Raw genomic sequence first — 55,977 nt, forward strand, 5'->3', positions numbered from 1 at the left:
GTCGATCACGGCGATGCCCGAGGAATCGTAGCCACGGTATTCAAGGCGCTTCAGACCCTCGATCAGTACCGGTACTACGTCGCGATCGGCGATCGCACCCACGATTCCACACATGTCACGCGTTTCCTTGAAGACGATTGCCGCATTCTAGCCTGCGTGTCCGGCTTCCCCCTCCTGTCCGCTTAATGAAAGTGTCCGGAAAGGTGTCCGCGGACACCCGGACACTTCCCCGAAACTCCCAACCCATTGACCTGAAAGGAAATAAAGTTGGCACGCTACGTGCTTGGTACTGGCTACCACCGTCAGGCACGCACCCGATGATCCGCGACACTTCCGCACAGGACCAGATCGTTTCCTCCGCCCCGGCCGGCACCACCCGCGCAAGCTGGCACCGCTACCGCTGGCCGGCACTGGGCGCCATCGTGCTACTCGCCGGCATCGGCTGGGCCGTGCACGCCTGGTCCAACGCCAGTCGCTCCTTCGACAGCAGCCGCGTGCGCATCGCCGAGGTGAAGCGGGGCGACCTGGTCCGTGACATCGCTGCCGACGGCCGCGTGATCGCCGCCAACAGCCCGATCCTGTACGCGATCTCGGCCGGTACCGTGGACCTGAAGGTCGTCGCCGGTGACGTGGTCAAGAAGGGCCAGGAGCTTGCGATCATCGACAGCCCGGAACTGCGCAGCAAGCTGGCCCAGGAACAGGCAACGCTGGCCGGCCTGGAAGCCGAGGCCAGCCGCGCCGCGCTGGACGCGACCCTGGCCCGTGCCAAGTCACGCAAGGAAACCGACCAGGCCACCATCGAGCGGCAGGCCGCCGACCGTGACCTGCAGCGCTACCAGCGCGGCTACGACGGCGGCGCGGTACCGCAGATCGACCTGGCCAAGGCCAAGGATTCGCTGAAGAAAGCCGACATCGCCCTGGCCAATGCCACCACCGATGCGCGCCTGCAGAGCCAGGGCGCCGACCTGGATGCCCGCAACAAGCGCCTGCTGGCCGACCGCCAGAAAGCGGTGGTGGCCGAAGTGCAGCGCCAGGTCGATGCGCTGACCCTGCGCGCGCCCTTCGATGGCCAGGTCGGCCAGGTGCAGGCCGTGCAGTCCACCAACCTGGCCGCCAACGCGCCGGTGCTGGGCGTAGTCGACCTGTCCAAGTTCGAGGTCGAGATCAAGGTGCCGGAGAGCTTCGCCCGCGACCTGGCGATCGGCATGCCCGCCCAGCTGACCGGTGGCAACGGCCAGCCGTTCCCGGGCGAGATCAGCGCGGTGTCGCCGGAAGTGGTCAATGGCGAGGTCAATGCCCGCGTGCGCTTCGCCAGCGCGCAGCCGGAAGGCCTGCGCCAGAGCCAGCGGATGTCGGTACGCGTGCTGCTCGATACCCGCAAGAACGTGCTGAAGGTCGAGCGCGGTCCGTTTGTCGAACAGGGCAACGGCGTGGCCTACGTGATGGATGGCCGCACCGCCGTGCGCCGCCCGGTGGAACTGGGCGTCAGCAGCCTGGGCGAAGTGGAAATCAAGTCGGGTGTGCAACCGGGCGACCGCATCGTGGTCTCCGGCAGCGACCTGTTCAAGGACGCCGAACGCGTCTCCGTCAACTGATACCTGAATCCTGGAGAGAGGACACCCCATGTACATGCTCGAAATGCGTTCGGTCGCCAAGGTCTTCCGCACCGAACAGGTGGAAACCCACGCGTTGCGCTCACTGGAACTGCAGGTCAAGGAAGGCGAGTTCGTCGCGGTCACCGGCCCGTCAGGCTCCGGCAAGACCACCTTCCTCAACATCGCCGGCCTGCTGGAAACCTTCACCAGCGGTACCTACATGCTGGACGGGCAGGATGTGAGCACGCTGGGCGATGACGCCCGCAGCCGCCTGCGCAACCAGAAGATCGGCTTCATCTTCCAGGGCTTCAACCTGATCCCCGACCTGAACCTGTTCGACAATGTCGACGTGCCGCTGCGCTACCGCAAGATGAGCGCCAATGAGCGCCGCGAACGCATCGAGAAGGCGCTGACCCAGGTCGGCCTCGGCTCGCGCATGAAGCACTACCCGAACGAGCTGTCCGGCGGCCAGCAGCAGCGCGCGGCGATCGCACGTGCCCTGGCAGGCAGCCCGCGCCTGCTGCTGGCCGACGAACCGACCGGCAACCTGGACACGCAGATGGCCCGCGGCGTGATGGAGCTGCTGGAGGAGATCAACGCTGCCGGCACCACCATCGTGATGGTCACCCACGATCCGGAACTGGCCGCGCGCGCGCAGCGCAACGTGCATATCGTCGATGGCCAGGTGACCGACCTGGTGCGCGAGCCGGTGCTGGCCACGCCGCCGCGCCACATCGTCGCCGTCAACGAGTGAGGGCCCCACCATGTTCGCCTACTACGCCCGACTGGCGGTGCGCAGCTTCCGCCGCAACAAGGTCCTGACCGCGCTGATGGTGGTTGCCATCGCGCTCGGCATCGGCGCCTCGATGACCACCCTGACCGTGTTCCACGTGCTGTCCGGTGACCCGATTCCCGGCAAGAGCGACCGCCTGTTCTACGTCCAGCTCGACGCCGCGACCGGCGCCTACGTCGCCGGCGAGGAACCGGAAACCCAGCTGACCCGCTTCGACGGTGAAGCCCTGCTGCGCGAAGCCAAGGGCGAGCGCCAGGCGCTGATGAGCGGCGGCGGCGGCACCATCGAACCGGACAACAGCACCCTCAAGCCCTTCAGCATCGACACCCGCTGGACCTCGGCCGACTTCTTTCCGATGTTCGAGGTGCCCATGCAGTACGGCCGCCCTTGGACGCGCGAGGACGATGAAGGCCGTGCGCGCGTGGTGGTCATCTCCAAGGCGCTCAATGACAAGCTGTACCAGGGCGCCAACAGCGTGGGCCGCGACCTGCGCATGGAAGGCCAGAGCTACCGCATCGTCGGCGTGATGAAGGAATGGAGCCCGGAGCCGCACTTCTACGACCTGACCACTGGCAGCTACGGCAAGAACGAAGACCTGCTGCTGCCGATCTCCACCTCCTTCGACCTGAAGCTGGGCAACAACGGCAACATGAACTGCTTCGGCGAGAATCCGGACGGCAACAGCTACTCGCTCAACGCACCGTGCGCGTGGCTGCAGTACTGGGTGGAGATGGACCCGGCCAAGGCTGGCGACTACCGTCGTTACCTGGAGAACTACTCGACCCAGCAGCGCGAGGCCGGCCGCTTCAAGCATCCGCCGAACGTGCGCCTGCGCACCGTGATGGAATGGCTGGACTTCAACGGCGCGGTGCCCAGCGACGTGCGCCTGCAGCTGTGGCTGGCGTTGGGCTTCCTGGGTGTCTGCCTGGTCAACACGGTGGGCCTGCTGCTGGCCAAGTTCCTGCGTCGCAGCGGTGAGATCGGTGTGCGCCGCGCGCTCGGTGCCAGCCGCGGCCAGATCTTCCTGCAATGCCTGGTGGAAGCAGGTGCGGTCGGCGTGGTCGGTGGCGTGCTGGGTATCGGCCTGGCCCTGCTCGGCCTGTTCGCGGTGCGCCAGCAACCGGTGGAGTACGCAAAGCTGGCCCACCTGGACGGCAACATGCTGCTGCTTGCGCTGGGCTTGACCCTGTTCGCCAGCCTTGCCGCCGGTTTCCTGCCTGCCTGGCGCGCCATGCAGGTCACTCCGGCCATCCAGCTCAAGTCGCAGTAAGCACCCGAACGAGGACTCCCATGGACATCCGCCCCATCATCAGCACGCTGCGCCGGCACAAGACTGCCGCTGCCCTGATCGTGCTGGAAGTCGCACTGACCTGCGCCATCGTCTGCAACGCGCTGTTCCTGGTCAGCCAGCGCGTGGAGAAGATCAGCATGCCCAGCGGCATCGCCGAGAACGAACTGGTGATGCTCCGCGTCAGCGGCATCGGCAAGCAGACCGATGCCATGGCCCGCACCCGCGAGGACCTGGCATCGCTGCGCGCAATTCCTGGCGTCAGCAACGTCACCATCATCAACCAGGTTCCCTTCCGCAACGGCTCGTCCAGCAGCAGCATCTCGCGCGAGGTCGACCAGGAACGGCCGACCACCAACGCCTCGATGTACACCCTGTCCGAGAACGGGCTGGCCACGATGGGCATCAACCTGATCGCAGGCCGCGATTTCCTGCCCGACGAATACCAGAACTTCGAAGACGCCAGCAAGGGCGGCGCCAAGGAAAAGGCGATTCCGGTGATCTTCACCCAGGCCACCGCCGCCAAGATGGAACCCAGCGGCAGTGCGCTGGGCAAGACCTACTACATGGGCAAGCAGCCGCTGCATGTGGTCGGCATCGTCGACACGCTCAGCACACCCAATGGCTGGAATGACAACTGGACCAACTCGATGCTGCTGCCCATGCGGCGCACCTTCGATGAAGGTGGCACCTATGTGCTGCGCACTTCGCCAGAGCGCCGCCAGGAGGTCCTCGATGCCGGTGCCGCCGCGCTGGAACGCAACGATCCCAACCGGCTGATGCGCGACAAGCTGACCTATGAAGACCAGCGCAAGGACTTCTTCAAGAACGACCGCGCGATGGTCGGCCTGCTGATCACCGTCAGCATCTCGCTGCTGGTGGTCACTGCGCTGGGCATCATCGGCCTGGCCAGCTTCTGGGTGCAGCAGCGCAGCAAGCAGATCGGCATCCGCCGCGCACTCGGTGCCACCCGCGGGCAGATCCTGCGCTACTTCCAGACCGAGAACTTCCTGCTGGCCTCGCTGGGGATCGTGCTGGGCATGCTGGCAGCCTACGCGATCAATCTGGCACTGATGAACCTGTACGAGCTGCCGCGCATGCCGCTGTACTACCTGCCGCTGGGTGCGCTGCTGCTGTGGGTGCTGGGCCAGATCGCGGTGTTCGGGCCGGCCCGGCGCGCGGCAGCGGTCCCACCCGCAGTTGCCACGCGGGGCGCGTAAGATGCGTGCCTGCCGGGTGCTGTTGATGGCACTGCTGCCACTGCCGGCGCTGGCCGGCGGTGGCAGCTCGCAGACGCTGGAATGGCGCCAGGATGATGCCCGCCTGGCGCTGCGCTCGACCGAGGGCCAGGTACGGGTGGAAGCCGCGCGTCCGGAAGCCCGCTTCGGCGTGCGCAGCGGCGACCGCATCCTGCGCCTGGACGATACGGCTGTGCGGCGGATCGAGCATCTTGCCGATGCGCTGCGGCATTCCAGTGCCCCGACTGCGTACCTGTTGCTGCGCCGCGACAAACGCGAGCTCACCGTCCCGGTGGACGCCGCCTCATGGCGGCTGGCGCTGGTCGCTCCGCCACCGCCGGCACCACCGCCTCCACCAGCGCGGCGCTGAAACCAGCCCGCCCTCGTCGCCACGGCTTTGGCTATGCTTGATGGGTGGCGCCGGGCTCTCCCGGCGTATGGATACGAACACGGCTCCATCGGCGCCGCCCATCCCTTTCTGCAGAACTGCTTGATGCCTTCGATCCTGATCATCGACGACAACGCCAGCGTGGGCACCGCGCTGGACGTGCTGTTCTCCCTGCATGACATCGACACCCTGCAGGCGCAGAGCCCGGCCGAAGGGCTGGCCCTGCTCGAGTCGCAGCCGGTCGACCTGGTGATCCAGGACATGAATTTCAGCGAGGACACCACCTCCGGCGAAGAAGGCGAAGACCTGTTCGCACAGATCCGCGCGCGCCACCCGGACCTGCCGGTGATCCTGCTCACCGCCTGGACCCACCTGAGCAGTGCGGTGGACCTGGTCAAGGCCGGCGCCGCCGACTACCTGGCCAAGCCCTGGGACGACCGCAAGCTGCTGACCACGGTCAACAACCTGCTCGAGCTGTCCGAGGCGCGGCGCGAGCTGGACCGCCGCCGCAGCCGTGAGCTGCGCCAGCGCAATGCGCTGGAAGAAAAGTACGAGCTGTGTGGTGCGGTCTTCGCCGATCCGGCCAGCGAGCGCATCATCGCGCTGGCCTGCCAGGTCGCGCGCTCCGAACTGCCGGTGCTGATCACCGGCCCCAACGGGGCTGGCAAGGAGAAGATCGCGCAGATCATCCAGGCCAATTCACTGGTGGCCAAGGGCCCGTTCATCACGGTCAACTGCGGCGCCCTGCCCTCGGAACTGATCGAGGCCGAACTGTTCGGTGCCGAGGCCGGCGCATATACCGGCGCCAACAAGGCACGCGAGGGCAAGTTCGAAGCCGCCGACGGCGGAACGCTGTTCCTGGACGAGATCGGCAACCTGTCGCTGGGCGGCCAGATGAAGCTCCTGCGCGTGCTGGAAACCGGCCGCTTCGAGCGCCTGGGCTCCAACCGCGAGCGCCAGGTCAAAGTCCGCGTGGTCAGCGCGACCAATGCCGACCTGCCGGCGATGATCCGCGACGGCACCTTCCGCGAAGACCTGTACTACCGCCTCAATACGGTGGAACTGGTACTGCCACCATTGGCCGAGCGCCCGGGCGACATCGTGCCCCTGGCCGAGCGCTTCCTGACCGCCGGCAAGCCACTTTCCAGCGCCGCCACCGCGGCCCTGCAACGGCACCCCTGGCCCGGCAACGTGCGCGAACTGCGCAACGTGATCCAGCGGGCCGAGCTGCTGGCGACCGGCAACCGCATCGAAGTGGCCGACCTGAACCTGCCGCGTGCCGCACCTGCGCCGCGACCGGCAGCCAGTGCCGGCACTGATCCTGACCGTGCGCGCATCGAGGATGTGCTGGCGCGCAACCACGGCGTCATCGCCCAGGCCGCCGCCGAACTCGGCCTGAGCCGCCAGGCACTGTACCGGCGCATGGACCGGCACGGCATCCCACGCGAATGAAACGGCGCTCGTTCACCTTCCGCCTGTTCCTGCGCCTGCTGCCGGTGCTGGCGCTGGCCGCCGCGTTGCCGTGGCTGCTGGCCTACTGGATGGACCACGGCTGGGTGGTGACCACGGTGTCGGCGCTGATCCTGCTGTCGCTGATGTGGTGGACCCTGCGCCGTGCCACCGCGCCGGTACGTTCATTGATGCGCGCCTTGGCCGGCACCACCAGCAGCTACCGCGACGGTGAGTACAACTTCGGTGTGTACTGGCCGGGCAACGACGAACTGGGTGACCTGGTGCAGGCGCACCGCGAACTGGGCGACGTGCTGCGCGAGCAGCGGCAGGGCCTGGTGCAGCGCGAACTGCTGCTGGACACCATGGTGCAGAACACCCCGGTGGCGATGTTGCTGATTGCTTCCGGCGGCGATGGCATCGCCCGCGTGGTGTTCTCCAACCTGGCCGCGCGCAAGCTGCTGCATGGCGGCTGGAAGCTGGAAGGCCAGCGCCTGGAAGAGGTGCTGGAACAGGTGCCGGTGGAGCTGCGCGATGCCATCGCCCGTGGCGGCGACAGCCTGTTCGCGGTGCATGCGGAAGGCGAAGACGGCGATGAGGACGACGAACAGGTCTATCACCTCTCACGCCGATCTTTCCAGCTCAACGGCCGCCCGCACGACCTGCTGCTGGTACGCCTGCTCACCGCCGAACTGCGCCGCCAGGAAGTGCAGACGTGGAAGAAGGTGATCCGGGTGATCAGCCACGAGCTCAACAACTCACTGGCACCGATCGCCTCGCTGGCCCACTCCGGTGGCGTGCTGGTGCAGCGCGAGCGCTTCGATCGGCTGCCGGAGATCTTCACCACCATCGAAGACCGCGCGCGCCACCTGGAAGGATTCATCCGTGGCTATGCGCGCTTCGCCAAGCTGCCGCAACCGCAACTGCAGACCGTGCACTGGGCGCCCTTCCTGTCCAGCCTGCGCCAGCAGATTCCGTTCAGCATGGAACGTGAACCGGAGGAGGAACTGAGCAGCCGGATCGACATCGCGCAGTTCGGGCAGGCGCTGTTGAACCTGCTGAAGAACGCGCATGAAGCCTGTGCCGAAGCCGATCCGCCCAATGATGACGTGCAGGTGCAGCTGACGCGGTTGCCGCAATGGCTGCGCCTGGATGTGCTGGACCGTGGCAAGGGCATGAACGAGCAGGTGCTGCAGAACGCACTGATGCCGTTCTATTCGACCAAGCGCAACGGTACCGGGTTGGGACTGGCACTGACCCGCGAGATCGTGGAGGCGCACGGTGGGCGGGTGTCGCTGCAGAACCGCGGTGATGGCGGGCTGTGCGTGTCGATCCTGTTGCCGGTGGGGTGAGCGGGCCGATCGGGTAGATCCACGCCATGCGTGGATGTGCCGACCAGGGTCGGCACCTACCAGACCCGCCGCATCGCCACCCGCAGGTGCATCGGAAACCCGAGCGCAGCCTCTTCGGCCATGACGGCGCGCAGGCCATCATTCCACTCCGCCTCCGGCACTTCAACGAATCCTTCGCTGGCATAGAAGGCTGCATTCCACGGCACATCGCTCAAGGTGGTCAGCACCGCTGCAGCAAAGCCGGTGGCCCTGGCCTGCGCCAAGGCATGCCGCAGCAATGCACGGCCATGGCCACGACGCGCGTGCGCTGGATCCACATCCATCTGCAGGACATGGAACTCGCCTGCCAGGTCGCCGGCCAGCAGGTAGCCGGCAATGCCGCCGCCGGCGCCATCCACCACCCAGAGCTGTCCACGCTCACGACCTTCCTGCAGCGTCGGCAGGTCCAGGCCGTGGCCGGCAAACACCGGATAGGCCTCGTGGCCCCTCAGCAGTTCACCGGCACGCTGTTCGATCGCCGGCAGCACACCCAGCTCATCGGTGCGCGGCACCCGTGGCTCAGGACTTCTTGACCGGGCGCTTCCAGCCATCGATGGTTTCCTGTCGTGCACGTGCCAGCGTCAGCTTGCCGTCCGGTGCGGTGCGGGTGATGACCGACCCGGCAGCGATGGTCGCGCCCTCGCCGATGGTGATCGGCGCCACCAGCGAGCTGTTGGAGCCGATGAAAGCGTTGTCGCCGATGGTGGTGGTCGACTTGTTCACGCCATCGTAGTTGCACGTGATGGTGCCGGCACCGATGTTCACCCTGCTGCCGATCACCGCGTCACCCAGGTAGGTGAGATGGTTCGCCTTGCTGCCGACGCCGAGGGTGACCTTCTTGGTTTCGACGAAGTTGCCGACGTGTACGCCATCGGCCAGCACGGTACCCGGCCGCAAGCGTGCGAACGGGCCGACCTGCGCGGCACCGTCGGTGACCACGCCTTCCAGGTCGCAATGCGCGCGCACTTCGGTGCCGGGCCCCAGGTTGACGTCCTTCAGCCGGTTGAACGGGCCTACGGTAACGCCGTCACCGAGCACGACGTTGCCTTCAAGAACAACGTCGACATCGATCAGCACGTCGCTGCCCACGGTGACGGTGCCACGGATATCCAGGCGTGCCGGGTCGCGCACGCGCGCGCCCTGAGCGCACAGCGCACGCACCGCACGGCGCTGCCAGGCGCGTTCCAGCTGCGACAGCTGCCACGGATCATTCGCGCCCTCAGCCTCCTGTGCATCGGCGACCAGGGCCATCTCGGCCGGGGTGTACTCATGCGCGGCAAACGCGAACACATCGGTAAGGTAGTACTCGCCCTGCGCATTGCTGTTGGACAGCTGCGACAACCAGCGGCGCAGCGCGGTCGACTCTGCGGCGATGATGCCGGTGTTGATCGTGCGCACGCGCAGCTGGTCGTCGGTGGCGTCCTTCTGCTCGACGATGGCGCCCACCTTGCCCTCTGCATCGCGCAGCACCCGGCCGTAACCGCTCGGGTCATCGACATCGGCCACCAGCACTGCCAGCCGGCCCGGCTGCGCCAGCAGGTCGCGCAGGGTCTGCGCGCGGATCAGCGGCACATCGCCGTACAACACCAGCACCTGCGCAGCGTCGGGAACCTGCGGCATTGCCTGCGTTACTGCGTGGCCGGTACCGAGCTGCTGGGCCTGTTCGGCCCACTGCAGGTCGGGCTGGCCGGCGAAGTACTGACGCACCGCCTCGCCACCATGGCCGTAAACCACGTGGATGGCCGCCGGCTGCAGCTCGCGGGCCGTATCGATCACGTGCGCCAGCATCGGCTGGCCGGCGATCGGCTGCAGCACCTTCGGCAGCACCGACTTCATGCGCTTGCCGGCGCCGGCGGCGAGGATGATGACGTGCAGGGCTTGGGTCATGGGAGCAGCAGTCCGTAGTTCGTTGCCGGTGATTCTAGAGCGTGGGCCGTTAACATGGGCATCCCTCCTCCTTCATCATGCCGATGAGCCTGCTCCGCCAGGGAAGCACCTACCTCGTGATCGGGCTCGTGCAGCTGCTGGTCGATTGGCTGGTGTTCGTGGTCGCCACCGCGCTGGGCATGCCGGTTGCGCCGGCCAACATCGCCGGTCGCCTGGCCGGCATGCTGCTGGGCTTCTGGCTCAACGGCCGCTACACCTTTGCCGAGGCCGGCACCCGCAAGCTGGGATGGAAGCGCTTTGCACGCTTCTTCGGGCTGTGGCTGCTGCTGACGGCAGCGAGCACGCTGCTGGTCAGCCTGGTCGACCAGGCGCTGGGCCTGCAGTACACGTGGCTGGCCAAGCCGCTGGTGGAAGGCGGGCTGGCGTGCGTGTCGTTCCTGTTGATGCGCCATGTGGTGTATCGCTGATACCACCGACACACGCCCCGGCGCTGCCAGCAGAAACAAAAACGCCGGCACAGGGCCGGCGTTCTCGTGGGTGCAGCGCGAACCTCAGTGCTTGAGATTCTTGCGCAGGCGTTCCAGTGCCTGCAGCTGGACGACGGCTTCAGCCAGCTTCTGCTGGGCTTCGGCCACTTCCATCGCTTCGCCGCGGTTGGCCAGGATGCGCTCGGCTTCTTCCTTGGCCTTGCGGACCGAGGCTTCGTCGATGTCCTGCGCGCGGATCGCGGTGTCGGCCAGCACGGTCACCACCTGCGGCTGCACTTCCAGGATGCCGCCGGAAATGGCGAAATCCAGCTGCTCGCCGTTCGGCGTGGTCACCACCACCTTGCCCGGCTTCAGGCGGGTGATCAGCGGCGCGTGCTTGGGCGCGATGCCCAGTTCGCCCAGCTCACCGGTGGCCACGACCAGGGTCGCTTCGCCACGGAAGATTTCCTGCTCGGCGCTGACGATGTCGCAACGGATCGTGCTCATGCAAATCTCTTCGCTGTTCGCGGCGGCGCAATGCCACCGTGGGGGTCCACCGGCGCGGGCGGTTGCCCGGCGCCGGCGTCAGGTCGGCCAGGATCGCTCCTGCCCGTCCCGGATCAGGCCTTCTCGGCCATCTTCTTGGCCTTCTCGACCGCTTCTTCGATGCCGCCGACCATGTAGAACGCCTGCTCCGGCAGGTGGTCGTACTCGCCATCGACGATGGCCTTGAAGCCACGGATGGTGTCCTTCAGCGGCACGTACTTGCCCGGCGAACCGGTGAACACTTCGGCCACGTGGAACGGCTGGCTGAAGAAGCGCTCGATCTTGCGGGCGCGCGACACGGCCTGCTTGTCCTCTTCGGACAGTTCGTCCATGCCCAGGATCGCGATGATGTCCTTCAGTTCCTTGTACTTCTGCAGGGTCTGCTGGACGCGCTGGGCGGTGTCGTAGTGCTCGTGGCCGATGACCAGCGGGTCCATCTGGCGGCTGGTGGAGTCCAGCGGATCGACGGCCGGGTAGATACCCAGCGAGGCGATCGAACGCGACAGGGTGACGGTCGAGTCCAGGTGGGCGAAGGTGGTCGCCGGCGACGGGTCGGTCAGGTCGTCCGCGGGAACGTAGACGGCCTGGATCGAGGTGATCGAGCCGTTCTTGGTCGAGGTGATGCGCTCCTGCAGGACGCCCATTTCCTCGGCCAGGGTCGGCTGGTAACCCACTGCGGACGGCATACGGCCCAGCAGTGCCGACACTTCGGTACCGGCCAGGGTGTAGCGGTAGATGTTGTCGACGAACAACAGGACGTCCTTGCCCTTGCCGTTTTCGTCCTTCTCGTCGCGGAAGTACTCGGCCATGGTCAGGCCGGTCAGCGCGACGCGCAGGCGGTTGCCCGGCGGCTCGTTCATCTGGCCGTACACCATCGCCACCTTGTCCAGGACGTTGGAGTCCTTCATTTCGTGGTAGAAGTCGTTGCCCTCACGGGTACGCTCACCCACGCCGGCGAACACGGACAGGCCGCTGTGCGCCTTGGCGATGTTGTTGATCAGCTCCATCATGTTGACGGTCTTGCCGACGCCGGCGCCGCCGAACAGGCCGACCTTGCCGCCCTTGGCGAACGGGCACATCAGGTCGATGACCTTGATGCCGGTTTCCAGCAGCTCGGTGGCCGGGGACTGGTCTTCATACGACGGCGCAGCGCGGTGGATTTCCCAGTTGTCGCTGGCAGCGACCGGGCCGGCTTCGTCGATCGGACGGCCCAGCACGTCCATGATGCGGCCCAGGGTGCCGGCGCCGACCGGCACCGAAATGCCGCGGCCGGTGTTGACGGCAACCAGGTTGCGCTTCAGGCCGTCGGTGGAACCGAGGGCGATGGTACGCACCACGCCGTCGCCCAGCTGCTGCTGGACTTCGAGGGTGATCTCGGTGTTTTCGACCTTCAGTGCGTCGTACACCTTCGGCACCGATTCACGCGGGAATTCGACGTCGACGACCGCGCCGATGATCTGAACGATCTTGCCCTGACTCATTGCTGCATCCTCTAATGTGTGCTTTGAACGAACGCGGTCAGACTGCTGCCGCGCCGCCGACGATTTCGGAGATTTCCTGGGTGATCGCTGCCTGGCGCGCCTTGTTGTAGACGAGCTGCAGGGTGCCGATCAGCTTGTTGGCGTTGTCGCTCGCCGCCTTCATCGCAACCATGCGTGCGGCATGCTCGGAGGCGACGTTTTCCAGCAGTGCCTGGTACACCAGCGACTCGATGTAACGCGTCATCACGTGCTCCAGCACGGTCGCGGCATCGGGTTCGTACAGGTAGTCCCAGTCGTGGTGAGCGACCTGCTTCTCGGCCGGCGGCAGCGGCAGCAGCTGATCGAAGCTGGCCTTCTGCACCATGGTGTTCACGAAGCGGTTGTAGACCAGGTACACGCGGTCGATCTTGCCTTCGGTGAAGGCGTCGAGCATGACCTTGATCACACCGATCAGCGATTCCAGCTTCGGCACGTCGCCGATGTGGGTCACGCTGCCGACCATGTTGACCTTCACGCGGCGGAAGAAGGTCGATGCCTTCTGGCCGATGGTCACCAGGTCCACTTCGGCACCCTTGTCCTGCCATGCCTTGGCTTCGCCCAGCATCTTGCGGAACAGGTTGTTGTTCAGGCCGCCGGCCAGACCGCGATCGGAGGAGATCACGATGAAACCGACCCGCTTTACCTGCTCACGCTCGACCAGGAACGGATGCTGGTAGTCGGTGCTGGCCTGGGCCAGGTGACCGATCACCTGCTTCATCGCCTGCGCGTACGGACGCGAGGTCTTCATCCGATCCTGCGCCTTGCGGATCTTGGAGGCCGAGACCATTTCCAGGGCGCGCGTCACCTTGCGGGTGTTCTGCACGCTCTTGATCTTGGTTTTGATTTCGCGTCCGCTTGCCATCTCTTGTTTCCCGTGGCGCGGGGCTGATGCCCCGCGTTGTTCAACCGTTTGTCATCTGGTCCAGCGGAGCCGCTGGCTCCGCTCTACAGGACCGCGATTACCAGCTGCCGGTGGTCTTGAACTCGGCGATGCCCTTCTTGAAGGCACCTTCGATGTCGTTGTCCCAACCGCCGGTAGCGTTGACCTTGCTGATCAGCTCGCCCTGGGTATTGGCGAAGTGGGCGTGCAGGCCTTCTTCGAACGCCAGCAGCTTGTTGACCGGCACGTCGTCGAGGTACCCCTCGTTGACGGCGTAGATCGACAGCGCCTGGTTGGCGATCGACATCGGCGCGTACTGCTTCTGCTTCATCAGCTCGGTGACGCGCTGGCCACGCTCCAGCTGCTTGCGGGTCGCTTCGTCCAGGTCCGAGGCGAACTGCGCGAAGGCAGCCAGTTCACGGTACTGGGCCAGCGAGATACGGATGCCGCCCGACAGCTTCTTGATGATCTTGGTCTGGGCCGAGCCACCGACGCGCGACACCGAGATACCGGCGTTCACGGCCGGGCGGATGCCGGCGTTGAACAGGTCGGTTTCCAGGAAGATCTGGCCGTCGGTGATCGAGATCACGTTGGTCGGAACGAACGCGGACACGTCGCCAGCCTGGGTTTCGATGATCGGCAGCGCGGTCAGCGAACCGGTCTTGCCGGTGACCTTGCCTTCGGTGAACTTCTCGACATATTCCTCGGACACGCGGGCAGCGCGTTCCAGCAGGCGAGAGTGCAGGTAGAACACGTCACCCGGGTAGGCTTCGCGGCCCGGCGGGCGCTTCAGCAGCAGCGAGATCTGGCGGTAGGCGACAGCCTGCTTGGACAGATCGTCGTACACGATCAGCGCGTCTTCGCCGCGGTCCATGAAGTACTCACCCATGGTGCAGCCCGAGTAGGCGCTGATGTACTGCATGGCAGCCGATTCGGAAGCGGTCGCGGCCACCACGATGGTGTGGGCCAGCGCGCCGTTCTCTTCCAGCTTGCGCACGATGTTGGCGATGGTCGAAGCCTTCTGGCCGATCGCAACGTACACGCACTTGATGCCGGTGCCCTTCTGGTTGATCACCGCATCGATCGCCATGGCGGTCTTGCCGGTCTGGCGGTCACCGATGATCAGCTCGCGCTGGCCACGGCCGATCGGGATCATCGAGTCGACCGACTTGTAACCGGTCTGCACCGGCTGGTCGACCGACTTGCGCCAGATCACGCCCGGAGCAACGCGCTCCACCGGAGCGGTCAGGTCGGTGCCCAGCGGGCCCTTGCCGTCGATCGGCTCGCCCAGCGCGTTCACGACGCGACCCAGCAGTTCCGGACCGACCGGCACTTCCAGGATGCGGCCGGTGGTCTTGGCGACATCGCCTTCGCGCAGGTGCTCGTAGTCACCCAGGACCACGGCGCCGACCGAGTCGCGCTCCAGGTTCAGGGCCAGTGCGAAGGTGTTGTTCGGCAGTTCGATCATTTCGCCCTGCATCACGTCGGCCAGACCGAAGATGCGCACGATGCCGTCGGACACGCTGGTCACGGTGCCTTCGTTGCGCGATTCCGCGGCCAGCTTGACCTTCTCGATGCGGTTCTTGATCAGTTCGCTGATTTCGGAGGGGTTGAGCGTGGTTGCCATCGTCAAGTCCTAGTGCCGGCAGCGGGGCCGGACGTTAAATGAATTCAGTTAGCGAGCGCGGTCTGCAGACGGGCCAGCTTGCCCTTCAGCGAACCATCGATGACCACGTCGCCGGCGTCGATCACGGCGCCGCCGATCAGCGAGGCATCGACCGCGGTGGTCACGTCGACCTCGCGGTTGAAGCGCTTGCGCAGCGCGACCTTGATCGCGTCCAGTTCACCGGCCGACAGTTCGGCAGCCGAGGTGACGGTGGCCTTGACCACGTGCTCGGCTTCGGCGCGCAGGGCGTCGAACATGCCGGAGATTTCCGGCAGCAGCGGCAGGCGATGCGATTCGGCCAGGATGGCCAGGAAGCGCGAGTAGGTCTCGCCGTGGGACACCGGCGCCAGCAGGGCGACGGCGTCGTCACGACCCAGCTCCGGGTTGGCGAGCAGGGCCGCCACGCGCGGATCGGCGGCGACGTGGGCGGAGAACGCCAGGGCGTCCGACCACGGCGCGAACGCGCCTTCGTCGCGCGCGGTCGCGAACGCGGCGCGGGCGTACGGGCGGGCAAGCGTGAGGGCCTGGCTCATCCTTAGATCTCCGAGGCCAGCTCGTCGAGCAGCGCCTTGTGGGCGTTGGCGTCGATTTCGCGCTTGAGCAGCTTTTCGGCACCGGTCACGGCCAGCGCGGACACCTGCTTGCGCAGATCTTCACGGGCACGGTTGGCGGCGGCGTCGATTTCAGCCTGGGCCAGTTCCTTCTGACGGGTGGCTTCGGTGATCGCTTCGTTGCGGGCAGCATCAACGATCTGGTTGGCACGCGCATGGGCCTGATCGATGATCTCGTTGGCCTTGGTGCGGGCTTCCTTCAGCGCTTCGTTGACCTTCTCCTGCGCCTGGGCCAGATCTTTCTGGCTGCGGTCGGCAGCAGCGAGGCCTTCAGCAATCTTCTGCTGGCGCTCTTCGATCGCGTTCATCAGCGGCGGCCAGATCTTGGTCGCGATGATCCAGATCAGACCAGCGAAGGCCAGCGCCTGCGCAAGAAGGGTGAAATTGATATTCATGGTTAGCTCGATCGCTGGTTTCGGGGTGGACGCGCCGCCGAAGCGGCACATCCGGCCTTCATCCGAAACCGGGTGCATCAGCACCCGGTCGTCTCAAACCGCTGTATCAGCCGGCCAGAGCCTTGGTGACGGCGCCAGCGAAGGCAGCCGACAGCGGGTTGGCGAAGGCCAGCAGCAGGCCAACGGCGACCGAGATGATGAACGCGGCGTCGATCAGGCCGGCGGTGATGAACATGCGGACCTGCAGGACCGGGATCAGTTCCGGCTGGCGGGCGGCCGACTCCAGGAACTTACCAGCCATGATGGCCAGACCCAGACCGGCGCCCAGCGCGGCCAGGCCGATCATGATGCCGACGGCAAGGGCGGTGGAGCTCTGAATCTGCGCGAAGTTGGTCAGGACGGCGAAGTACATGGTTATCTCCAGGAACTTAAGTTGCTAAGGGTGATGAAACGGATGAAGGTTGAAACGCGTTGAAGCTTGAAACTCAGTGAGCGTCTTCCGACAGGCTCAGGTACACGATCGACAGCATCATGAAGATGAAGGCCTGCAGCGGGATCACCAGCAGGTGGAACAGCATCCAGCCGAGGCCGAACACACCACCGGCAATGGCACCGAAGAAACCGGCACCACCCAGCACCCAGATCAGCAGGAACACGATTTCGCCGCCGAACATGTTGCCGAACAGTCGCATCGCCAGCGAGATCGGCTTGCTCAGCCACTCGACGATGTTGAGGATCAGGTTGAACGGCATCATCCACTTGCCGAACGGCGCCGTCAGGAATTCCTTGATGAAGCCGCCCAGGCCCTTGGACTTGAGCGCGAAGAACAGCATCAGGAAGAACACGCTGATGGCCATGCCCAGGGTGGCGTTGACGTCAGCGGTCGGGACCGGCTTCCAGTAGTGCACGCCCGCCCATTCCAGCGGCTTGGCGATGAAATCGGCCGGGATCATCTTCAGCAGATTCATCAGCAGAATCCAGAAGAAGATGGTGATGGCGATCGGCGTGACCAGCTTGCTCTTGCCGTGGTAGGTGTCCTTGGCCTGGCGGTCGACGAACTCCAGGCAGATCTCGACGAAGGCCTGCCACTTGCCCGGCACGCCGGCGGTGGCCTTGCGGGTGCCCAGCCAGAACGCGACAACGATCACCAGGCCCATCAGGACCGCAGTGAGGAAGGTATCGACGTGGATATGCCAGAACATACCCTCACCCTTGCCGACCGGCGCGGTCAGGTTGTGCAGGTGATGCTGGATGTAGCTGGTAGGGGTTAGAGCCTCGCCCGCCATGTGTCCGGAACCTTCAGTTAATTGAATTCTGTCAACGCCTGGCCATGGCCAGGACCTGGAACATCAAGCCGACGGCGATACCGGCCAACAGCGCCAATGCAGGCAGCTTGAAGACCAGGAACCCCACCAGCAGGACGCCGAAAACCACGACCCACTTGGCCACGATCGCAATGATCAGGCGAGCCATCGCCGATCCTGCGGCCACCGCACCGCCCCCCAGCGCCATCCTTGCCGCCACCCAGCCACCGGCCGAAATGGCCACACCGGACGCCAGCGCGCCGAGGGCGTATTTCGGACCGACCAGCAGGAAGGCCAGGGCCAGGACAGCGACCGCGGCCAGCGGGTAGACCGCGGCGCGCAGCATCAGTCGCCGACCCGCATCAACGGAGTTCAGCACAGGACGTCCCGCGTGGTTGCAAGTGGAAGGCTGAGGCGGCTACAGCAGGGGGGCCTCATCGAGCCGCCAAATTATAGCAATGGGACAATTTGCGAGACAACCGCTGCCTGTTCATCCCTGGAAGCCGCAAGTTGCGGTAACGGTTACATTTTTGCGTACCACCCGGGGGACAATGACGTCCGCATGATGCTGCACCGCAGTATTGAACTTTGGTCGCAGGCGAGGAACTTTCGCCGGATGCGCAGGTCCGATCTTTCGACCTGCCTGCAGCATCCTCGTCGGCTCCACCCCGCAGGTCCCACGATGGCCCCGAAGCCCGTCTCCGGGGCCATCTTTTTGCATCGTCGCGACAGCACTGAACCGTGCACATGCCGTGGACCATACGTTCACGGATGGTGGACGGGCCTGTCCGGCACAGTGGTCTTCATTCTGATGAACCACTGCAAGGACTCTTCGATGCGCCCCGTACCCACCCTGCTCGCTCTCTCCCTGCTCGCCGTCGGCGCCTCGTTCGCCACCGCCGCCCACGCCGCCGAAGGCGACGACCGCTTTGCCCTGCGCCTGGGTGCGATGAACATCGACTCGGACAACACGCTCCGCGGCAAGACCAATGTCGCCGGCCAGGACATCGGCTTCTCCGAGGACTTCAAGCTGGGTGGCAAGGAGTGGGAGCCGCGCATTGACGGCATGTTCCGCATCAGCAACCGCCAGCGCCTGCTGTTCAACTATTTCAAGTACGACAAGGATCGCCGCGAGACCCTCGGCCAGGACATCTCCTTCGGTGACGTCAACGTGCCGTCCGGCAGCTTCGTCAAGGGCGAACTGAAGTACCAGGTGGCCAGCCTGGTCTATGACTACTCGGTGGTGGACACCGATACGTTCGACCTGGGCCTGCAGCTGGGTGCCGAGTACGCCAAGGTCAGCACCAAGGCCTACGCCGATCTGGGCACCGTGTACGAAGGCCAGTTCCTCAACGAGAAGACCGACGGCGTGGCGCCGGTGGTCGGTGCGCGATTGAGCTTCACCCCGTCCGAGAAGTGGATGATCACCCTGCAGGGCCAGTACCTCAACACGCGCTGGGGCAGCTTCGATGACTACAAGGGCGATCTGAGCCGCGCCAACGCCATCGTCGATTACCGCTTCACCAGGAACTTCGGTGTGTTCGCCGGCTACGACTGGTTCAAGCTCGATGCGGACAAGAAGGGCAGCGACGGCACCATCGGCCTGAAGCAGGAATTCAAGGGCCCGGTGGCCGGCGTCAGCTTCGTGTTCTGACACCCGCCCCTTCCACGGCATTCTCTCTCCTGGCGCGGCCTCCGGAACATCGGGGCCGCGCTTTTTTGTTTGCACGGTCAAGCAGAAGCGGGTTGGTCGAGCGCGGGGGGAGAGGGGCTTGCGTGCGAATGTCCTCCGGCGCCGGCCTGCGGCCGACGCCTCCTCCTTTACTTCGCACACAAGCCCCTCTCCCCCCGCGTATCAGGCATCCACGCGGCCTTTGCAGTGGCAGTGGCTCTACTTTCAGCAAGCCGAACCGCTGCGAGCGGTGGCAGTTGCCGCAGATGCAAGCTGGGTCGAGCGCTGGAGGGAGCGGGGGCTGCGTGCGAATGTCCCCCGGCGCCGGCCTGAGGCCGACGCCTCCTCCTTTACTTCGCACACAGCCCCCGCTCCCTCCGCGTGTCATGCATCCAGGCGGCCTGAGCACCGACTCTCGACTTTCCGCAAGCCGAGCCGCTGCGCGGGTGGCAGGCATTTGGACAAAGTAAAGGAGGAGGCGACCGCCGCAGGCGGGCGACGGGGGACATTTGTCCAAATGCCTGCCACCCGCGCAGCGGCCCGAACGCTCGCAACGGCGTCGAACGAAGAAACAAAAAGCCCCGGCAACTGCCAGGGCTTTTCGTTCGGAACGGCGCGGGCGCCTTACTTCTTCTTCGGCATATACAGATCGGTGATCGTGCCGTCGTAGATTTCCGAGGCCATCGCCACCGACTCGCTCAGTGTCGGGTGCGCATGAATGGTGTGGCCGATGTCCTCGGCTTCCGCGCCCATCTCGATGGCCAGGCCGATCTCGGCCAGCAGGTCACCGGCATGCACGCCGACGATCGCGCCGCCGATGATGCGGTGGGTCTCTTCGTCGAAGATCAGCTTGGTGAAGCCCTCGGTGCGACCGATGCCGATCGCGCGGCCGCTGGCGGCCCACGGGAACTTGGCCACGCCGACCTTCAGGCCCTTGGCCTTGGCTTCGGTCTCGGTGACGCCGACCCAGGCGATTTCCGGGTTGGTGTAGGCCACCGACGGAATCACCCGCGCCACCCACTCCTTCTTGTGGCCAGCGGCCACTTCAGCCGCCAGCTTGCCCTCGTGCGTGGCCTTGTGGGCCAGCATCGGGTTGCCAACGATGTCGCCGATGGCAAAGATGTGCGGCACGTTGGTGCGCATCTGGCGATCGACCGGGATGAAGCCACGGTCGGTGACCTGCACGCCGGCCTTCTCGGCATCGATCTTCTTGCCGTTCGGCGAGCGGCCCACGGCCACCAGCACGCGGTCGAACGTGCCCTGCGCCAGCGCCGGCGCCTGGCCTTCCTCGGCCGCCTCGAAGGTCACGGTGATGCCCTTGGCATCGGCAGTGACGCCCGAGGCCTTGGTCTTCAGGTGCACTTCGATGCCCTGCTTCTTCAGGCGGTCGGCCAGCGGCTTGACCAGGTCCTTGTCGGCGCCCGGCATCAGCTGGTCCATGAACTCGACCACGGTGACCTTGCTGCCCAGTGCGCTGTACACAGTGGCCATTTCCAGGCCGATGATGCCGCCGCCGACGACCAGCAGCGAGCCCGGCACTTCGGCCAGCTCCAGCGCGTCGGTGGAATCCATCACGCGCTTGTCGTCCCACGGGAAGTTCGGCAGCTTCACCGCCTGCGAACCCGCGGCGATGATGCACTTCTGGAAGCGCAGCAGCTGGGTGCTGCCGTCTGCGGCGGTGATCTCCAGTTCGTTGGCCGAGATGAACCTGCCGACGCCCTGCACGTTGCGGACCTTGCGCTGCTTGGCCATGCCGGCCAGGCCCTTGGTCAGCTGGTTGACGACCTTTTCCTTGTACTGGCGCAGCTTGTCCAGGGTGATGGTCGGCTTGCCGAACTCGACGCCGAAATCGCCGGCGTGGGCCACTTCGTCGATCACCGCGGCGGCGTGCAGCAGCGCCTTGGACGGAATGCAACCGACGTTGAGGCAGACGCCGCCGAGGCTGGCGTAGCGCTCGACCAGCACCGTATCCAGGCCAACGTCGGCGGCGCGGAAGGCGGCGGTGTAGCCGCCCGGGCCGGAGCCCAGCACGACCATTTCGCATTCGATGTCGGCCGGCTTGCCACTGGACAGCGCCGGCTTCGGTGCCACCGGCTCGGCCGGGGCGCGGTGCGAGGGGGTCACCGGCGGCTTGCTGGCCGGAGCGGCCGCAGCCGGAGCCGGCGCAGCGGCCTTGGCCGGGGCATCGGCGGCGCCTTCAGCGTCCAGCACCACGACCACGGCGCCTTCGGACAAGGTGTCGCCCAGCTTGACCTTGATCTCCTTGACCACGCCGGCCGCCGAGGACGGCACTTCCAGGGTGGCCTTGTCCGACTCCAGGGTCACCAGGCCCTGGTCCTTCTTCACCGTGTCGCCGACGGCGACCAACACTTCGATCACCGGAACATCGCTGTAATCGCCGATGTCGGGAACCTTGACTTCAATCGTGGCCATGGTGGTTTTCCTTGTGCCCGGCCGGCAGGGCCGGCGGGCTGTCACTGCATCTGTTCACGCGGCCGCGCCAGGGGCAGCGGCCGCACGGTGGGGGCGAAGCGATGCCTTACAGCAGCACGCGGCGCATGTCGGCCAGCACCTGCGACAGGTACGTGGTGAAGCGTGCGGCCAGGGCGCCGTCGATGACGCGGTGGTCGTAGCTCAGCGACAGCGGCAGCATCAGCTTCGGCGCGAACTCCTTGCCATTCCAGACCGGCTGGATGGAGGACTTGGACACGCCCAGGATGGCCACTTCCGGTGCATTGACGATCGGAGTGAACGCGGTGCCGCCAATGCCGCCCAGCGAGCTGATCGAGAAGCAGCCGCCGCTCATGTCGGCCGGGCCCAGCTTGCCGTCGCGCGCCTTCTTGGCCAGCTCGCCGGTTTCCTGCGCGATCTGCACCACGCCCTTCTTGTCCACGTCGCGGATGACCGGCACGACCAGGCCGTTCGGCGTATCGGCGGCAAAGCCGATGTGGAAGTACTTCTTCAGGGTCAGGTTTTCGCCGCTGGCATCGAGCGAGGCGTTGAATTCCGGGAACTTCTTCAGCGCCGCGGCGCTGGCCTTGATCAGGAAGGCGAGCATGGTCAGCTTGATGCCGGCCTTCTCGTTCTCCTTGTTCAGCGCCACGCGCAGGGCTTCCAGGTCGGTGATGTCGGCCTGTTCGAACTGGGTGACGTGCGGGATCATCGCCCAGTTGCGGGCCAGGTTCGCGCCGGAGATCTTCTTGATGCGCGACAGCGGCTGGACTTCGGTCTCGCCGAACTTGCTGAAGTCGACCTTCGGCCACGGCAGCAGGTTCAGGCCACCGCCGGCAGCGCCGGCAGCACCGCCGGCAGCCGGCACACCACCGCTGAGCGCGGCCTTGACGAACTTCTGCACGTCACCCTTGGTGATGCGGCCGCCCTTCTCGGTGCCGTTGATCTGCAGCAGGTCCACGCCCAGCTCGCGGGCGAACACGCGCACCGCCGGGGTGGCGTACGGCACCTTGGCCGGCAGCACGCCATCGGCGTTGAACTGCACCGGCGGGCTGGACGGGGTGCCGGCCGAGGCGATCTCGCGCGCCGCCAGCTTGTCCGGCTGTGCCGGCACAGCGACCGGCTCGACCTTGGTGGCGGTTTCGGCGGCGGCCGGGGCAGCGGCAGCCGCCGCCTTGGTCGGTGCCGGCGCGGCAGCGCCTTCGGCCTCGATGATGGCAACCACGTCGCCCTGCGACAGGTTGTCGCCCACCTTGACCTTGATCTCCTTGACCACACCGGCCACAGACGACGGCACCTCCATCGTGGCCTTGTCGCTTTCCAACGTGACCAGGCCCTGGTCCTTCTTGACCGTGTCGCCGACGGCGACCAGCACTTCGATGACCGGGATGCCGGCGTAGTCGCCGATGTCCGGCACCAGCGCTTCCACTGCGCCACCGCTGGTGGCCGGAGTGGCCGGAGCGGCCGGCGCAGCAGCGGCCGGGGCCGGCGCGCTCTGGGTGGCGGCAGCCGGGGCAGCGGACTTGGCCGGTGCCGGTGCGGCGGCGGCCGGCGCGGCGGCTTCGCCTTCGGCCACTTCGATCAGCGCCACGACCTTGCCTTCGGACAGGCTGTCGCCCACCTTGACCTTCAGTTCCTTGACCACGCCTGCCACCGAGGACGGCACTTCCATGGTCGCCTTGTCGCTTTCCAGCGTCACCAGGCCCTGGTCCTTCTTGACCGTGTCGCCGACGGCGACAAGCACCTCGATTACCGGGATATCGCTGTAGTCACCGATATCGGGGACAAGTGCTTCCTTGATTTCGGCCATGGGGATAACTCCGGCAATCTGGTGTAGGGAAACGTCTATTGTGCGGCCAGCGGGGTCCAGCGCCAACCGTTACAGGTGTTTTCAGTACGCACGCAGCCGGGACAGGCTGTTGCCCACGGGTCCCGGCCGCGACCAGTCGGTAGCGTATTGTCCGGACGATGTCCGCTTCATGTCGCCAGTGCGTCTGCAACCGGCTGCCAGGCCTGGCGCAGGCGCGACAACGACCACGCCGCATTGGCCGGGCTGGTCGAGGGCAACGCAACCACCTGTGGCGGGGCCTCCAGCTGCGGCAGCACCCAGCGCTGGAACGCCTGCCATGATGCACCGCCATTGCAGCCGATCAGCGTCAGCTCAGGCAACGTGGCGATCAGTTCCGGCAGTGCATTGGCCACTTCCGTGCCACGCACGATGTCCGCATCCAGGCTGCCTCGGCGCTCGCAGCGACCGATCACATCCCACAGACCGATGCCCGCGGCATTCAATGCCTGCAGCCGCGCGGCGTAGGCCAGATCCGCGTCGAAACCACAGATGTCGGCCATCAGCGGCCAGAAGCGGTTGCGCGGATGGGCGTAATAGCGCTGCTCCTGCAGGGACGCCACGCCCGGCATCGAACCCAGCAGCAGCACCCTGCACTCCACGTTCACCTGCGCTTGCAGGCCGATGCACAACGTTGCTGTGCTCACATCTTCTCCAACTGCATGAATGTCATCGAGCGCCTAAAACCCCATGGATACAGGCGTTCCGTACCCGTCGCTGAACAAGGAAAACTATTTTTTAACGTGCGTCGGATTCGATTCATGTTGGGGCGACTACGGTGTGCTCGCCCCGCAACCGGGGGCCCAAAACAAGAAACATTAGGAGATACCCCCATGCGCTCCATCCGTATCCTGAGTCTCGCCCTGCTGACCTCCGCCGCCTTCGCGCCGGCCGCTTTCGCCCAGGACAGCAGCAGCACCGACACCGCGTCGGGCAAGCATTTTGCCGTTGTTGGCGGCATCTCGCTGCTGGAACCGAAGAACGACCCGATCTCCGGCGTGAAGAAGACCGATGGTGGCCCGGCGCCGACCGTCAGCTTCAGCTACTACATCAACGACAACTGGGCCGTTGAACTGTGGGGCGCCGCTGACAAGTTCGACAACAAGTTCAAGGGCCCGAACAACGCGCGCCTGGGCTCGGTCGAGCAGCAGCCGGTCGCGCTGAGCGGCCAGTACCACTTCGGCCAGGCTGACAACGTGTTCCGTCCGTTCGTGGGCGTCGGCTACTACCAGTCGAGCTTCAGCAACGAGAAGCTGGGCAACGGCGCTGACACCGACATCCGCTTCAAGGATGCCAAGGGCGTGATCGGCACCGTCGGCGTCGACATGAACATCAACTCCACCTGGTTCGCCCGTGCTGACGCCCGCTACATGCGCGCCCGCCCGGACATCAAGGTTGGCGGCGAGAAGATCGGCGAAGCCAAGATGGATCCGTGGACCGTCGGCTTCGGCATCGGCGCCCGCTTCTGATCCAGGCTGCACCTGCTTCACTGATGCAACGCGACGGGCCCTTCGGGGCCCGTCGTCGTTTCCGTCACCGGCGTTCTGTAGAGTCGAGCCCATGCTCGACTGCCTTTTTTGTAGAGTCGAGCCAAGCCCCCTATCCCGAGTCGAGCGGCGGGCTCCGCGCGCATTGCGATGCGTTACGTTCAATGGCGCCCACGGTCAATGGTGGCGCGGCTCAGCTCTACACAAACAGGGTGCGGAGACACGATGGACGACGTCGACCTGCTGGTGATCGGTGGCGGCATCAACGGTGCCGGCATCGCCCGTGACGCCAGCGGCCGCGGCCTGCGCGTGCTGCTGTGCGAGCAGCACGACCTGGCCGCGCATACCTCCAGCGCCAGCAGCAAGCTGATCCACGGCGGCCTGCGCTACCTGGAACAGGGCGAGCTCGGGCTGGTGCGCAAGGCGCTGGGCGAACGCGAGGTGGTACGCCGGCAGGCGCCCCATCTGGTCCATCCATTGCGCTTTGTGCTGCCGTGGGAACCCCATCTGCGCCCACGCTGGATGCTACGCGCGGGACTGTGGCTGTATGACCACCTGGGCCGTCGCAGCCCGGCATTTCCCGCCTCGCGCGCCCTGGACCTTCAGCGCGATCCGCTCGGCCCCTGGCTTTCCCCGGATCTGCGGCAGGCCTTCAGCTACGCCGACGCGCAGGTCGATGACGCGCGACTGGTGCTGCTCAACGCCCTGGATGCCGCGCAGCGGGGCGCACAGGTGCGTGTGCGCACCCGCTGCATCGACCTGCAGCCCTTGCAGGGCCGGTGGCAGGCCGTGCTGGAATCCGCTGATGGCCAGCAGCAGGTGACCGCGCGCGCCGTCGCCAATGCGGCGGGGCCGTGGGCCGGCGACCTGCTGGAACGGATGGAGGCACGCAGCGGCGGCTCCGCGCTGCGGCTGGTACAAGGCAGCCACATCGTCCTGCGCCGGCCCTGGCCCGATGACAGCGCGTGCCTGCTGCAGCAACCCGATGGACGCGTGGTGTTCCTGTTGCCCTTCGCCCACGACCACCTGCTGGTTGGCACCACCGACACCGACTATCGCGGCGACCCGGCGCGCTGCAGCGTGCTGCCTTCAGAGGTGGCGTACCTGTGCGAAGCGGCCAATCGCTACCTGCATGAACCCATCGCGCCGGAAGATGTGGTCTGGCAGTTCGCCGGCGTCCGTCCGCTGCTGGCTGATCCCGATCCGCGCGCGGCAAGACTCAGCCGCGATTACCGCCTGCAGCTGCAGGTGGACCCGGCACCGGCACTGCATGTGCTGGGCGGCAAGCTGACCACCTACCGGGTGCTGGCCGAGGAAGCGCTGGAGCTGCTGCGGCCCGCCCTGCCGCAGATGGGAGCGGCGTGGACAGCAAACGGAGACCCGCTGCCAGGCAGCGACTGGGGCGACGCCGCGCAGGCGGGCGCGCATCTGCAGGTATCGGCACCCTGGTTGCCCGCAGGTATCGCGCGACGCTGGGCCGGGGCCTATGGCAGTCGCAGTGCGGAACTGCTGCAGGGGGTACGGGGCCTGCGCGATCTTGGCGAGGGGTTTGGCGGCGGTCTGCATGCCCGGGAAGTGGCCTTTCTGCGCGAGCATGAGTGGGCGCGCACTGCCGAGGACGTGCTGTGGCGAAGGAGCAAGCTGGGGTTGCGGCTGGACGCTGCGCAGGTGACACGGCTGCAGGCGTGGATCGAACACTCCACTCTGTAGGGCCGAGCCATGCTCGGCTGCGTTGTGCAAATGCAGCCGAGCATGGCTCGGCTCTACAGAGAGAAAGGTAAGTTACCCTGACCGTTCTACCGGAGACGCTGCATGACGCCCCGCTACGTGCTGGCCATCGACCAGGGCACCACCAGTTCGCGCGCGATCCTGTTCGACCGTGCCGGCGACATCATCGGCAGCGCGCAGCGCGAGTTCGCGCAGATCTTCCCGCAACCCGGCTGGGTCGAGCATGACCCGCGCGAGATCCTTACCAGCGTCTATGCCACGCTGACCGAACTGCTCAGCCGCGGGCAGATCGACCCGCGTCATATTGCCGCACTGGGCATCACCAACCAGCGCGAAACCACCGTGGTCTGGGACCGTGCCACCGGCCAGCCGATCCACAACGCCATCGTCTGGCAATCGCGGCAGAGCCACGCCATCTGTGAACGCCTGAAGTCCGAAGGCCATGAAGCGCTGATCCGCGAGCGGACCGGCCTGCTGATCGATGCCTATTTCTCTGCGACCAAGGTGCGCTGGATCCTTGACCACGTGGAAGGTGCGCAGCAGCGCGCCGAACGTGGCGAGCTGCTGTTTGGCACCGTCGACAGCTGGCTGGTGTGGAACCTCAGCGGTGGGCAGGCGCATGTGACCGACTACAGCAACGCGGCGCGCACGCTGTTGTTCAACATCCACACGCTGGACTGGGATGACGATCTGCTGGCCCTGCTCGACATCCCGCGCGCGATGCTGCCGCAGGTGCGCGACTCCAGTGCGGTGTACGCACACACCCGGCCGCAGTTCTTCTTCGACCACCCGATCCCGATCGCCGGCATCGCCGGTGACCAGCAGGCCGCACTGTTCGGCCAGGCCTGTTTCCAGCCGGGCATGGTCAAGAACACCTATGGCACCGGTTGCTTCATGTTGATGCATACCGGCGCGCAGGCGGTGCGGTCGCGCAACGGCCTGCTGACCACCATTGCCTGGGGCCTGGACGGGCGCGTGGAGTATGCGCTGGAAGGGTCGATCTTCATCGCCGGCTCGGTGGTGCAGTGGCTGCGCGACGGACTGCGCATGATCGAACGCGCCAGCGACAGCCAGGCACTGGCCGCGCAGGTGCCCGACAGCGGCGGCGCCTATCTGGTGCCGGCGTTTGTCGGCCTGGGTGCGCCCTATTGGCGCAGTGATGTGCGCGGTGCGATGTTTGGATTGACCCGTGGCACGCGCAAGGCGCACTTCGTGCGCGCCGCGCTGGAAGCGATGGCCTACCAGACCCGCGACGTGCTCGATGCCATGCAGTCCGATGCCGCTATCGCACTGACTGAGCTGCGCGCTGATGGCGGTGCGATCGGCAACGACTTCCTGGCCGGCTTCCAGGCAGACATCCTCGGTGTGCCGCTGCTGCGGCCGCGGTTGACCGAAACCACCGCGCTCGGTGCGGCCTATCTGGCCGGCCTGGCCGTCGGGTTCTGGTCCAGCCGCGAACAGATCGCTGCACAGTGGGGCCTGGACCGGCGCTTCGAGCCACAGATGGAGGTGTCGCGGCGCGAGAAGCTGTATGCGGGATGGCAGCAGGCCGTGGCGGCTACCCTCGCCTTCCACGTCGATTGAAACCGCGCCCCCCGTCCTGCTGCGACATCTGGGTTGACCCTGTAGAGCCGAGCCATGCTCGGCTGCCGTTGTTGGGGCGCCGCAAAAAAGCAAAGCCGAGCATGGGCTCGGCTCTACAGGGAAGGCAGTGTCGACCAAGGTCGACACTCACCATTCAAATCAACAGATCAGCCGCAATCAGAACGCCGGCAGCACCGCGCCCTTGTACTTGGTCTCGATGAAGGTCTTTACCTGCGGGCTGGTCAGGGCCTTGGCCAGCTTCTGCACACGGGCGTCGTCCTTGTTGTCCGGGCGCGCGACCAGGAAGTTCACGTACGGCGAATCCTTGCTCTCGATCGCCAGCGCATCCTTGGTCGGGTTGAGGCCGGCGTCCAGCGCATAGTTGGTGTTGATCAGGGCCAGATCGACCTGGTCCAGCACGCGCGGCAGCATCGCCGAGTCCAGCTCGCGGAATTTCAGGTTCTTCGGGTTGGCGGTGATGTCACGCTGGGTCGACAGCGCGTTGGCCGGGTCCTTCAGTTCGATCACGCCGGCCTTGTGCAGCAGGATCAGCGCGCGGCTGTTGTTGCTCGGATCGTTCGGGATCACCACGTCGGCACCGTCGCGCAGCTCGGCCAGCGACTTGACCTTGCGCGAGTACGCACCGAACGGCTCGATGTGCACGCCGATCACCTTCACCAGGTCGGTCTTGCGGTCGCGGTTGTAGGCATCCAGGTACGGCTCGGTCTGGAAGTAGTTGGCGTCCACCTGCTTCTGCACCAGTTGGTCGTTGGGCTGCACGTAGTCGTTGAATACGCGCACGTCCAGGTCCACGCCTTCCTGCTTGAGGATCGGCTTGACCACCTCGAGGATCTCGGCATGCGGCACGGCCGTGGCGGCCACCACCAGCTTCTGCGAGGGCTCGCCGGACTTGCCGCAGGCGGTCAGGGCCAGCGCAGCGGCGAGCAGGGACAGCAACAGGGTCTTCTTCATGGGGGACGGGGTTCTCGGGGGGAGTGTCAGGATTTTTCGTAGTTGCTCAGGGCCAGCTCAAGCAGCGCCTTGGCCTGCTCGCGCAGCATGATCGGCTCGATGATCTCGGCATCCGAACCATAGTGCAGCACGTCCATCAGCAACTCTCGCGAGACGCTGTACGGCACCTTCAGTTCGTAGCGGCCATCGGCCAGGAAACGACCCTGCTGCTTGGAATGCCAGTGCTCGTCGGCCACCCAGCGCGCAGCCTTGGCGCTGAACAGGATGGTCGCCCAGCCCTTCGGGGCACCCGAAAAAATGCCATAGCTGGCGCCGAGCTGCTCGTCCAGCTCGCTGTCGGCGACATCGCGGGCGGCATTGTCGATTACCCGTGCCTTGTGGATGCGGTCCACCGCGAAACTGCGCAGCGCCTCGCGGTCATGGTCCCAGGCATCCAGGTACCAGTTGTCGCGATAATGGGTCAGGCGCTGCGGCGAGACGGTGCGCTTGGTCGGCTCGTCGGTGGAGCGGGCGCGGTACTCGAACGCCAGCTGGCGGCGCTCCAGCACCGCCGAGGCCACGCTGCGGAAGCTGCCTTCGTCGAACTTGCGGCCACGGTGCGGAATCACCCGCACGCGGTCGACCGGCCAACTGGAAACACCGGCCTGCGCCGCCAGCAGGCTCTCGATGCGCTGCTGCAGCGGCGCCAGCACCGACGACAGCACGCCGCCGCCGGTACGCGCCAGCAGGTGCTGCGAGGCCAGCAGGGCATGCAGCTCCTCCGAGCTGAGCCACAGGCCGGGCAGCTCGAAGCGGTCGCTCTCGTCGGCCTGGTAGCGGAAGCCGGCCTCGCCGTCGCCCTCGATCGGTGCCATCAGCGCATCGCGCAGGAAGGCCAGGTCGCGATAGACGGTGGCACGGGAACAACCGAGCTTGTCCTGCAGGGTCGCCACCGTCACCGGATAGCGCGCGGACTTGAGCAGACGATGCAGGGCGGTGATGCGTTCGTATCGGTCCATACCCCCGATTATGTCCGAGTCGCGGGTCTTGTGTGGAACGTTTGGGCTATCGTGGTCGCCCCCACCCCATGGAATGCCCGATGCGCCGGTTGCCTGCCCTGTCCCTGCTGGCCTGCCTGCTGCTGGCCGCCTGCGATCGCGCGCCGGCGCCGGCGGGCACCGCGGCCCCGCTACCCTCCGCCGATCCGGCACAGGCGGTGCTGGGCGCCAGCCAGCGTTTCGCCGCCCTGCGCAGCTTCCACGCCGAACTGGAGGTGCTGGGCGCGCCGCAGCGGGTACGCAGCGCCATGGACTTCGTTGCACCCGACCGTTTCCGGGTGGAGACCCCGGCCGGGCCGCAGACCATCATCGGCGACACCCTGTTCCTGCAGGCCGACGGTGCGATCCGCCAGGTGCCGGCCCCGCCCGGCCTGCTCGAGCAGTGGCGCAACCCGCTGCCCGCCGACGCCCTGCCCGCCGACCTGAAGGCCGAAGACCTCGGCAGCCAGGCGCTGGACGGGGTCGAGACCCGTCACTACCGGCTGCGCGGCAGCCAGCCCGGCGAACGCCTGGAGTACTGGGTGGATGCCCAGGGCCTGCCACGCCAGATCGTGCGCAGCGGCAGCAGCAATGGCCGCAGCTTCCAGCTGCGCCTGCGCTATTCGCGCTTCAACGACCCCGCATTGCGTGTCGATCTGCCCTGAATAGGCGATCGCGGCAACGTTCGCTGAAGCACGCTTTGGATCGATTCGGACCGCCATCACGCTTCCAGTATCATCACCGGCTGTTAACCGTTCCGGAGAAGCCTCGATGTCCCTGCGCGTGTCCCTGCTGATCCCCCTGCTGCTGTGTGCGCCGCTCGCATACGCGCAGGATGCCTCCGAACTGGCGGCGATGTCCTCGCCGTGGAGTGGCAGCGGCGGCGAGCTCGGCTTTGCCTCGGCACGCGGCAACAGCAGCACCGAGAGCTTCAACGGCCGCCTGCGCCTGCGCTACACCGACGGCGACTGGGTGCACAGCATGGACCTGTTCGGCCTGCGCTCCAGCTCCAAGGTGACCGAGACCAATGACGACGGCACCACCACCCGCCGCAGCAACACCACCGCCAACCGCTACACCGGCAGTGCGGGCAGCGCGCTGCAGCTGGGCGAGCACCGCCAGCTGACGGCCACGGTGCGTACCGAGCGCGACGACTTCGCCACCTACGACCGCCAGAGCTCGTTCGGTCTGGGTTACGGCACCCGCCTGTGGAACACCGAGCGCTTTTCGTTCGACGCGCAGATCGGCCCCGGCGTGCGCCGTACCCACAGCACCGAGGATGACCGCACCCGTACCGGCATGATCGGCCGTGGCCTGTTCGACCTGAAGTACTCGCTGACCGACAACACCGACCTGGTGAACACGCTGCTGGTCGAGTCCGGTTCGTACAACACCTTCGGCCAGAACGACTTCGGTGTCTCGGTGAGCATGAACGAGCACCTGGCGCTGAAGGCCGGCTGGCAGGCGCGTTACAACAGCGACGTCGCTGTCGACAAGCGCAAGACCGATACGCTGACCACGATGAACGTGGTCTACAAGTTCAAATAAGCAGAACGGGCGCCCAGGGCGCCCGTTTCGTATTTGTAGAGTCGAGCCGTGCTCGACTTGAGCGCGAAGCCCGGGATTTTCCCGGCGAAGAGCAGCCGAGCATGGCTCGGCTCTACAGACATCGGGGCTCAGACGTTCAGCAGTTCGCCAGCACCATCGTCCAGCAGCAGCTTCGCCACCTGCTGGCCCAGCGCTTCCGGATCGCGGGCCGGGCCCACCGCTTCGGCACGCACGGCGCGGCCATCACTGGCGCTGCCGACCAGGCCCTGCAGGTGCAGGTCGTCGCCCTGCCACTGCGCGATCGCCGCCACCGGCACGTGGCAGCTGCCATGCAGCGCGCGGTTCATGGCCCGCTCGGCTTCCACGCAAGCGCGCGTGGCGGCGTCATCAAGCGTGGCGAACAGCGCCATCAGGCGCGTGTTGCCTCCGTCGCACTCTACCGCCACCGCGCCCTGCGCCGGCGCCGGCAGCCACTGCGGCGGTTGCAGGCGCGCGACGATGCGCTCGCCCAGGCCCAGGCGCTCGAGGCCGGCCACCGCCAGCACGATGGCGTCGTAGCCACCGTTGTCGAGCTTGGCCAGGCGAGTATTGACGTTGCCGCGCAGGTCCAGCAGTTCCAGGTCCGGGCGCAGCGCGCGCAGCTGGGCCTGGCGGCGCAGCGACGAGGTGCCGACCCGCGCGCCGATCGGCAGCGCGTCCAGCGAGGCGTACAGGTTGGAGACGAAACCATCGGCCGGGTCGTGCCGGGTCAGCATCGCCGGCAGCGCGAAGGGCGCGTCCAGTTCCATCGGCACATCCTTCAGCGAGTGCACGGCGCAGTCGGCCTCGCCCCGCAGCATGGCCAGCTCCAGTTCCTTCAGGAACAGGCCCTTGCCACCGATGGCGGCCAGCGAGCGGTCCAGCACCTCGTCACCGCGGGTGCTCATCGGCACCAGTTCCACGTGCAGGCCGGGGTGGGCCTGGCGCAGGCGGTCGGCGACGTGTTCGCTCTGCCAGAGGGCGAGCGGGCTCTTGCGGGTAGCGATGCGGACAGTTTCCATCCGGTCATTATCGCGCCTTCGGCGCGGATACGGCCAACGGCGGAGCCCCTCGTGGCTGGCTGGGGGGCGTGAAAGCAACAGCCGTGCTTGGCCGGGCGGGATGGACTGCGCAGGGGCCGCTGCAAGTACGTCCATGTAAGCTCGGTCGCCGCATCCATGCGGCTCACGCCCCTGCGCAGCCCATCCCGCCCGGCCTCTGACAGTTTCCGTGTGCGCCAGCCACGGAAGATCAAAAGAAAGGAGCAGAAGCAAAAGCAACAGCCGGCGGCTTCCGGGGTCAGATCCCTTTTCCGCAGGAAAAGGGATCTGACCCCTCTTTCCAAGCCAACAACACCAAAGGTCTTGCTGTCCGACGAAGTAGACAACGAGAGGGTTGGGCCGGGGTGGGGGCGCGGGACCGTTGGCGCCATGGATGGCGCCATCGAGCCCCCATGGAAGGGTTTACGGCGTGTCCCGCGCCCCCACCCCGGCCCGACCCAGCACGTAGCAACACCGAGCCATGAAACGCTGTTGCTGTTGCTGTTGCTTTCGATGTTGCTCGCAAGCAGTCGCGGCCGCAGGCCGCGCGGGACTCTCACAAGTGCCGCAGTTCCTGCTTCAGCGTCGCCACGCACCGGCGGCTGACTTCCAGCGGCTGCTTGCCATGCCGCAATACCGCCTGCACCTGCCCGCCCGAGCCCCGACGCAGCTCCACCAGCTCGTGGCGTGCCACCAGGCAGTTGCGATGGATGCGGATGAAACGACTGGCGAACTCTTCTTCCAGCGACTTCAGCGATTCCTCGATCAGGTCCTCGCCGCGCGCGTGGTGCACCACCACGTACTTCTCCTCGGCCTGCAGGTAGTGGATATCGTCCAGCGGAATCAGGCGCAGGCTACCGCGCAGGCGTGCGCACAGCACGCTGCGTGCCTGCTGCCCGCTGTGCTCCTGTGGCCGGCCACCGCGGCCGGCCAGGAACGTGCGCGCACGCGCGATCGCCGCCGCCAACCGTTCGGCACGCACTGGCTTCATCAGGTAGTCGATCGCTGCGGCCTCGAACGCCGACAGCGCATGCGCATCGTAGGCGGTGCAGAACACCACCGCTGGCCGGGGTTCGAAGCTGGCCAGGTGGCGGGCCGCTTCCAGGCCATCCAGCCCGGGCATCGCGATATCCAGCAGGACCAGGTCCGGCTGCAGCTCCGCGCACGCGTGCAGGGCCTGCTCACCGTTGCCGGCCTCGGCCACCACGTCCACGCCGTCCTGTGCCGCCAACAGGCTGCGCAGGCGCTCGCGCGCCAGCGGTTCGTCGTCGGCGATGACTACCCTCACGATCGTTCCCTCACTGGATCGGCACTGTCACCTGGCAGGCATAGTAGCCCTCGCTCCAGCCAGCCGTCATCCGCGCGGCGCTGCCGAAGCGCCAGGCCAGCCGATGGCCGATGCTGTGCTGGGCATGGCCGGCGCCGCGTGCCAGCGCCAGCCCCGGCGCCTGCGGATCGGGTGCCGGGTTGCGTACGCGGATCTGCAGCTCATTGCCCTCGCGCGCCAGCTGCAGTTCGATGGTGCCGCCGTCGGGCAGGCGCGAGATGCCATGCAGCACGGCATTTTCCACCAGCGGCTGCAGTACCAGCCTTGGCAAGGGCAGGTCCCATGGCAGCGGCTCGTCGCGCTGCCAACGCACCTGCAGGCGTTCGCCCAGGCGCAGCGATTCGATCGACAGGTAGCGCTCGGCCAGCTCGCATTCGTCGCGCAGGGTGGAATCGCCCTCGCCCGCCCCCAGCGCGGCACGGAACAGATCGGACAGGTCCAGCACCGCGCGCTCGGCGACTGCCGGGTCACGATGCAGCAGGCTGGCGATCAGGTTCATGCTGTTGAACAGGAAATGCGGGCGGATACGCGCCTGCAGCGCGTCGGCCTGCGCGCGCGCGTTGGCCTGGACCTGCGCGGCCCAGCGATCGCTTACGTAGAAGTAGCGCAGCGCCAGCGCGGCGATCAGCGCCGTGGTTGCCGCGCTGCCGAGGGTGAAACGCCAGAAGCTGATGCCACTGGCGAAGTTGTCGCCCAGCACCGCGTACAGCGCGTGCACGATGCCGGCGCAGACCACCGCGATCAGGGTGGCCAGCACGGTCGCCGCAATGGCGCCCATCACCGGCGGCAGCCGCGACAGGGTCGGCCGCAGCAGGCACAGGCTGGCGGTCACCGCCAGCGCCAGCCACAGCGCGAATCCGCTGGCCGACAGCAGTTCGCCGAAGGTCCAGTGACGGCTGCCGTCCGGCGCCAGCGCCAGTACCACCACCACCAGCTCGGCCAGGCCGAGCATCGCCGCCAGCCGTGGCAGGCGGCACAGTTCCGGCATCCACGGCGGTGTGCTGGCCGGCGACATGGCTCAGGCGGCGCCCAGGCGTTCCTGCAGCCAGTCACCCAGTGCCTGGATCTCCTCGGCGCAGACCTGGTGGGCCATCGGGTAACTGTGCCACGCCACATCCAGGCCCAGCGTACGCAGCGCCTGCGCGCTGTGCGCGGCGACGGCCTGCGGGATCACCGGGTCGCCACTGCCATGGGCCATGAACACCGGCACCTGCACCGCGCCGTCAACACGCGTGGCGCTGTCGGCTTCGGGCAGATAGGTCGACAGCGCGATCAGGCCGGCCAGTGGCGCGGTACGCGAGAGCGCGGCCGTCAGGATGATCGCCCCACCCTGCGAGAAGCCTGCCAGGAAGATCTTCTCCGGCGCGATGCCGCGCTCGATCTCGCGCGCGATCAGTGCGTCCAGCTGCACCACCGATTCCTGCACGCCGGCCATGTCGGCGCGCGAACGGAAGTCCATGCCGACGATGTCGTACCAGCCGCGCATCGGCACGCCGTTGTTGATCGTGATCGGCCGCACGGGTGCGTGCGGGAACACGAAGCGCAGCGCCGGCCAGTGCGGCCGCACCAGTTCCGGCACGATCGGCGCGAAATCATGGCCGTCGGCGCCGAGGCCGTGCAGCCAGATCACCGACCACTGCGGCGAGGCGCCGGTTTCCTGTTCCACCGTTTGCAGCATGATGCGGCTCCTTCAAGTTCGAGCCGCATTATGCCGCTGGCGCGGGGCAATCAGTACAGCGGCGGTTGCTCGGCCGCTTCCCGCCGCAGCTGCGCGGCGCGTACCAGCACCGGTGGCGGAATGTTCTCTTCGGGAATATCGAGCAGGCCGAGGCGATGCAGGAAAGCACCGGGGCCGCGCGAGGAGGTCAGCGCCACCACCGGAACGGCCAGAACCATGCCGATCACCACCGGCGCCATCCAGGCCGCCAGCGACGGCGATACCGCCCAGGCCAGCACGCCCATGAAGGCGCCGAACACCCCCAGGCCACCGTAGCCACGGATCAATGCCATCCACGAAATGCCGCCGTCGTCACGCTGCTGCGCGTCCCAGCCGGAATCGCGCCCGGACAACACTTCGGCCACGCCGCGTGACTGCACGTACATCACCACCGGCGCCATCAGCGCGGCGAGCACGGTTTCCACCAGCATCGATACGAAGGCACGGATCGGACCGCCACAACCGCGGCGGTCGACCGGGTCCAGCAGCATTGCCAGGTAGCCGAGCACCTTGGGCAGCAGCAGCACCGCCATGGTGGCGGCGAACAGGCGCACCACCTGCTCTTCATCCTGTGCGCGCCAGTACACGCTGGGCGACAGGTGCAGCAGGGCGTTGAAATCGATGCCTTCCTGGAACAGCGGGATGGCGATGCCGATCAGCATCAGCATGGCCCACATCGGTGCGGTGAAATAGTGGCCGATGCCGATCAGCATGTGCGTGCGGCTGATCCAGTGCAGCCCGCGGCTGCCGACCACCTTGCCGTGCTGCAGGTTGCCCTGGCACCAGCGGCGGTCGCGCACCAGCAGGTCGGTCAGCGTCGGCGGGCCTTCCTCGTAACTGCCACCGAGGTAGGGCACCATGTGCGCGGCCCAGCCGCCACGACGCATCAGCGCCGCTTCGACGAAATCGTGGCTGAGCACGTGGCCGCCGAACGGCTTGCGCCCGGGCAGCGCCGGCAGGCCGGCGTGGTCGGCGAAGGCACGGGTACGGATGATGGCGTTGTGGCCCCAGTAGTTGCTCTCGGCACCGTGCCACCAGGCCACGCCGCGGGCGATCACCGGCCCGTACACGCGGCCACCGAACTGCTGCATGCGCGCGAACAGGGTGCGGCCGCCGATCACCGACGGCAGGGTCTGGATCAGTCCGACGTCGGCGTTGTGTTCCATGCCGGCCACCAGGCGCACGATGCTGTCGCCGGTCATCAGGCTGTCGGCATCAAGGATCAGCATCTGCGGATAGGCACCGCCGAAGCGGCGGACCCAGTCGGCGATGTTGCCGGCCTTGCGCCCGCTGTTGTCACCACGTCGACGATAGAACAGGCGCGTCTGCCCCTCCGGGACACGCTCGCGCAGCTCGGCGAACACCTGTTCCTCGGCAGCGGCGATGTCCTCGCGGCGGGTGTCGCTGAGCACGAAGAAGTCGAAGCGGTCGAGCTGGCCGGTGGCCGCCACCGACTCGTAGATCGCCTGCAGGCCCGCCAGCAGGCGGCGCGGGTCTTCGTTGTAGGTCGGCATCAACAGCGCAGTACGGCTGTGCACGGCCGGCAACGGCTTGTCCGGGTCGATGCCGAGCCGATAGCCCCGGTCGAACACAGCGGTCAGGAAGCCGGCCAGGGCGCTGGCAAACGAGAGCGCGATCCAGGCAAACAGGCCGACGAACAGCACCAGCAGGCAGGCTTCGAGCACGCTGATGCCATTGGCCGACAGCACCCGCCACATCATCCGCGTAGCCACGGCGGTCATGCCGAGCGTGCCACCAAACAGGTACAGCCGGCGCAGGCCGATCAAGCGCGGCGAGGTGCGATGCCGCCGGACCTTCAGCGCGCCTTCGCGCAGGGTCTGTTCGGGCATCGGCAACGGCGATTCAGCGGGCAGCAGCGCCCAGCCGGCATCGAGCCGGGGCGTTCCTGCTTCCGCATGGATGGTCTGCACCCCCATCGTCGCTTACTCCGCGCCGTCGGCACGGCCGGCCATCCCGGCCGGGCTGCATGCACCAAGGTTCCCGGCACGCTTTCCCGGCGCCCGCACTTGTCCTGGCTGTGTCGGCCTCACGCCGCACAGTCGATGTCTGTCACTACCGGAACCCACACGATCTCCAACGGGGCGGAATCGAAAATGCGGCCCAGTCTAGGGCGCAGAATGTAAGCCGGGTGCGAAGGTCTACACCGGGATTTGTCCCCATTCAGCAAATAGCAGGCGATCACGCCAGGGCATGGCCAGATGTCATTGCATCGCCCCCGGTACTGGATCGTAACAAACGCGAACGGTTATCATTTAATCAACCAGGCAGGTCACCGTCCTCCGCACGGCCGCGACCCACCCAGCTGCGCCGGTCCTGACCGCGCACCCGACGACCCACGGAAGGGGGGCTGCCTGCTGTCTGCCTGCGCCTGCTGCTTCCACCGGGTCACCCCACCTCCCATGGAAGCCGTCATGTCCCTGTCGTCCCGTTCCCGTTCCGCGCGCCTGCCGCGCACCCGCCTGGCCACCGCCTGCCTGCTGGCCCTGCCCGGCCTGGCCGCCGCAGAGGCCGCCGCCGATGCATCCACCAAGGACCTGGATACCGTAGTGGTCACGGCTTCAGGCAGCCAGCAGTGGATCAAGGATGCCCCGGCCAGCATCAGCGTGATCAGTCGTGAGGACATCGAGCGCCAGCCGGTACCGGACCTGGCCGCCCTGCTCAGCCGCGTACCGGGCGTGACCGGCGGCCTCAGCGCCGTCGGCGAGCAGTCCAAGATCAAGCTGCGTGGCATGCCGTCCAACTACACGCTGGTGCTGGTGGACGGCAAGCGCATGGGCAGCTCGGCCTCGACCCACTATCGCCCCGACCTCGGTCGCCAGGACCTGAACTGGATCTCGCCGGACCAGATCGAGCGCATCGAAGTGGTGCGCGGGCCGATGTCGTCGCTGTATGGCTCCGATGCGATGGGCGGGGTGATCAACATCATCACCCGGCGCATCGGCGACGAATGGAACGGCAGCGCCACCCACAGCTACACCCGCCCGGCTGACGGCAAGCGCGGCGATACCCAGCAGATCGGCGCCACGTTCTCCGGACCGCTGGGCGAACGCTTCGGCCTGCGCATCGGCGCCAACAGCATGCGCCGCGATTCGGACCGCTCCAACGGCGGTGTCTACGGCAACGCCTATGCCGGCGAGAAGGACCGCAACGTCGATGCGCTGCTGCAGTGGAAGCTGAGCGACGCACAGGAACTGTCGCTGGAAGCCGGGCACGGCGTGCAGCAGGCCTTCATCGATGCGTCGCTGGAAAAGCAGGACGAAGGTGCCTGGGGTGCCAGTGAGCTCAAGCGCAGCTCGCTGGCGCTCAACCACGATGGCAAGTGGCGCTTCGGCAATTCGAAGATCAGTGCGTACTGGACCGAGTACAGGAACGACATCGGTGCTGCCGGCCGTTCCGAAGCGACCGATACGATCATCGAGGGCAGCCTGACCACGCCGTTCACCCTCGGCGTTGAACACCAGTTCGCCGCAGGCGGCCAATGGAAGCGGCAGGAGCTGACCAACACCGACACCATCGGCCGCGCGCCGATCGACTATGCCGGCAACGCGGTCAGCGGCTCCACTCTGGACGTGGACACCTGGGCGCTGTTTGCCGAGGACGAGCTGAAACTGCACCGCACCCTGGCCCTGACCGTGGGCGCGCGCCTGGACCATCACGAGCAGTTCGGCGGCCACGTCAGCCCGCGTGGGTACCTGGTGTGGCACCCGGCCGAACAGTGGACGATCCGCGGTGGCGTCTCCAAGGGCTTCCGTGCGCCCAGCCTGACCGAGAACTCGGCCAGTGCCGCTACCCAGTCCGGGGGCCGCGGCTGCACCTCGCTGATCCCGCTGGGCTACACCCGCGGCGGGTGCTACATGGCCGGCAACCCGGACCTGGATCCGGAGACCAGCACCAACCGCGAGATCGGCATCAGTTTCGACAATGACCTGATCGATGTCGGCGTGACCTATTTCCACACCGACTTCCGGAACAAGATCGAGTACGCACCACTGGGCCGGTTCAACGGCATCTGGTGGACGCGCATGAGCAACGTACAGCGCGCGCGCACCCGAGGCATGGAAGGCAACCTCAACGTCCGCTTCGGCGAGCAGTGGCGCTGGCGCACCTCGGCGACCTGGATGAAGGAAGCCAGGAACCTGACCACCGGCCGCAACCTGATCGATACACCGGAGTTCTCCGGCTATTCGTCGCTGGACTGGGCGCCCAGCACGGTGTTTTCCGGCAGCCTGTCGGCGCAGTACACCGGCAGGCAGACCGGCACCGCCACGACCTTCCTCAAGGCCTATACGCTGTATGACCTGACCGCGGCCTGGAACGTCAACGAAGTGCTGACCCTGCGCGGTGGCGTCAGCAACCTGGCCGACAAGAAGCTGTATGCGGAAGGCTCCACCGACTACTTCGTCGCCGGGCGCAGCTACTTCCTGAGCATGACCGCGCGGTTCTGACCGGCGGCACGCGCCGTGATCGCGCTGGCGACATGCCAGCGCGATCGACGGTGTTGCGGGTTACTCGCTTTCCAGCGCGGCCGGAGCCGCATCCCGCGTGGCGGCCGTGCGCGCACGGTCCATCGCCACCGCCAGTTGCTGGCGTGCGAGCAGTTGTTGTGCCTGCACCACTTCAGGTGTCGGCAGGAGCACCGGTCCCGGTGCGTTTTCCGGTGTAGCAGGTGTGGTCATGCAACCTCCATGGACATCCCGCCGCCGCACGGGCTCAGCCGGGGCGGCAGCGGAACTGCGCACCCTATCCTAAAAACAAGGCGGGTGGGTGACGGCGCGGCGCTTGGCCGCAGGCGCGGGAACAAGGCAGGCGTCACATTCTTGACGCTAGCGCTTGGATCCTGAATAGGACTTGTCCTATCATGAAAACGTTTTCTCACAGGGATGTTTCCCAATGAATACCACCGACCTGTCCCAGTTCAGCCCGAAGTGGCAGTTCCGCTTCAACTTCTTCCGCCAGCACGGCGCCCCCAAGAACCCCGGCTTCAAGCAGGCCTGGAAGGCGCTGTCCTTTGGTGACCGCCTGAAGATCAACCTGAACTTCTTCGCGTTGTTCTTCGGTGCCATCTACCTGCTGATTCTCGGCATGTGGCGCAAGGCACTGGTGGTGATCGGCATCAACATCGCGCTGGCCATCGTCAGCATGTTCCTGCCGGATGTCGTCGGGCGCATGCTGTTCATCGCCATGAACCTGCTGGTCGCCTCCAGCACCAACTACAGCTACTACCTGGAAAAGGTGGAAGGACGCGCCAGCTGGAATCCGTTTGAAGGAATGTTCTGAGCCATCAGACCTGCGCGGGATGCGCGGCAAGGATGCATCCGACGCCCGGCAGCCGCCGGGCGTCTTCGTTTCCGGCATCAAGCCGCGCGGCGGGCCATGCCCTCCGGCTCGGCCTGCAGGCGGAAGCGCGACACCGCCACTGCCAGCTGCTCGGCCTGCTCCTCCATCGCACGGGCGGCGGCACTGGCTTCCTCCACCAGCGCGGCGTTCTGCTGGGTGGTTTCGTCCATCTGCACCACGGTCTGGTTGACCTGCTCGATGCCGGCCGACTGTTCGCGCGACGCGGCCGAGATCTCGGCCATGATCTCGTTGACCCGGCCGACCTGACCGACGATGTCCTGCATGGTGCGCCCCGCACCGTGCACCAGCTGCGCGCCGGCACCGACCTGGGCCACCGAGGCGTCGATCAGCTCCTTGATCTCCTTGGCAGCACCCGCCGAGCGCTGCGCCAGCGCCCGCACTTCACTGGCCACCACTGCGAAGCCACGGCCCTGTTCACCGGCGCGCGCCGCTTCCACTGCGGCGTTCAGCGCCAGGATGTTGGTCTGGAACGCGATGCCATCGATCACCGAGATGATCTCGGCGATACGCTGCGAAGACGCCTCGATCTGCTCCATGGTGTGCACCACCTGGCTGACCACCTGGCCGCCTTCGCTGGCCACGCCCGCTGCGGAACCGGCCAGCGTGTTTGCCTGCAGCGCATGGTCGGCATTCTGGCGCACGGTGGAGGTCAGTTCTTCCATCGACGCGGCGGTTTCTTCCAGGTTGGCGGCCTGCTGCTCGGTGCGGCGCGACAGGTCGCTGTTGCCGGCGGCGATCTCACCGGCGGCCAGGCGGATGCTGGCCGCCGACTGCTGGATCTGGCCGACGATCTGGGTCAGCTGCTGCACGGTGCTGTTGGCATCGTCGCGCATCACCGCAAACACGCCGTGGAAGTCGCCCTGCATGCGCGCACTGAGGTCACCGGCGGCGATCGCGCGCAGCAGCGTCGACAGTGCCGCCAGGTTGTGGTCGCTGACCTGCATCATTGTGTTCAGGGTCTCCACCATGCGGCGGAAATCATGCTCGAAGCGCAGTGCATCACCGCGCACAGCGAAGTCACCGGCGGCGGCGGCGGCGGCCAGTTGCTGGATCTGCTCGTTGATCGCGGCCAGGTTGCGCTTGGTGGTCGCCATTGCGGCAGTGAACACCGCCTTCTCGCCCGGCAGCACTTCCATGTCCACGCTGAGGTCGCCCACGGCATAGCGCTGCATCACTTCAACCAGGCGCTGGGTGACCGCATTGCTGGAGGCCACCAGCTGGTTGCTGTCGGCCACCATGCGGCCGTACTCGCCCGGGAAGGCCGCAGCATCCATGCGATAGCTGAGTTCACCGGCATCGTGCCGGCGCGCCATTTCGGCCTGCGCAGCCATCACCGACTGCAACTGCCCACGCATGCCCTGCATTGCGTCCAGCAGGCGCCCCACTTCGTCGTTGCTGCGCGCCGGCAGCGTGCTGTCCAGCTTGCCGGCGGCGACATCGCCGGCCACGCGTACCGCTTCGGCCAACGGGCGGATCGCCAGGCGGCGCAGCAGCACGTAGACGCCGGCGCTGAGGGTCAGCGCGGCGATCACGCCGACCAGCAGGGTCAGCCACAGCAGCTGGCGTGCCTCAGACACGATCACCGCATGCGGCATCACCACGCCCAGCGCGAAGCGTTGCGGGGCGTCGCCCACGCGCAGCGGCACATACACGCGTACATTGCCGGCTGCGTCGGGGCTGAAGGCATCGAACGGACGGTCGGCGGCGATGTCGGCCAGCATGCTGCGGGTCAGGGCATCGTTGCGCGGCTTGCCGATCTCGGCGGCATTGGCCGAGGCCAGCACCACGCCCTTGGGCGACAGCAGTTCGACGCGGCCAGCCCCCATCGGCTTCAGCGTTGACAGGTGCTTCTGCAGCGCTGCCAGCGAGAAGTCGACAGTGAACACGCCCAGGAATCTGCCGTTCTCGATGATCGGCGTGCTCAGGGTGCTCATGAGCACCTTCTGGCCGGCGATGTCATAGGCGTAAGGTTCGCTGACCTTCGGCAGCTTGTCGCGGCTGGGCACCATGTACCAGTCACCGGAACCGCTGGCAGTCTCGGTGTAGTCGGTCATCACCGACTGCTGCGGTTTGCCGTCTTGCCAGGCCCAGTAGCTCATGTAGCGACCGGTGGCATCGTGTGCTTCGGTATTGACGAACTCCGCATCCTTGCCGTCGAAGGCATCGGCCTCCCACATGGTGCTCTTGCCCAGCCATTGAGGATGAGCACGCAGCTGTTCGCCGAGCACCGCCGCCAGACTGGCGCGGTCGGGTATATCACCACGGGCACGCTGGGCCAGCACAGCCTCGACCATGGCGTCATTGCTGGCGAAAGCGGTGCCCAGATCAGCCGCCACCTGGCGCGCCTCAGCGTTGGCCTCGCTGGTCATGGTCTGGCGCGAGGCGCTGATCAGACTGGCGCTGGCCTGCCGGTAGATCAGGAAGGCGGTCAGGCCGAAGCACAGCAGCGCGATCACGGCGGTGCCCAGCATCAACTTGTGGGCGATGCTGCCCGGGCGTTGGGCAGCGGCAGAGCGGGAAGAAGACATGGGAGGGTCCGCAAGGCAGTTCAGGACGACCGGCACCACGAGGGCACCGCGCAGGCGCGCGATCCGTCGCGCAGGCCACCGGCCGCCGGGGCGCGCCCGGCGCTGGAAGCGCACTGAGTTAGCGGCCGCCCGCCAACGAGGTTGAGGCGGTCGGCCTGCACATTCCTGAATCCGCTCAGGGTCGGCTCAACGCTCCCCCTCTCGCGATGCCCTCACTCGGCCACGCGGTCCTTGATCCACTGTGCCCGCGGCAGTACCTCGATGCTGCCGACGGCATACTGCTGAAGCACGTCGTCCGGCCCGAAGCACGGTTGCCAGCCCAGCTCGCCGCGCAGGCGGGCACTGTCGTAGACACGGTCGATGCTCAATGGCAGCGGCCAACCACGGCGTTCGAACTCGGCCAGCAGCTGCGGCGCGCGACGGGCCAGCACGCTGCGCGGGTGGGTGGCCAGCTCCAGGCAGTCCTCGCGCCGGAACGGCGTCGGGGCACAGGCGAGGTAGCGCGCGAACCGGGCGCCTTCGTCGAGCAGCAGTGCAGCATGTGCGCTGGCCACATCGCGGGCGTCGATACCGCGATGCAGGCGGAACATCGCCATCCGTTCGGGCGGTTCCGGAAAACACCGGCCCATGCGCAGCACGCGAACGCTGAAGCCCGGCGTGGCGGCGGCTTCGGCCAGGGTCTCTGCCTGCAGCTTGGTACGGTGGTAGATCGTGCGCGGCAGCGGCTCGGTGTCTTCGTCGATCCAACGGCAGCCACCGGCCACCACGGCATGGCCATACAACGCAGTGGTGCTGGTCAGCACGAAGCGCCGTGCACCGGCTTCGCGTGCCGCCTGCAGCAGGTGTGCGGTGGCCTCCACGTTGATCTGCTGGAACACCGCATCCGGCACCAGGCCGACATGTGGGGCATGCAGGGCCGCGGTATGGATGACTGCATCCACGCCCTGCACCGCGCGCGCGACGGCCTGCCGATCGCTGACATCGGCAATGATGCGCGTGGTGGCAAACGGACTGCGGTCCAGCCCCACCACTTCGTGGGCAGCCGCCAACGCACCGAAGATCGCGCGCCCGATGCGGCCGGAACTGCCGGTCAACAGAATCTTCATTGAGTCCATTCACTCGAAGCGCCCGGGAACTACCGGGATGCTTCGATTCTAGGCATGCAATCGCGCATCCGCGATAGGACAGCCATGCAATCGTGCGTTCATCTTGACGACTTCGCAGGCGCCAGCAGTTGCCGCGCGATGAACAGCGGATCGTCGCCGCCGGCCACATCAGGCCTCACGCCAGTACGTTCCCAGTTTCCACCGGTGCGCAGATTGATGGGTTGCCGGTCGGGAATACTGATCTGATAGCCATCGGGCAGCAGCACAGGATCACCAAACATATGCGCGGCACCGCCACTGCGCGTGCCGACAATCCGCGCGCGGCCCAGTGCCTGCAGCGAATAGGCGACGAATTCGGCCGCCGAAGCGGTGCGGCGATCGATCAGCACCACCAGCGGTTTCAGGTACGCAGGCAGGCTGGCAGGCGGCAGCGGTGCCGGCGTGCGCCGGCCGCGCTGGTCCAGCTGCTGCACCGCGTCGATCTTCGCGTCCGGCAGCGTGCGTACCAGCAGGTCGGCACTTGCATCGTCGCCGCCCCCGTTCTGGCGCAGATCCAGCACCAGGCCATCGGTGTCGGCCAGCAGGGTGAGGGCCGCAGCGAACTTCGGGCGCGCCAGATCCAGCGGATAGAAGGTACTCAGTCGCAGGTAGCCAATGTTGCCCTCCATCACCCGCACCTCGCGCACGCCGGCACCATTGCTGCGGGCATCGGCGCGCCAGGCCATCAACCAGTCGTCCTGGCCGGCCGCTGCATCCACGCGTTCAACGTGGACGAACCCATCACGCCGGCCTGGGTGAAGGGTGCAGTTCGTCCTAGCCACGCAGGGCGATGCGCGCAGCGGCGTACCTGCGCCGTGAAAAGCAGTACGGTGCGGCGTGAAGGCAGCCGCACCGGTGCGGACACTCCGTTAGCCGGGAACCGGCAAGGATGAGCTTCCCTTCCATGCAACGGGAGCCTTCCCATGGCCGACCAGCACCACGGCACTTCCCATCGTGGCTTCGCCTCGATGGACCAGGACAAGCAGCGCGCGATCGCCGCAAAGGGAGGACGCGCCGCGCATGCGTCCGGCAATGCACATGAGTTCAGCCCGGCCGAGGCACGCGTGGCCGGCCGCAAGGGCGGCGAGGCGATCAGCCGCAACCGACAGCACATGGCAGCGATCGGCCGCGAAGGCGGGCACGCTCGCCACGCCAATGCACGGCAGCAGCGGCAAGCGGCCGAAGCGACGCCAACGGGGGACGGTCCACAACGCCAGCAGGGCTGACCGCGGCGCGTTCAGGCGCGCCTGTGCTGCCGGAGCAGCCCGGATGCCGCGAGCAGGGCCAGCACGCCGGTAGACGGTCATCGTCCCGCGCGCACCGTCAGGCGTGGGCGAGGATGTTCAACAGCCGACCGAACGGATCGCGGACGAAGAAGCGCCGAACGCCCCAGGGTTCGTCGGCCGGGCCATATTCCAGCGCGATGCCGGCCGCGCGCATGCGCTGGAGCACGTCCTGCAGATTGTCCACTTCGATCGACAGGTCCGGCACCGGCGTGCCTGAGCCTCCTTCACTGGCGAAGCTGACCTGCGCCAGCGCACTGCCCTGCCCGCCGTGGGTGACGATCCAGCCATGGTCCATCACCACCGGCATGCCGAGCAGCTCGCCATAGAACGCCGCGGCACGTGAGGGATCGGGCGTGGCGATGTTGGCGACGACACGCTTGACGGCCATGTTCCACTCCGCCAGGAAGAATGTGTCGAGACTGCCCGACCTTGCGCACGAACAGAAGAGCCCCGTCACGGACGGGGCCCGTCTTCAGCCGAGCATGGCTGGGCTTACACCGCGCCGCAGCGCTCCATGACACATCGATCGTATTCGTACTGGCATTCCATGGCATCACCACCACCGGACACACATGCCTGGTAACCCTTCCAGCAGGGTAGATCGCAGGGCTGGACCGGTCCGGCCACGGCCACCGAGCCGCTGCAGGCCAACGCGAACACAACACCGGCGATCACTTTCCCGAAAGTACGCATCGACATCGCTCCTTGATAAACCTGGTGAGCCCAGGCCGGGCCACCTTAGCGCTGCACACGGGACGCTGGGTGAAGGCCGATGCCGCTCGACTCAGCGGTGCAGCAACCCCAGCACACGCAGCTGCCCGGCCAGCTCATCAATGTTGCGCCACGGCAGGATCGGCGAATTGCCGCGCTCGTCCGGCGGGTTGTCCGGCAGCGCATCGGACCCGCCACCGGCCCCGGCAAGACGGCTCCAGCACCTCGAAAGAGAGTCACGGTGCGCTGCCCGGCGGAGCCGCCGCAGATGCCCGTCACAGAAAATTAACGCGTTCATAAAATTTTCTTCACATCACTGGGGGATGTCGCCTTGCCTTGCCGTTAACGGCCTTGTTGTCCGTCAACCAAGGAAGTTGTCCGATGAATCACCCGCTGTACGGCCGTTCGTCCCGCTCCCTGTCGCACCGCCCGCTGGCGCTTGCCGTCGCCAGCTCGCTGCTGCTGGCCACCACACTGCCAGCCATGGCCAGCGAATCACTCGAGGCCTGGCAGCAGCAGCGCCAGATGCAGGCTGCATGGGCGCAGCCTGCTGCCAACGCTGCACCCGCAGCGACGGCCGCTGCACCTGCCGCCAGCAGCACCGCCGTTCTTGGCAACCCGGGCGATCCGGCCAGCTGGCGCAGCGATGAATTCAACGCCGATTGGGGCCTGGCTGCGATGGGCGCGGACTACGCCTATGCACGCGGCCTGACCGGCAAGGGCGTACGCCTGGCGCTGTTCGATTCGGGCTCCGCGCTGGCGCATCCGGAGTTTGCAGGACGCAATACCTCCAGCATCACCATCGGTGCCGACTGCGCGACGCCGGGTGTGGTCGCGGGGACCGGTGCCTGCGGGCAGACACGCGGCGAACAGCCCGGCTACAACTACTACGGCCTCGGTGCCGGCGTTCCGGCCGCACTCGCGGCACGCCTCATCGCGGCCGGCCAGCCCTATGGCTTCAGCTACGCCGACCACGGAACGCATGTGCTTGGCACCATCGGCGCCAACCGCAATGGCACCGGCATGCATGGCGTGGCCTTTGGTGCGGATCTCACCGCCGCCCGCGTGTTCGGCGACACCTACTATGAGTGGCGCCTGGATCCGGACAACTACTATCGCCCGCGCGCGGTGTACCGCACCGATCCGGATGACGCCGCCACGCTGGATATGTATGCACAGATCCAGGCGCAGGGCGTGCGTGCCATCAACCACAGCTGGGGCATCTCCACGCGCAACATGACCGCCGCCGCGCTGGACCAGCAGTACGCCAACATCGGTGCCGACTACGGCGTGTACGGCAGCATCTACGCCAGCAATGGCGATACCCCGGGCTCCACCCTCATCCAGGTGTGGTCGGCTGGCAACGGCAGCGGCGCCGTCGCCGGAATCACGGCCGCCATGCCGCGCTGGAAGCCCGAACTGGAACCGTACTGGCTCGCGGTCGCCAACGTCCGCCGACCCAACGCCGCTGCGGGCGAAACCGACTATGTGATCGATGGCAGTTCCAGCATCTGCGGCGTTGCCGCCAACTGGTGCATCTCGGCACCCGGCACCGACATCGTCAGCACCATCGTGTCCGGCGATATCCAGGGCCGCGTCGAGAACACCTCCGCCTATGTGCGGCTGATCATCGACAGCGAGAACACCCAGTACGTCTATGGCACCAAGACCGGCACGTCGATGGCGGCGCCACACATCACCGGCGCGCTCGGCCTGCTGATGGAGCGCTTCCCCTATCTGGACAACGCGCAGGTGCGCGACGTGCTGCTGACCACCGCACGCGACCTCGGTGCAGCAGGCATCGATCCGATCTACGGCTGGGGCATGGTGGACCTGAAGAAGGCCATCGAGGGCTACGGCTCGCTGCGCGTGGACACCAACGTGGTGATGAACCAGAAGGCCGGCGGCCTGAAAGTCTGGGAAGGCGATGCCTGGGACAACTGGACCAACGACATCGGTGGCCCTGGCAAGCTGACCAAATCCGGTATCGGCTGGCTGCGCCTGAGCGGCAACAACAGCTTCAACGGCGCGGTACTGCAGGACGGTACGCTGGAATTGAACGGCGCCAACACGCTTGCCTCGGCGGTCGAAGTAAAGGGCGGCCAGTTGCTGCTCAACGGCAGCCTGGTCTCCACCGCACTGACCACTACCGGTGGCGTGAGCACGGTCAGCGCCAGCGGCGTGTTGAACAACAGCAACCTGGTGATCAACGGCGGCGTGGTGTCCTTCAACGGCACGCAGACCGGCGGCACCACCACGGTCGGCGCCAACGGCCTGCTGAAGGGCGTCGGCACGCTCGGCAATACCCGCGTGGACGGCATCATCGCGCCGGGCAACTCGATCGGCACGCTGACCATCAACGGCAACTACGTGCAGGGTGCCACCGGCGTCTATGCCGCCGAGCTGGCCCCGGGTGGCCGCAGTGACCAGTTGCACGTGACCGGCACCGCCACCCTTGGCGGCACGCTGGTCGCGCTGCCGGAGCCGGGCGTGTACTACCTCGGCGAGCAGTTCAACTTCCTGCGTGCCGACGGAGGCGTCAACGGCCAGTTCGCCAAGACCGACTTCAGCGCGTTCTCCCCGTTCCTGCAGTTCAGCCTGGCCTACGGCACCAACGGCACGCGCATCGACGTCGCCCGTGGCGCTTCACTGACCACCGCCGCGCACACGCCCAACCAGCGTGCCGTGGCGGCCGCCGCCGACCTGCTGCCGATCGCCCAGGGCCTGCCCAAACCACTGACCCAGCTGTTCCCGCAGCAGGTTGGAGGCGTGCTCGATGGCCTCAGCGGCGAGCTGCATCCGGCCACGGCCATCGCCCTGGTCGAGGGCAGCCGCTACGTGCGCGATGCCGCGTTGTCACGCCGTGCCGGCGCCGCCGCGCCCGGTAGCGACGTGGGTGACGCGACGGGTGCATGGGTGCAGGCCATCGGTGGCAACAGCAAGCTGGACGGTGACGTCAACACTGCCCGCACCGAAGCCAACAGCAACGGCCTGCTGGTCGGCATCGACCGCGAGTTCTCCGGCTGGCAGGTCGGCGTGCTGGCCGGTACGGGCCGCACCGACGTGAAGCAGCAGGAGCGTCGTGCCAAGTCGAAGATCGACAACACGCACTTCGGTGCCTACGCCAGCCACAACTGGGGCGGTTTCGGCCTGCGCGGTGGTGTGGCGTGGAGCAGGCACGAGGTGAAGAGCACGCGTGATGTCGCCTTCGCAGGCTTCAGCGACAGCCTGAGCGCGCGCTACGACGCCCGCACCCGCCAAGCCTTCATCGAAGCCGGCTACCGCTTCGGTGGCCCGGAAGCCGGGCTGGAGCCCTACCTGCAGGTCGCACGCGTGGAAGTGGACCTCAAGCGCGTCAACGAACGCGGTGGAGCAGCGGCACTGCAGGGCAAGGTGGACGATACCGGAACCACGATTGCCACTGCCGGCCTGCGCTTCGACAAGGGACTGAAGGCTTCGTTCCAGCAGGACAGCTGGCTGCACCTGCGCGGTGGCGTCGGCTATCGCCGCGCTTCCGGTGATCGCAGCCAGGTCGCCAACCTGGCCTTCGCCAACGGAAGCACGACGTTTGCGGTCAACGGCGCGCCGATCGCCGACAACGCGGTGGTGGCCGAACTGGGTCTGTCGGCCTGGCTGACCGAGCGCCAGCAGCTGGAACTGGGCTACAGCGGCCAGTACGGCAGTGAAAGCCGCGACCACAGTGCGAATGTGCGCTGGTCGGTGCGGTTCTGATTCCGAAAATGTGCGCTTGAAGCATCGGGGCGGCCTGATGGCCGCCCCCTTCTAGCAGCACACCGGCAAGGGTGGCCGGGGCAGCGGTGCCGCCCCGGCCGCGGCGTCCCTGGGGAGTGGGACGCCGCTGATCGTCAGGCCGCCTTCATCGCATGCTTGCGCGCGCGCATCACGTTGTGGCACCCCTGCACTTCCGGCAACAGCTGGGTGACTTCCTGGCGTACCGCCGGCGGCAGCTCGTTGTCCTTCAGCACGTCCTTGAACGCGCCCAGCAGGCGGTCCTCCGATTCTTCCAGCTCGGCCACATAGCCATAGTTGGTGTCACCGAAGGCTGCACGCACCTTCCCATAGAACTGCTGCATCGAACCCACCACGGTGCCATGCTCGGCCGGCTTGCCGCCGCTGGCAGCCACCGAACCACTCAGCGCCGCGACGATGCGGCCCTTGACGCCGGCGATGCGGGTGAACAGGGCCGACAGCTCGGCATCCTTCACCTTGGTCGCCGCTTCTTCATAGAACGACTTGCCGTCACGGGCGATCTCGATCAGGTCGTTGAGACGATGTTCGATGGTGGACTGGGTGCTCATGGCGTTGCTCCTGTATCGTCGTTTCGGGGGAGAAAAGCAGCCTCGACCGCGCTGCCTGTGGATCCACTCTGGACACACTTGTGTGGTTCGCAGGTGAGCAACGATTGATACGTACATCACTTCACCCAACCCGCACTGACTTTTTCACGCGGCGGTGGCGCGTGGATCACATCGAGCGATCCTGGGCAGGGTCACCAAGGAACAAAGAGGATGATCAGCACGATCACCAGGACCGCAACGAGTGCTCCCATCAGCACGTTTCTCTGGCGCCAACTGGGCTTCGGTTTTCCGGGGGTATTCATGCCTGTTACCTGTCTCTGCGGATGACCCCGGCAGACTGATGTATCCAGGACAGTGCGTGCGTGCAGAACACGTGCAGGCAACGTGCAGGGCACCGCCCGCATGTCGATTTACGGCGCACTCGCTCGTCAGATCATCAAAGCCATCCTTGACCGCGGACTGCTCCCATGCCTCCCATCCTCACCGCCTTCGCCACCTCCCCCGACCGCGGCCAGGGCCTGGCCCGTGACATGCGCGTGCGCTGGGCACTGGAGGAACTGGCCGTAGCCTATGACGTACAACTGCTCACCTTCACCGAAATGAAGCAGCCCGCGCACCTGGCACGGAATCCGTTCGGGCAGATTCCCACCTGGCAGGAGGGCGACCGGACCCTGTTCGAATCCGGCGCCATCGTCCTGCACCTGGCCGAACAGCACCCCGGCCTGCTGCTGCGCGATCCGGACGCCCGCATGCGCGCGATCATGTGGGTGTTCGCTGCGCTGAACACGGTGGAACCACCCATCGTCGAGCGCTCCATGGCCTGGGTGCTGAAGCGCGAGCGGCCGTGGTACGCACAGCGGCTGCCGATGCTGGATGAGCGGGTTCGGGCGCGACTGGCGCAACTGTCGACATGGCTGACCAAGGCGCCGTGGCTGGACGGCGATTTCAGCGTGGGCGACCTGATGATGGTCTCGGTGCTGCTGCGCCTGAAGAGCAGCGGGCTGCTCGACGAGTATCCGACGGTGGCCGCCTATGTGGCCCGCGCGACGCAGCGGCCCGCCTACCAGCGCGCCTTCGCCGCGCAGCTGGCGGTATTCCAGAACGGGTAGTTCCACGCCATGCGTGGAAACACTCAGCGCAAGCTGCGCCGGCAGGCGGCCTGCACCAGCATCAGCTGCGCCACCAGGATCAGCATCGCGCAGCCCGACAACAGCCAAGGGTCGATGTACCACTGCTCATTGAAACTGAAGTCGCCTGCGGAAATGCGTTTCCAACCGTTGAAGTGCTGCATCGCTGCGACCACGAAGGCGAAGCCACCCGCTGTGTACGACAACCAGGGCACGATGAGGCTCCCCGGGCGCGCGAACAGCGTCAGCAGGCCGAGCACGCCGATGACCGTGCGCTGCACGCGGCAGTACGGGCAGACATAGGCCATCCCGCTCCATTCCACCGCCCAGGCCAACAGGCTGACCAGCACGGCCGCGCCTGCGGCTGTGTGCAGGACTTTCGGCGTGATCGTCATGCCACTCGCGTGTGCCATCCCGTGTTCCTTGGTTGAAAGACCCGGGCAGGGTAGCAGTGCTGCAGCGTCATCCCTTCTTGATGACGGTCCGCTTGCCGATGGTGCTGGTCTTGCCAGCGGTCGGCCTGGCCAAGCCAGGAATCAGGAAATCGGTGACCTTGTGGCCCATCGACACCTTGGACGCCAACCAGCGCGGCATGCGCCCGCGACCGGTCCAGGTCAGGCGCTTGTATTCCGGGTCGCGATACTTGGGCGCGACTTTGCCGGATTTACGGCGGGCGGGTTTGCGGGCGGGCGCAGGTGTTTCCGAGGCTTGGCCGCCGAAGAGTTCTTCGAGGGTGTAGCCGGCTTCGGCGGCGGCGGCCTTCAGCATCCGCCGCACCGCACTGGCCGGACGGCGGCTGGAAATGAGCTGTTTCCGCTGTTCAGCGGCAACCACCAGGGCACCCAGCTCGCGAAGGCTGAGCGATTCAATATCGATCGTCATGCGGGAAAGGTCTACTGCAGCGCGGCAGCTGTCAAGGCGCCTGGCCCGGCGCGTAGACACGGGCTTCACCGCCGGTGGGCTCCGATCGCCTGCGTCGGCCATATCCGAGGACATCGACGTGAGCACTTCATCGCATTCGCTCGCCTACCTGCTTGCACGCATCCTGCTGATGGCCCTGTTCCTGGTCTCCGGGCTGGGCAAGCTCGGCGATCTCAGCGGTACCCAGGGCTACATGGAGGCGATGGGAGTACCCGGCATCCTGCTCTGGCCGACCATCGCGTTCGAAATCGGCAGCGGCCTGTGCATCCTGCTCGGCTTCCAGACCCGGCTGGTGGCGGTCGTGCTCGCAGGCTTCAGCCTGGTCACCGCTTTCATCTTCCACCACAACTTCGCCGATCAGACCCAGCAGATCATGTTCCTGAAGAACCTGGGCCTCGCCGGCGGCTTCCTGCTGCTGGCCTGCACCGGGGCGGGACGCTACAGCATCGATGGGCGCGGGCGGCGCACGCAGCTGTAACGCCAGACCAGGGCAGCGAGAGTACCCTCGCCGGATGCGGGAGGCACTGGACCAGGACGATCAACGGCTGACCGCGACTTCTGTCATTGCTGACGGCTGGCCAACCTCGTCAGGGAATCGTCTCAACGTGAAGCACACAGTGCAGGACACGCAGGATCCGCTGCAGCCACCGCGATCGGTCAGCTTCCGGGAGGCCGTTGCCTTCTGGCTGAAGCTCGGCTTCATCAGTTTTGGCGGTCCCGCCGGTCAGATTTCGATCATGCACCAGGAGCTGGTCGAGCGTCGGCGCTGGATTTCCGAACGGCGCTTCCTGCATGCACTGAACTACTGCATGTTGTTGCCCGGGCCGGAAGCCCAGCAACTCGCCACTTACATTGGCTGGCTGATGCACCGTACCTGGGGCGGGGTGGTTGCCGGGATGCTGTTCGTGCTGCCCTCGCTGCTCATCCTGATCGGGCTGTCATGGCTCTATGTGACGTTCGGTGAAATGCCCGTGGTGGCCGGGTTGTTCTACGGGATCAAGCCGGCCGTCACGGCCATCGTGGTGCATGCCGCCTATCGCATCGGCACGCGCGTGCTGAAGAATGCTTGGTTGCAGGTGATCGCCGCTGCCTCGTTTCTGGCCATTTTCGCCTTCGGTCTGCCCTTCCCGCTGATCGTACTGGGTGCTGCGCTGATCGGTTATTGCGGCGGACGATTCGCCCCACGGATGTTCGGCGCCGATGGTGACCAACGTGCCCCGCGGCAGACGTTCGGACCTGCGCTGATCGACGACGATACCCCTGCGCCGGCGCATGCGCGCTTTCGCTGGCGGCGCCTGATCGTGCTGGCGGCCACAGGCGCGGCGCTATGGGCGTTGCCCATGGGCGTGTTGACCGCGCTGTTTGGTTGGGAAGGCACGTTGACCCAGATGGGCTGGTTCTTCACCAAGGCCGCAGTGCTGACCTTTGGCGGCGCCTATGCGGTGCTGCCCTATGTCTACCAGGGCGCGGTGGTCCACTACGGCTGGGTGACACCCACGCAGATGATTGACGGCCTGGCCTTGGGCGAGACCACGCCGGGGCCGCTGATCATGGTGGTGGCCTTTGTCGGCTTCGTCGGTGGGCATGCCGCTGATGCAGTGGGTACTGGTCAGGCATTCCTGGCTGGCGCGGTGGCTGCCAGCGTGGTCACCTGGTTCACCTTCCTGCCCTCTTTCCTGCTCATTCTCGCGGGTGGCCCGCTGGTGGAATCGACGCACAACGAACTGAAGTTCACCGCGCCGTTGACGGCCATCACCGCCGCCGTGGTCGGCGTGATCCTCAACCTGGCCCTGTTTTTTGGCTACCACGTGTTCTGGCCGCAGGGGTTTGTCGGCCCGTTCGATTGGCCATCGGCGCTGCTCACGCTGTTCGCCGTCGTGGCCCTGTTCCGTTTCAAACGGGGTGTCATCCAGGTATTGGCCTGCTGCGCGCTGCTGGGTTTGGCTGTGTACCTGATGCGGAACTGGTGAGTGAGCGTGCGCGTGGAGCACCATGGGCCGCACAGGGGCGTAGGCCACTGGCGCACAGCCCGGCGAACGTCCGGTGGAGGCGACGTGACTGTCCCTGAAATCCCGTTCGCCGATCTCCTGGGTTCCGGCACAGCCCGTACTGCGGCGGGGTGGTCGGGACACGCTGGCGAAGATCTAAATGGATACCTCTGAACCCGACATTTCCCTGCAGGACGAGATCAAAGCTCTCCGCCAGCGGTTGGCGGTCCTTCGTTTCATATTTCAGGCAAGGAGTGGCTCACTGTTGACGAGGCCGCGCACTATTGCGGCTGTCGTCCGGCCAGTTCCGGAAGAACGCTCCTGATCTCGGCCTTGTCCCTAGGAACTTCATGGGCAAGCAGCTCTGTGAGAAGAGTGAACTGTATAGGGCTATTCACAATGCCAGCCACTGGGCCATGCGTGGGCGTGTTGGCTCCAACACTCCATCTGTTGCACCGAGGTCTGCGCGGGTGGAAGAGGCTCTTGCCCGCTTGAGCCGCTGTGACCAACGAAGGGGAAGCGCTGATGGATCAGGCTGACAAGCTGATGACGCTCGCTCAGGCGGCGGAGCTTTGTGCATGCCACCGGGTTGCGCTGGCTCGACGAAAAGACACTGCAGATAATTCCAAGTGCCTGATTCGATGGTGGGCCCACCAGGATTCGAACCTGGAACCAAGGGATTATGAGGCCTCTATAGGGCTTCCACAACCTTCCACAGGCGTCCCGGCTTTAAGCTAAGTCGTTGATTT

51 protein-coding genes and 1 pseudogene are annotated in these 55,977 nt (G+C 66.4%); 21 read left to right on the forward strand and 31 right to left on the reverse strand.

Annotated elements, in window-relative coordinates; genetic code table 11:
- Nucleotides 1-317: 317 nt before the first annotated feature.
- The 7 genes from AC5P5V_RS06230 (at nucleotide 318) to AC5P5V_RS06260 (ending at nucleotide 8,103) form a co-directional block, all read left to right on the forward strand.
- Nucleotides 318-1,595 (forward strand): efflux RND transporter periplasmic adaptor subunit, encoded by a 1,278-nt coding sequence (locus tag AC5P5V_RS06230; protein WP_134968207.1) that lies wholly within the window; start codon nucleotides 318-320, stop codon nucleotides 1,593-1,595.
- A 28-nt stretch (nucleotides 1,596-1,623) separates the two neighbouring features.
- On the forward strand, nucleotides 1,624-2,349 hold the full coding sequence (locus AC5P5V_RS06235) for an ABC transporter ATP-binding protein (RefSeq protein ID WP_014038558.1): 726 nt from the start codon (nucleotides 1,624-1,626) through the stop codon (nucleotides 2,347-2,349).
- Nucleotides 2,350-2,359: 10 nt separating this feature from the next.
- Nucleotides 2,360-3,658, forward strand: a complete 1,299-nt coding sequence (locus tag AC5P5V_RS06240) for an ABC transporter permease (RefSeq protein ID WP_049435876.1) — start codon at nucleotides 2,360-2,362, stop codon at nucleotides 3,656-3,658.
- A gap of 20 nt (nucleotides 3,659-3,678) precedes the next feature.
- Nucleotides 3,679-4,896 (forward strand): ABC transporter permease, encoded by a 1,218-nt coding sequence (locus AC5P5V_RS06245; RefSeq protein ID WP_231352301.1) that lies wholly within the window; start codon nucleotides 3,679-3,681, stop codon nucleotides 4,894-4,896.
- 1 nt (nucleotide 4,897) lies between these two features.
- Nucleotides 4,898-5,284 carry a PDZ domain-containing protein gene (locus AC5P5V_RS06250; protein WP_134968206.1) on the forward strand — a complete coding sequence of 129 codons (387 nt, stop codon included), beginning with the start codon at nucleotides 4,898-4,900 and terminating at the stop codon, nucleotides 5,282-5,284.
- Nucleotides 5,285-5,407: 123 nt separating this feature from the next.
- A complete protein-coding gene (locus tag AC5P5V_RS06255) occupies nucleotides 5,408-6,754 on the forward strand; it encodes a sigma-54-dependent transcriptional regulator (protein WP_061479882.1) in 1,347 nt (448 codons plus the stop codon).
- Complete coding sequence (locus AC5P5V_RS06260) at nucleotides 6,751-8,103, forward strand: sensor histidine kinase (RefSeq protein WP_061479883.1); 1,353 nt, start codon at nucleotides 6,751-6,753, stop codon at nucleotides 8,101-8,103. The genes AC5P5V_RS06255 and AC5P5V_RS06260 overlap by 4 nt, the downstream gene beginning before the upstream one ends.
- Nucleotides 8,104-8,159: 56 nt before the next feature.
- Here the strand turns inward: AC5P5V_RS06260 and AC5P5V_RS06265 are convergent, their stop codons facing one another.
- Complete coding sequence (locus tag AC5P5V_RS06265; protein ID WP_134968205.1) at nucleotides 8,160-8,693, reverse strand: GNAT family N-acetyltransferase; 534 nt, start codon at nucleotides 8,691-8,693, stop codon at nucleotides 8,160-8,162.
- Nucleotides 8,662-10,029, reverse strand: coding sequence for a bifunctional UDP-N-acetylglucosamine diphosphorylase/glucosamine-1-phosphate N-acetyltransferase GlmU (gene glmU, locus AC5P5V_RS06270; protein ID WP_134968204.1), 1,368 nt, complete (start codon nucleotides 10,027-10,029; stop codon nucleotides 8,662-8,664). The genes AC5P5V_RS06265 and glmU overlap by 32 nt, the downstream gene beginning before the upstream one ends.
- An 83-nt stretch (nucleotides 10,030-10,112) precedes the next feature.
- Between glmU and AC5P5V_RS06275 the strand changes: the two genes are divergently transcribed.
- Nucleotides 10,113-10,496 (forward strand): GtrA family protein, encoded by a 384-nt coding sequence (locus AC5P5V_RS06275; protein ID WP_134968203.1) that lies wholly within the window; start codon nucleotides 10,113-10,115, stop codon nucleotides 10,494-10,496.
- A gap of 84 nt (nucleotides 10,497-10,580) precedes the next feature.
- Here AC5P5V_RS06275 and AC5P5V_RS06280 read toward each other — a convergent pair whose 3' ends face one another.
- The 9 genes from AC5P5V_RS06280 to AC5P5V_RS06320 all read right to left on the reverse strand — a co-directional run bounded on the left by AC5P5V_RS06280 (nucleotide 10,581) and on the right by AC5P5V_RS06320 (nucleotide 17,797).
- The gene (locus AC5P5V_RS06280) at nucleotides 10,581-11,003 is read right to left on the reverse strand and encodes a F0F1 ATP synthase subunit epsilon (RefSeq protein WP_005419509.1); all 423 of its coding nucleotides are present in this window, start codon (nucleotides 11,001-11,003) and stop codon (nucleotides 10,581-10,583) included.
- A 113-nt stretch (nucleotides 11,004-11,116) separates the two neighbouring features.
- Nucleotides 11,117-12,523: a F0F1 ATP synthase subunit beta gene (gene atpD, locus AC5P5V_RS06285; protein WP_005419510.1), complete on the reverse strand. Its 1,407-nt coding sequence runs from the start codon at nucleotides 12,521-12,523 to the stop codon at nucleotides 11,117-11,119.
- Between the two features lie 37 nt (nucleotides 12,524-12,560).
- A complete protein-coding gene (atpG, locus tag AC5P5V_RS06290) occupies nucleotides 12,561-13,424 on the reverse strand; it encodes a F0F1 ATP synthase subunit gamma (protein ID WP_005411129.1) in 864 nt (287 codons plus the stop codon).
- A 97-nt stretch (nucleotides 13,425-13,521) separates the two neighbouring features.
- Nucleotides 13,522-15,069, reverse strand: coding sequence for a F0F1 ATP synthase subunit alpha (atpA, locus tag AC5P5V_RS06295; RefSeq protein ID WP_005419511.1), 1,548 nt, complete (start codon nucleotides 15,067-15,069; stop codon nucleotides 13,522-13,524).
- A gap of 44 nt (nucleotides 15,070-15,113) precedes the next feature.
- Nucleotides 15,114-15,641: a F0F1 ATP synthase subunit delta gene (locus tag AC5P5V_RS06300; protein WP_005411131.1), complete on the reverse strand. Its 528-nt coding sequence runs from the start codon at nucleotides 15,639-15,641 to the stop codon at nucleotides 15,114-15,116.
- 2 nt (nucleotides 15,642-15,643) lie between these two features.
- On the reverse strand, nucleotides 15,644-16,114 hold the full coding sequence (locus AC5P5V_RS06305) for a F0F1 ATP synthase subunit B (protein WP_005419512.1): 471 nt from the start codon (nucleotides 16,112-16,114) through the stop codon (nucleotides 15,644-15,646).
- Between the two features lie 106 nt (nucleotides 16,115-16,220).
- Nucleotides 16,221-16,526: a F0F1 ATP synthase subunit C gene (gene atpE / locus AC5P5V_RS06310; protein ID WP_005411133.1), complete on the reverse strand. Its 306-nt coding sequence runs from the start codon at nucleotides 16,524-16,526 to the stop codon at nucleotides 16,221-16,223.
- A 73-nt stretch (nucleotides 16,527-16,599) separates the two neighbouring features.
- Entirely contained in the window at nucleotides 16,600-17,400 is an 801-nt protein-coding gene (atpB, locus tag AC5P5V_RS06315) for a F0F1 ATP synthase subunit A (protein ID WP_005411134.1), read from the reverse strand.
- 31 nt (nucleotides 17,401-17,431) lie between these two features.
- Nucleotides 17,432-17,797, reverse strand: coding sequence for a hypothetical protein (locus AC5P5V_RS06320; RefSeq protein WP_014648497.1), 366 nt, complete (start codon nucleotides 17,795-17,797; stop codon nucleotides 17,432-17,434).
- Between the two features lie 456 nt (nucleotides 17,798-18,253).
- Here AC5P5V_RS06320 and AC5P5V_RS06325 point away from each other — a divergent pair, with 456 nt between their 5' ends.
- Nucleotides 18,254-19,072 (forward strand): hypothetical protein, encoded by an 819-nt coding sequence (locus AC5P5V_RS06325; protein WP_134969343.1) that lies wholly within the window; start codon nucleotides 18,254-18,256, stop codon nucleotides 19,070-19,072.
- 642 nt (nucleotides 19,073-19,714) lie between these two features.
- Here AC5P5V_RS06325 and lpdA read toward each other — a convergent pair.
- The 3 genes from lpdA to AC5P5V_RS06340 form a co-directional block, all read right to left on the reverse strand.
- Nucleotides 19,715-21,523 carry a dihydrolipoyl dehydrogenase gene (gene lpdA, locus AC5P5V_RS06330; protein WP_154351455.1) on the reverse strand — a complete coding sequence of 603 codons (1,809 nt, stop codon included), beginning with the start codon at nucleotides 21,521-21,523 and terminating at the stop codon, nucleotides 19,715-19,717.
- Between the two features lie 106 nt (nucleotides 21,524-21,629).
- Nucleotides 21,630-23,351 (reverse strand): dihydrolipoyllysine-residue acetyltransferase, encoded by a 1,722-nt coding sequence (gene aceF, locus AC5P5V_RS06335; protein WP_231352302.1) that lies wholly within the window; start codon nucleotides 23,349-23,351, stop codon nucleotides 21,630-21,632.
- Nucleotides 23,352-23,518: 167 nt separating this feature from the next.
- A complete protein-coding gene (locus AC5P5V_RS06340; RefSeq protein WP_134969276.1) occupies nucleotides 23,519-24,034 on the reverse strand; it encodes a DNA-deoxyinosine glycosylase in 516 nt (171 codons plus the stop codon).
- A gap of 186 nt (nucleotides 24,035-24,220) precedes the next feature.
- Between AC5P5V_RS06340 and AC5P5V_RS06345 the strand changes: the two genes are divergently transcribed.
- The 3 genes from AC5P5V_RS06345 (at nucleotide 24,221) to glpK (ending at nucleotide 28,186) form a co-directional block, all read left to right on the forward strand.
- A complete protein-coding gene (locus AC5P5V_RS06345; RefSeq protein WP_005419535.1) occupies nucleotides 24,221-24,856 on the forward strand; it encodes an OmpW/AlkL family protein in 636 nt (211 codons plus the stop codon).
- Between the two features lie 243 nt (nucleotides 24,857-25,099).
- Entirely contained in the window at nucleotides 25,100-26,584 is a 1,485-nt protein-coding gene (glpD, locus tag AC5P5V_RS06350) for a glycerol-3-phosphate dehydrogenase (protein ID WP_134969275.1), read from the forward strand.
- Between the two features lie 102 nt (nucleotides 26,585-26,686).
- Complete coding sequence (gene glpK, locus AC5P5V_RS06355) at nucleotides 26,687-28,186, forward strand: glycerol kinase GlpK (RefSeq protein ID WP_134969274.1); 1,500 nt, start codon at nucleotides 26,687-26,689, stop codon at nucleotides 28,184-28,186.
- A 177-nt stretch (nucleotides 28,187-28,363) separates the two neighbouring features.
- Here the strand turns inward: glpK and AC5P5V_RS06360 are convergent, their stop codons facing one another.
- The gene (locus tag AC5P5V_RS06360; RefSeq protein ID WP_134969273.1) at nucleotides 28,364-29,158 is read right to left on the reverse strand and encodes a MetQ/NlpA family ABC transporter substrate-binding protein; all 795 of its coding nucleotides are present in this window, start codon (nucleotides 29,156-29,158) and stop codon (nucleotides 28,364-28,366) included.
- 26 nt (nucleotides 29,159-29,184) lie between these two features.
- Entirely contained in the window at nucleotides 29,185-30,156 is a 972-nt protein-coding gene (locus AC5P5V_RS06365; RefSeq protein ID WP_061479894.1) for a helix-turn-helix transcriptional regulator, read from the reverse strand.
- Between the two features lie 80 nt (nucleotides 30,157-30,236).
- On the opposite strand from AC5P5V_RS06365, the gene AC5P5V_RS06370 reads away from it, so the two are divergent.
- Nucleotides 30,237-30,839 carry a DUF2092 domain-containing protein gene (locus AC5P5V_RS06370; protein ID WP_231352303.1) on the forward strand — a complete coding sequence of 201 codons (603 nt, stop codon included), beginning with the start codon at nucleotides 30,237-30,239 and terminating at the stop codon, nucleotides 30,837-30,839.
- A gap of 106 nt (nucleotides 30,840-30,945) precedes the next feature.
- Entirely contained in the window at nucleotides 30,946-31,722 is a 777-nt protein-coding gene (locus AC5P5V_RS06375) for a DUF481 domain-containing protein (RefSeq protein ID WP_049413237.1), read from the forward strand.
- A 128-nt stretch (nucleotides 31,723-31,850) separates the two neighbouring features.
- Here the strand turns inward: AC5P5V_RS06375 and hemC are convergent, their stop codons facing one another.
- The 5 genes from hemC to mdoH form a co-directional block, all read right to left on the reverse strand.
- Nucleotides 31,851-32,762: a hydroxymethylbilane synthase gene (hemC, locus tag AC5P5V_RS06380; RefSeq protein ID WP_061479896.1), complete on the reverse strand. Its 912-nt coding sequence runs from the start codon at nucleotides 32,760-32,762 to the stop codon at nucleotides 31,851-31,853.
- Between the two features lie 574 nt (nucleotides 32,763-33,336).
- On the reverse strand, nucleotides 33,337-34,068 hold the full coding sequence (locus tag AC5P5V_RS06385) for a LytR/AlgR family response regulator transcription factor (RefSeq protein ID WP_061478104.1): 732 nt from the start codon (nucleotides 34,066-34,068) through the stop codon (nucleotides 33,337-33,339).
- Between the two features lie 10 nt (nucleotides 34,069-34,078).
- Nucleotides 34,079-35,122: a sensor histidine kinase gene (locus AC5P5V_RS06390; protein WP_061478105.1), complete on the reverse strand. Its 1,044-nt coding sequence runs from the start codon at nucleotides 35,120-35,122 to the stop codon at nucleotides 34,079-34,081.
- Between the two features lie 3 nt (nucleotides 35,123-35,125).
- Nucleotides 35,126-35,785 carry an alpha/beta hydrolase gene (locus AC5P5V_RS06395; RefSeq protein WP_005419549.1) on the reverse strand — a complete coding sequence of 220 codons (660 nt, stop codon included), beginning with the start codon at nucleotides 35,783-35,785 and terminating at the stop codon, nucleotides 35,126-35,128.
- Nucleotides 35,786-35,835: 50 nt separating this feature from the next.
- Complete coding sequence (gene mdoH / locus AC5P5V_RS06400; RefSeq protein WP_005419550.1) at nucleotides 35,836-37,761, reverse strand: glucans biosynthesis glucosyltransferase MdoH; 1,926 nt, start codon at nucleotides 37,759-37,761, stop codon at nucleotides 35,836-35,838.
- A gap of 495 nt (nucleotides 37,762-38,256) precedes the next feature.
- On the opposite strand from mdoH, the gene AC5P5V_RS06405 reads away from it, so the two are divergent.
- The gene (locus AC5P5V_RS06405; RefSeq protein WP_134969043.1) at nucleotides 38,257-40,290 is read left to right on the forward strand and encodes a TonB-dependent receptor domain-containing protein; all 2,034 of its coding nucleotides are present in this window, start codon (nucleotides 38,257-38,259) and stop codon (nucleotides 40,288-40,290) included.
- Nucleotides 40,291-40,350: 60 nt separating this feature from the next.
- Here the strand turns inward: AC5P5V_RS06405 and AC5P5V_RS06410 are convergent, their stop codons facing one another.
- Nucleotides 40,351-40,521 carry a hypothetical protein gene (locus AC5P5V_RS06410; protein ID WP_005419553.1) on the reverse strand — a complete coding sequence of 57 codons (171 nt, stop codon included), beginning with the start codon at nucleotides 40,519-40,521 and terminating at the stop codon, nucleotides 40,351-40,353.
- A 214-nt stretch (nucleotides 40,522-40,735) separates the two neighbouring features.
- Here AC5P5V_RS06410 and AC5P5V_RS06415 point away from each other — a divergent pair, with 214 nt between their 5' ends.
- Nucleotides 40,736-41,122 carry a DUF2628 domain-containing protein gene (locus AC5P5V_RS06415; protein WP_014648516.1) on the forward strand — a complete coding sequence of 129 codons (387 nt, stop codon included), beginning with the start codon at nucleotides 40,736-40,738 and terminating at the stop codon, nucleotides 41,120-41,122.
- Between the two features lie 77 nt (nucleotides 41,123-41,199).
- On the opposite strand, the gene AC5P5V_RS06420 is transcribed toward AC5P5V_RS06415, so the two are convergent.
- From AC5P5V_RS06420 to AC5P5V_RS06430, 3 genes and pseudogenes are all read right to left on the reverse strand, one after another.
- Nucleotides 41,200-43,731, reverse strand: a complete 2,532-nt coding sequence (locus AC5P5V_RS06420; RefSeq protein ID WP_180871079.1) for a methyl-accepting chemotaxis protein — start codon at nucleotides 43,729-43,731, stop codon at nucleotides 41,200-41,202.
- A gap of 212 nt (nucleotides 43,732-43,943) precedes the next feature.
- Entirely contained in the window at nucleotides 43,944-44,837 is an 894-nt protein-coding gene (locus AC5P5V_RS06425; RefSeq protein ID WP_061478110.1) for an NAD-dependent epimerase/dehydratase family protein, read from the reverse strand.
- A 98-nt stretch (nucleotides 44,838-44,935) separates the two neighbouring features.
- Nucleotides 44,936-45,619 (reverse strand): annotated as a pseudogene (locus tag AC5P5V_RS06430) (S41 family peptidase); the annotation flags it as partial.
- Between the two features lie 180 nt (nucleotides 45,620-45,799).
- On the opposite strand from AC5P5V_RS06430, the gene AC5P5V_RS06435 reads away from it, so the two are divergent.
- Nucleotides 45,800-46,102 (forward strand): KGG domain-containing protein, encoded by a 303-nt coding sequence (locus AC5P5V_RS06435; protein WP_134968116.1) that lies wholly within the window; start codon nucleotides 45,800-45,802, stop codon nucleotides 46,100-46,102.
- A gap of 97 nt (nucleotides 46,103-46,199) precedes the next feature.
- Here the strand turns inward: AC5P5V_RS06435 and AC5P5V_RS06440 are convergent, their stop codons facing one another.
- From AC5P5V_RS06440 to AC5P5V_RS06450, 3 genes are all read right to left on the reverse strand, one after another.
- Complete coding sequence (locus AC5P5V_RS06440; RefSeq protein ID WP_061478112.1) at nucleotides 46,200-46,550, reverse strand: VOC family protein; 351 nt, start codon at nucleotides 46,548-46,550, stop codon at nucleotides 46,200-46,202.
- Nucleotides 46,551-46,654: 104 nt separating this feature from the next.
- Nucleotides 46,655-46,855, reverse strand: a complete 201-nt coding sequence (locus tag AC5P5V_RS06445) for a hypothetical protein (RefSeq protein WP_134968115.1) — start codon at nucleotides 46,853-46,855, stop codon at nucleotides 46,655-46,657.
- A 91-nt stretch (nucleotides 46,856-46,946) separates the two neighbouring features.
- Nucleotides 46,947-47,171, reverse strand: coding sequence for a hypothetical protein (locus tag AC5P5V_RS06450; protein ID WP_231352307.1), 225 nt, complete (start codon nucleotides 47,169-47,171; stop codon nucleotides 46,947-46,949).
- Nucleotides 47,172-47,254: 83 nt separating this feature from the next.
- Here AC5P5V_RS06450 and AC5P5V_RS06455 point away from each other — a divergent pair, with 83 nt between their 5' ends.
- Nucleotides 47,255-50,605: an autotransporter domain-containing protein gene (locus AC5P5V_RS06455; RefSeq protein WP_134968114.1), complete on the forward strand. Its 3,351-nt coding sequence runs from the start codon at nucleotides 47,255-47,257 to the stop codon at nucleotides 50,603-50,605.
- Between the two features lie 134 nt (nucleotides 50,606-50,739).
- Here the strand turns inward: AC5P5V_RS06455 and AC5P5V_RS06460 are convergent, their stop codons facing one another.
- Nucleotides 50,740-51,192: a PA2169 family four-helix-bundle protein gene (locus tag AC5P5V_RS06460; protein WP_231352308.1), complete on the reverse strand. Its 453-nt coding sequence runs from the start codon at nucleotides 51,190-51,192 to the stop codon at nucleotides 50,740-50,742.
- Nucleotides 51,193-51,659: 467 nt separating this feature from the next.
- Between AC5P5V_RS06460 and AC5P5V_RS06465 the strand changes: the two genes are divergently transcribed.
- Nucleotides 51,660-52,301: a glutathione S-transferase family protein gene (locus AC5P5V_RS06465; protein WP_134968113.1), complete on the forward strand. Its 642-nt coding sequence runs from the start codon at nucleotides 51,660-51,662 to the stop codon at nucleotides 52,299-52,301.
- A gap of 23 nt (nucleotides 52,302-52,324) precedes the next feature.
- On the opposite strand, the gene AC5P5V_RS06470 is transcribed toward AC5P5V_RS06465, so the two are convergent.
- Both AC5P5V_RS06470 and AC5P5V_RS06475 read right to left on the reverse strand, forming a co-directional pair.
- Complete coding sequence (locus AC5P5V_RS06470) at nucleotides 52,325-52,732, reverse strand: hypothetical protein (protein WP_134968112.1); 408 nt, start codon at nucleotides 52,730-52,732, stop codon at nucleotides 52,325-52,327.
- Nucleotides 52,733-52,781: 49 nt separating this feature from the next.
- On the reverse strand, nucleotides 52,782-53,201 hold the full coding sequence (locus AC5P5V_RS06475; protein WP_005419573.1) for an H-NS histone family protein: 420 nt from the start codon (nucleotides 53,199-53,201) through the stop codon (nucleotides 52,782-52,784).
- A gap of 118 nt (nucleotides 53,202-53,319) precedes the next feature.
- On the opposite strand from AC5P5V_RS06475, the gene AC5P5V_RS06480 reads away from it, so the two are divergent.
- On the forward strand, nucleotides 53,320-53,718 hold the full coding sequence (locus tag AC5P5V_RS06480; RefSeq protein WP_061478119.1) for a DoxX family protein: 399 nt from the start codon (nucleotides 53,320-53,322) through the stop codon (nucleotides 53,716-53,718).
- A gap of 34 nt (nucleotides 53,719-53,752) precedes the next feature.
- On the forward strand, nucleotides 53,753-55,210 hold the full coding sequence (chrA, locus tag AC5P5V_RS06485) for a chromate efflux transporter (RefSeq protein ID WP_134968111.1): 1,458 nt from the start codon (nucleotides 53,753-53,755) through the stop codon (nucleotides 55,208-55,210).
- Nucleotides 55,211-55,977 lie beyond the last annotated feature (767 nt).

It is taken from the genome of Stenotrophomonas sp. YJH_SMC_130 (genome assembly GCF_059369035.1).

Bases quoted from the DNA above. Each gene is read 5' to 3' on its own strand.
- AC5P5V_RS06230 (WP_134968207.1), top strand. From the start codon at position 318: ATGATCCGCGACACTTCCGCACAGGACCAGATCGTTTCCTCCGCCCCG.
- AC5P5V_RS06235 (WP_014038558.1), top strand. From the start codon at position 1,624: ATGTACATGCTCGAAATGCGTTCGGTCGCCAAGGTCTTCCGCACCGAA.
- AC5P5V_RS06240 (WP_049435876.1), top strand. From the start codon at position 2,360: ATGTTCGCCTACTACGCCCGACTGGCGGTGCGCAGCTTCCGCCGCAAC.
- AC5P5V_RS06245 (WP_231352301.1), top strand. From the start codon at position 3,679: ATGGACATCCGCCCCATCATCAGCACGCTGCGCCGGCACAAGACTGCC.
- AC5P5V_RS06250 (WP_134968206.1), top strand. From the start codon at position 4,898: ATGCGTGCCTGCCGGGTGCTGTTGATGGCACTGCTGCCACTGCCGGCG.
- AC5P5V_RS06255 (WP_061479882.1), top strand. From the start codon at position 5,408: ATGCCTTCGATCCTGATCATCGACGACAACGCCAGCGTGGGCACCGCG.
- AC5P5V_RS06260 (WP_061479883.1), top strand. From the start codon at position 6,751: ATGAAACGGCGCTCGTTCACCTTCCGCCTGTTCCTGCGCCTGCTGCCG.
- AC5P5V_RS06265 (WP_134968205.1), bottom strand. From the start codon at position 8,693: ATGGCTGGAAGCGCCCGGTCAAGAAGTCCTGAGCCACGGGTGCCGCGC.
- glmU (WP_134968204.1), bottom strand. From the start codon at position 10,029: ATGACCCAAGCCCTGCACGTCATCATCCTCGCCGCCGGCGCCGGCAAG.
- AC5P5V_RS06275 (WP_134968203.1), top strand. From the start codon at position 10,113: ATGAGCCTGCTCCGCCAGGGAAGCACCTACCTCGTGATCGGGCTCGTG.
- AC5P5V_RS06280 (WP_005419509.1), bottom strand. From the start codon at position 11,003: ATGAGCACGATCCGTTGCGACATCGTCAGCGCCGAGCAGGAAATCTTC.
- atpD (WP_005419510.1), bottom strand. From the start codon at position 12,523: ATGAGTCAGGGCAAGATCGTTCAGATCATCGGCGCGGTCGTCGACGTC.
- atpG (WP_005411129.1), bottom strand. From the start codon at position 13,424: ATGGCAAGCGGACGCGAAATCAAAACCAAGATCAAGAGCGTGCAGAAC.
- atpA (WP_005419511.1), bottom strand. From the start codon at position 15,069: ATGGCAACCACGCTCAACCCCTCCGAAATCAGCGAACTGATCAAGAAC.
- AC5P5V_RS06300 (WP_005411131.1), bottom strand. From the start codon at position 15,641: ATGAGCCAGGCCCTCACGCTTGCCCGCCCGTACGCCCGCGCCGCGTTC.
- AC5P5V_RS06305 (WP_005419512.1), bottom strand. From the start codon at position 16,114: ATGAATATCAATTTCACCCTTCTTGCGCAGGCGCTGGCCTTCGCTGGT.
- atpE (WP_005411133.1), bottom strand. From the start codon at position 16,526: ATGTACTTCGCCGTCCTGACCAACTTCGCGCAGATTCAGAGCTCCACC.
- atpB (WP_005411134.1), bottom strand. From the start codon at position 17,400: ATGGCGGGCGAGGCTCTAACCCCTACCAGCTACATCCAGCATCACCTG.
- AC5P5V_RS06325 (WP_134969343.1), top strand. From the start codon at position 18,254: ATGCGCCCCGTACCCACCCTGCTCGCTCTCTCCCTGCTCGCCGTCGGC.
- lpdA (WP_154351455.1), bottom strand. From the start codon at position 21,523: ATGGCCACGATTGAAGTCAAGGTTCCCGACATCGGCGATTACAGCGAT.
- aceF (WP_231352302.1), bottom strand. From the start codon at position 23,351: ATGGCCGAAATCAAGGAAGCACTTGTCCCCGATATCGGTGACTACAGC.
- AC5P5V_RS06345 (WP_005419535.1), top strand. From the start codon at position 24,221: ATGCGCTCCATCCGTATCCTGAGTCTCGCCCTGCTGACCTCCGCCGCC.
- glpD (WP_134969275.1), top strand. From the start codon at position 25,100: ATGGACGACGTCGACCTGCTGGTGATCGGTGGCGGCATCAACGGTGCC.
- glpK (WP_134969274.1), top strand. From the start codon at position 26,687: ATGACGCCCCGCTACGTGCTGGCCATCGACCAGGGCACCACCAGTTCG.
- AC5P5V_RS06360 (WP_134969273.1), bottom strand. From the start codon at position 29,158: ATGAAGAAGACCCTGTTGCTGTCCCTGCTCGCCGCTGCGCTGGCCCTG.
- AC5P5V_RS06365 (WP_061479894.1), bottom strand. From the start codon at position 30,156: ATGGACCGATACGAACGCATCACCGCCCTGCATCGTCTGCTCAAGTCC.
- AC5P5V_RS06370 (WP_231352303.1), top strand. From the start codon at position 30,237: ATGCGCCGGTTGCCTGCCCTGTCCCTGCTGGCCTGCCTGCTGCTGGCC.
- AC5P5V_RS06375 (WP_049413237.1), top strand. From the start codon at position 30,946: ATGTCCCTGCGCGTGTCCCTGCTGATCCCCCTGCTGCTGTGTGCGCCG.
- hemC (WP_061479896.1), bottom strand. From the start codon at position 32,762: ATGGAAACTGTCCGCATCGCTACCCGCAAGAGCCCGCTCGCCCTCTGG.
- AC5P5V_RS06390 (WP_061478105.1), bottom strand. From the start codon at position 35,122: ATGTCGCCGGCCAGCACACCGCCGTGGATGCCGGAACTGTGCCGCCTG.
- AC5P5V_RS06395 (WP_005419549.1), bottom strand. From the start codon at position 35,785: ATGCTGCAAACGGTGGAACAGGAAACCGGCGCCTCGCCGCAGTGGTCG.
- mdoH (WP_005419550.1), bottom strand. From the start codon at position 37,761: ATGGGGGTGCAGACCATCCATGCGGAAGCAGGAACGCCCCGGCTCGAT.
- AC5P5V_RS06405 (WP_134969043.1), top strand. From the start codon at position 38,257: ATGTCCCTGTCGTCCCGTTCCCGTTCCGCGCGCCTGCCGCGCACCCGC.
- AC5P5V_RS06410 (WP_005419553.1), bottom strand. From the start codon at position 40,521: ATGACCACACCTGCTACACCGGAAAACGCACCGGGACCGGTGCTCCTG.
- AC5P5V_RS06415 (WP_014648516.1), top strand. From the start codon at position 40,736: ATGAATACCACCGACCTGTCCCAGTTCAGCCCGAAGTGGCAGTTCCGC.
- AC5P5V_RS06420 (WP_180871079.1), bottom strand. From the start codon at position 43,731: ATGTCTTCTTCCCGCTCTGCCGCTGCCCAACGCCCGGGCAGCATCGCC.
- AC5P5V_RS06425 (WP_061478110.1), bottom strand. From the start codon at position 44,837: ATGAAGATTCTGTTGACCGGCAGTTCCGGCCGCATCGGGCGCGCGATC.
- AC5P5V_RS06435 (WP_134968116.1), top strand. From the start codon at position 45,800: ATGGCCGACCAGCACCACGGCACTTCCCATCGTGGCTTCGCCTCGATG.
- AC5P5V_RS06440 (WP_061478112.1), bottom strand. From the start codon at position 46,550: ATGGCCGTCAAGCGTGTCGTCGCCAACATCGCCACGCCCGATCCCTCA.
- AC5P5V_RS06445 (WP_134968115.1), bottom strand. From the start codon at position 46,855: ATGCGTACTTTCGGGAAAGTGATCGCCGGTGTTGTGTTCGCGTTGGCC.
- AC5P5V_RS06450 (WP_231352307.1), bottom strand. From the start codon at position 47,171: ATGAACGCGTTAATTTTCTGTGACGGGCATCTGCGGCGGCTCCGCCGG.
- AC5P5V_RS06455 (WP_134968114.1), top strand. From the start codon at position 47,255: ATGAATCACCCGCTGTACGGCCGTTCGTCCCGCTCCCTGTCGCACCGC.
- AC5P5V_RS06460 (WP_231352308.1), bottom strand. From the start codon at position 51,192: ATGAGCACCCAGTCCACCATCGAACATCGTCTCAACGACCTGATCGAG.
- AC5P5V_RS06465 (WP_134968113.1), top strand. From the start codon at position 51,660: ATGCCTCCCATCCTCACCGCCTTCGCCACCTCCCCCGACCGCGGCCAG.
- AC5P5V_RS06470 (WP_134968112.1), bottom strand. From the start codon at position 52,732: ATGGCACACGCGAGTGGCATGACGATCACGCCGAAAGTCCTGCACACA.
- AC5P5V_RS06475 (WP_005419573.1), bottom strand. From the start codon at position 53,201: ATGACGATCGATATTGAATCGCTCAGCCTTCGCGAGCTGGGTGCCCTG.
- chrA (WP_134968111.1), top strand. From the start codon at position 53,753: ATGCGGGAGGCACTGGACCAGGACGATCAACGGCTGACCGCGACTTCT.